Source organism: Rathayibacter sp. AY1C6 (assembly GCF_002931535.1).
GTDB lineage: Bacteria > Actinomycetota > Actinomycetes > Actinomycetales > Microbacteriaceae > Rathayibacter.
The window spans coordinates 115,344-157,963 of record NZ_PSWC01000005.1; the positions used below are offsets into that span (position 1 = coordinate 115,344).

The window sequence follows — 42,620 nt, forward strand, 5'->3', positions numbered from 1 at the left end:
CGAGCGTCGCGAGGATGTCGTCGGCCTCGAAGTCCTCCTTCGAGACGGTCCGGATGTTCATGGCGTGCAGCGCCTCCTCGAGGAGGGGGACCTGGCCCTTGAACTCGGGCGGCGTCTCGCCGCGGGTGCCCTTGTACTCCGGGTACTCGCGGGTGCGGAACGAGTAGCGGGAGATGTCGAACGCGACGCCGAGGTGGGTCGGCTTCTCGTTCTTCAGCAGCAGGATCAGCATCGAGAGGAAGCCGTGGATGGCGTTCGTGTGCTGGCCCTCGCGGGTCTGGAAGCTGTCGACCGGGAGCGCGTAGAACGCCCGGAACGCCAGGGAATGGCCGTCGACGAGCAGGAGGGTAGGCTGTTCCGGATCTGACACAGGGCCAGACTACACAGCGCCTCCGACACCGGATCGGCCCGCTCGCGCCCGCCGGTCAGGGCCGCTCCGAGGCTCCAGCGCGAGGAGCGACGTGACCGAGCCGACCCCCACCACGACCGCCTGGATCCGCCCGCCCGCGCTCGACCTGGTCGCCGGGATCGGCCGCGGCATGGGCGAGCTCGCCGAGCGGATGGGGATCCTCTGGCACGAGCTCACCCCGCAGCACTCGGTGGCCTCGATGCCCGTCGAGGGCAACCGGCAGCCGGTCGGCATCCTGCACGGCGGCGCGCACGTCGTGCTCGCCGAGTCGATGGGCTCGATCGCGGCGAACGTGCACGCCGGCGCGGGCCGCCTGGCGATGGGCATCGAGCTGAACGCGAGCCACAGCCGGTCGGTCCACTCGGGCTTCGTGATCGCCACCTGCGACGCGATCCACCTGGGCTCCACCCTCACCACCCACGAGATCGTCGTGCGCGACCAGGAGGGGCGCCGCCTCTCCACCGTGCGGATCACCAACATCATCCGCGACGCCCGCTGACGGGAGCGGACGGGTCCCCCTCGCGGGAGCGGAGGGCGACGACCACGCCCAGGACCGCGACCGCCGTCGGGACCGCCCGTGCCTGCGAGCGACAGGGGATCGACCGGTCGGCCGCGCCGCTCGGGCACCCGGCACCGCGGCGAGCGGCACTGTCAAGCGACGGCGCGCGACTGTGCCCGGTGGTGCCCGAAGGGCGACACTGAGCGGATGAGCCTTCGCCATCTCCTCAAGAGCCTCCCGTCCATGCCCTCCGAGCTGCCCTCGTTCGATGCGGAGGCGGCTCCGGCCGATCCTCTCGAGCTGTTCGCGCAGTGGCTCGAGGAGGCGAAGGACGCGGGCCAGCTCCTCCCCCACGGCGCCACGCTCTCCACCGCCTCCGACGACGGCACCGTCTCGGCGCGCGTGCTCGTGCTGCGCGAGATCGACGAGGCGGGCTGGGCGTTCTCCACCCATGCCACCAGCCCCAAGGGACGCGCCATGGAGGAGAACCCGCACGCCGCGCTGACCTTCTTCTGGCCGGTCCAGGGCCGTCAGGTCCGGGTCGAGGGCCGGGTCGAGCGCGCCTCCGCGCAGGAGTCGGCCGACGACTTCCGCCGCCGCTCCGAGGCCGCTCGCACCGCCCTGCTCGTCGGACGCCAGAGCGAGCCGATGCGCAGCGCGCAGGACTTCGGCCTCGTCACGCTCCAGACCAGCGTCGCCGTGGGCTGCTCGCCCGCGACGCTCGACCGGGAGTGGGCCGTCTACCGCGTCGTGCCCGAGCGCATCGAGTTCTGGCAGGGCTCGACCGCGCCGGAGCAGGATCACACCCGTCTCGAGTACCGCCCGGGAACGACGGAGGCGGGCGGCTCCCCGTGGGAGCGCGCCCGCCTCTGGCCCTGAGGCCGTGGGCCCTCGGGCCCGGCCTCGCGCTACGCCTTCTTCGTGCTCAGCTGCTCGATGATCGCCTGCGCGACGTCGTGCATGGTGAGCCGGCGGTCCATGGAGGCCTTCTGGATCCAGCGGAACGCCTCGGGCTCGGTGAGCCCCATCTTCTCGTTGAGCAGGCCCTTGGCGCGGTCGACGAGCTTGCGGGTCTCGAAGCGCTCGACCATGTCGGCGACCTCGGCCTCGAGGGTGAGGATCTGGGCGTACCGCGAGAGGGCGATCTCGATCGCGGGCAGCAGGTCGTTGGGCGTGAAGGGCTTCACGACGTAGGCGAGCGCTCCGGCCTCGCTGGCGCGCTCGACGAGCTCCTTCTGGCTGAAGGCGGTGAGCAGGACGACGGGCGCGATGTGCGCCTTCGAGAGGCGCTCGGCCGCCGAGATGCCGTCGAGCTGGGGCATCTTGACGTCCATGATGACGAGATCGGGGCGCAGCTCGGTGGCGAGGGCCACAGCGGTCTCTCCGTCGCCGGCCTCGCCGACGACCTCGAAGCCGTTGTCGCGGAGGATCTCCACGATGTCGAGGCGGATGAGGGATTCGTCTTCGGCGACGACGACCCGACGGGGTGCGGTCGACGAGGGTTCCTGGTCAGTCACGCCGATGAGCCTACGGTATTCTCGACGGGCTGGTGATGAGCCGGTGTGGCGGAATGGCAGACGCGGGGCACTCAAAATGCTCTGTCCGAGAGGGCTTGTGGGTTCGAGTCCCACCACCGGTACCCGCCTGGTCGCGCGGTGCGCGCCTCCGCTCGCTAGCGTCGTCGGATGAGCACCGACCCCTGGCCCCTGTTCTCGCTGGAGCTGCGCACGCCGCGGCTCGAGCTGCATCCGGTCCGCGACGCCGACCTCGGCCCTCTCGCCGAGGCAGCCCTCGCGGGCGTGCACGAGAGCGGCCGCTCGCCGTTCCCCTCCCCCTGGGCCGAGGCGCCGGCGGAGCGCCTGCCCGGCGAGCTCGCCCGCTTCCACTGGTCGCAGCGCGCGCAGACGACGCGGGAGTCGTGGCGCGTCGCGTTCGCCGTGGTCGAGGACGGCCGGGTCGTCGGCTGCCAGGACGTGGTCGCCGAGTCCTTCGCCGCCACCCGCACCCTGACCTCGGGCTCGTGGCTCACCCGCTCGGCGCAGGGCCGCGGCCTGGGGCGGGAGATGCGCGCCGCCGTCCTCCTCCTCGCCTTCGACCACCTCGGAGCCGAGGTCGCCGAGAGCGCCGCCCTCGCCTGGAACACCCCCTCGATCCGGGTCTCGGAGGCCCTCGGCTACCGGCCGAACGGGACGCACCGGATCGTCGGTCCGGACGGTGCGCCGGTCGAGGAGCTGCGGTTCCGCGTCACGCCGGAGACTTTGGTGCGGCCGGAATGGACGCTGGAGGCCTCGGGGATCGACGCCGCACGAGCGGTCCTCGTCCAGGACCCGCTCGGTCCGCCCTCCCCTGTCTGATTCACCAGAACATCGTGCCCGGCGAGCCCTTGAACGGACCGACCACACGCGAGGTGATCCAGCCGCCGTAGAAGTCGCCCGGCTGCGGCTGGACCGTCTCGCCGTCGACCGTGCAGGAGTCCATCCGGCCGGGGTAGAGGGCGACGGTGTCGACGAGGGCCTCGAAGCCGGCCATCGGCTCGGGGTACGTCCAGCCCGCCGCCTCCGCGACCGCTCCTCCTCCCCCGCGCACGGTGAGGTAGGAGGCCGCGCCCTTGAACTCGCAGATGCTGCGGCCGGGCGCGGGCTCGAGCGCCCCGGGCGCGAACGAGGACACGGGGAGGTAGTAGACGGGAGGGTGGCTCGTCTCGAGGACGCGGAGAGCGTCGCGGGACTCGGCGACGACGACGCCGCCCAGCCGCACGACCACGTGCTCGGTGGTGGTCTCGACCCTCGGGGGTCGCGGGTAGTCCCAGACGGATTCCTGGCCCTCGGCGGGCGGCACGCGCTTCATCCCGCTCACGCTACGCGGCGGGGAGCGATGCTCCGGCGCCTCCCAGAGGATGCCCGGGCGGACGCCGCGGCTCCGCAGATCCCCGCCGCCGGGACGCGCGGGGGCCCCGGTCGCGTAACGTCGTCCCTGCGGCGGAACCCCGAGCCCGCGCGCAGAAGGAATCCAGAGTGCCCACCGAATGCATCCACGGCCTCGACATCGCGCTCTGCGACGTCTGCACCCCGAAGAAGCTCCCCGAGCAGGTCGGCCGTGCCACCCGCGCCCCCGCGCGCGTGCCCGGGACCTCCCGTGCGGCCACCGCCCGCGCCGCCGCCCGCGGCACGGCGCGCGAGAAGCCCCTGCCGAAGGTCGACATCGCCGCGCAGCGGATCTACCACGTCACCCACCTCGACAACCTCGAGGCGATCGTCGCCGCCGGCGCGATCCTGGCGGACCAGCAGCTCCAGGAGCGCCCCGCGATCGACGTCAGCGCCGAGACCACCCGCGAGCACCGCCGAGCCGTGCAGGTGAAGGACGGCGTGAGCGTTGCTGGCTTCGTGCCCTTCTTCCTCTCCCCCGACGCCGCCCTCTGGGCCGACCTGCGCGGCGAGCGGGTCGCTCCGCACTGGTCGCCGAGCGCCCACAAGACCACCGCCTCGCAGTACGTCGTCCTGGTGGGCTCGCTCGCCTCCGCCCCGGTGCTGAGCGACGGCGACGCCTCCCACGTCCTCACGCGCTTCACCGAGGGCGACGCGCTCGTGCGCACCTTCGCGCGCCTCCTGGTCGACGAGCCGGCCCTGCGCAGCGCCGAGGCGCTCGTGCCCGAGCGCTTCCCGCTGGAGGGCGTCGCGACGGTCGGCGTGGCGTCGGTCGCCGCCCGCAACCGCGTCAAGGCTCTCTTCGAGGGCATCGACGCCTCTCCCCGCGTCGCCGTCTACCCGCCGTGGTTCCACCCGGTGGCCGAGGAGGAGTGACCCGGCGCTAGTCGGCCTCGAGGAGGTCGAGGCGGTCGGCCAGGTACCTGCGCAGCGGCATCAGTCCCTGCTCGCCCAGACCGGGCGCCCAGCGCACGAGCACCTCGGAGCCGCGCAGGGCCAGCGGCTCCTGGCCCGACTCGAGCGCTGCGGCGTCCAGTGCGAGGCGCCGCCAGCCGTAGTTGACGATCTCGCCCTCCTGGAACGGACCGTCGAAGGCGGCGCGCCGGATCTCGCGGCGCGCCTCCTGCGACTCGGACTGGTTGTTGGCGTGCAGCGGAGCGACGGCACGCGTGACCGAGCCCGTCGCGAGGAGCTCGCCCTCGCGTCCGAGGAGCACCACGCCGAGGCGCCACGCGCGGGTCACCGGCGCCATCACCGGCTTGCGGCGGAAGCCGAGGATCGCGCGCGGCGTCCGCAGCTCGGCGACGGCCTGGTCGGCGATGCCGCGGGCGTCGAGCTCGGCGGAGACCTCGCGCAGGAGCGCGGCCAGATCGGCGGCGGCCTGCTCGGCCCCGGGTGCTGCGGGCATCGCTCCTCCTCGGCTCGTCCCGCCAGCCTACGGGCGCGGTGTGCACCGGCCACCCCGCTCCGCACCGCTAGCATCGCCTGACGACACCGAGGAGGACGAGCGATGCGCGTCATCATGATGGGCCCGCCCGGCGTGGGCAAGGGCACCCAGGCGGCCGTGCTGTCGCGCGAGCTGGGGGTGCCGGCGATCTCCACCGGCGATCTGTTCCGCGCGCACGTCGCCGACGGCACCGACCTCGGACGGCGTCTGCGGGCGCTCGTGGAGGCCGGCGAGTACGTGCCGGACGAGCTGACGAACGCCCTGGTCGCCGAGAGCATCGCCGAGGAGGACGCCCGGGACGGGTTCATCCTCGACGGCTACCCGCGCACGCTCGCCCAGGTGGACGCGCTGGCGGAGCTCCTCGAGGAGCGGGGCACGCCGCTCTCGTGCGTCGTGCTGCTGACGGCCGACGCGGACGTGGTCCTCGAACGGCTGCACGTGCGGGCGCAGGAGCAGGACCGCGCCGACGACGACCCCGAGGTGGTGCGGAACCGGATCGAGGTCTACGAGCGCGAGACGGCTCCTCTGGCGGAGGTCTACGACGAGCGCGAGCTCCTGGTGCGGATCGACGGCTCCGCCTCGCAGGACGAGGTCGCCGCGAGGATCATCGCGGCGTGCCGGCCCGAGTGAGCCGACCCGCCGCGACGCGGGGTCAGATCGCCGAGGCGAGGACCTCGTCGAGCTTGGCCGAGGCCTCCTCGTCGGTGCCCTTCAGGGCGAGCGAGAGCTCCGACACGAGGATCTGACGCGCCTTGAGGAGCATCCGCTTCTCGCCGGCCGAGACGCCGCCCGCCTGCTCGCGGCGCCACAGGTCGCGGACGACCTCGCTGACGCGGTACACGCTGCCGCTGGCCATCTTCTCCTGGTTGGCCTTGAAGCGGCGGGACCAGTTGCTGGCCTCCTCCGCGACGTCGCTGCGCAGGACGTCGTAGACCGCCTGGACTCCGGCGTCGTCGATGATCTCGCGGACGCCGACGAGCTCGGCGTTCTCGACGGGGAGGGTGATGGTGAGCTCGCTGGTGTGCACGTTCATCGTCATGAACGTCTTCTCGACGCCCTTGACCGAGCGCTTCTCGAGCCCGGTGATCGTCACCGCTCCGTGGTGCGGGTAGACCAGGGTCTCGCCGACCTCGAATGTCATCATGTCGTGCCTTTCGTCGTGGGGCGTGGTGGGAGTGAGGAGTCCAGGGGGCGCAGCGGCGCCGCGGCGAGCCAGGCCGGGAGCAGCGCGACGAGGTGCTCGACCAGCTCCTCGTCGGTGCCGTCGAGGGAGCCGGCGAGCCAGGCGCCGACCACGGAGAGGACGCCGCCGGCCGCGAAGACCGCGGTGAGCTCGGGATCGACCGCTGCGGGGACGTCGACCCGGGCGAGCACCTCGCGGTGCAGGGCGAGCGCCGTGTCGAGCACGGCGTCGTCGGAGGCGACCCGGGCGGAGGCCCGCGCGCGGAGCCGGGCATGGAAGGCGTGGCGGTCGACCAGCCGCTCGACGAGCCGCGAGTAGCCGCGCTGCAGGGCGTCGGCCCCGGAGCGGTCGGCGGGATCGCCCTCGGCGACGTCGGCGACCACGAGGTCCTGGCGGAGCAGCGCGGAGGCGACTCCCGCCGCGTCGTCGAAGTGGGCGTAGAACGAGCTGCGGCTGATCCCGGCCTCGCGCACGATGTCGCTCACGGCGATGCCCTCGGCCCTCTCGCCGTCGCTCTGCATGACGAGCCGCTCGACGGCGTCGAACACGCGGCGGCGGGTGCGCCGGGCTCGCGGATCGGCGGAGCCGAGCGCCGAGGGGGACTCCGCCGCGGGCACGGAGGCGAGGCGGGCGGGAGTCATCGACGTCAGTCTACCACTTCCCGGACAGGTGTACGGGAAGAGCGTCAGGCGTCGGTGTGCACCTGATCGAGGCCGGCGATGCGGTCGATCGCGGCCTGCTCGCTCGGCGACACCCGGCCGAGATACCGGCCCAGGAACACGAACAGCAGACGGTTCGCCGTGATCGCGGGCCACCACGGGCGCCGGAGGCCCAGGAGCCTCCGCACCTCGGGGCTGAGCGAGGCGACCGCGCCGGCGAACAGCAGCGGGTAGACCACGCCCGCCTCGCCCGGCAGCCGGATGTCGCGGAGGAAGCCGACCGCCTCGTGCACGCGTGCGTCGGGCTTGAGCTCGCCCGCGAATCCGGCGAGCTGCGCGCGGAGCTCCGCGACGCTCTCGGGCGGATCCTCCACTCCGAGCAGCCGGCCGGAGGCGGCCCACTCGCGCACGTAGGCGTCGGGGCCGCCGGGGATCCGTCCGCCCCAGATCTCGTGGGCGCCGAGGAACGCGTCGGTGAAGGCGTCGTGCACCCAGAGCAGCAGGCGGGGGTCCTGCGCCGAGTAGGAGCGCTCGCGCCCGCCGGCGTCCTCGTAGGAGCCGACGATCCGCTCGTGCACGCCGGTCACCCAGCGCGCCGCTCCGCTCGCCGCGGCGGTGTCGCCGAAGCTGGTGGTCAGGACCCAGCGGACCGTGTTGTCGAGGCGGCCCATCGGGTCCTCGCGGTAGCGGGAGTGGTCGTGCACACCGGCCATCGCTCCGGCGTGGAGGGTCTGCATGAGCAGAGCCCGCACTCCGGCGATCATCGTGGGCAGGCCGCCGTTGACGGCCCAGACCGCGCTGCCCGGTCCGAAGAGCCCGGCGTCGTCGCCCTTCTCGAGGGCCACGATCCAGTCGGCGCGGGGGCGGGGGCGGCGGCGTCTCATCCGCTCAGTGTGCGCTCGGATCCTGGGCCGCGGCTGGCCGTTCTGTCACCCTTCGTGGGGCCGTCGTCACTCGGCCAGCAGTTCGCGGACGTCGTCGGCCGACAGCGCCCGGGCGAAGAGCTCGCCCTCGTCGAGCACCGCCGTGCTGAGGCGGCCCTTGCGCTCCTGGAGGCGCACGATCTTCTCCTCGATCGTGTCCGTCGCCACCAGCCGGTACACGTTCACCCGCCGCTCCTGGCCGATGCGGTGCGCGCGGTCGACGGCCTGCGCCTCGGCCGCCGGGTTCCACCACGGGTCGAGGATGAAGACGTGGTCGGCCTCGGTGAGGGTGAGCCCGGTGCCGCCCGCCTTCAGGCTGATCAGGAAGACGGGCGCGGCTCCGGAGCGGAACTCCTCGATCACTCCCGCGCGGTCCCGCGTGGAGCCGTCGAGCTGCACGAACGGGATGCCGCGCCGACGCAGCCGCTCCCCCGCCCGCTCCAGGTACGAGGTGAAGGTGCTGAAGACGAGGGCCCGACGGCCTTCCGCGATCACGTCGTCGAGCTGCTCGACGAGCACGTCGAGCTTCGCGGACGGGACGTGCCGGTAGGCCGGGTCGACCAGGGACGCGTCGAGCGCGAGCAGGCGCAGGAGGGTGAGCGATCGGAACACCGTGAAGCGCTGCCGGTCGAGGTCGTCGACCAGACCCAGGAGCTTCCGCCGCTCGCGCTGGAGGTAGCCGTCGTAGAGCACCCGGTGGGCGGGGGTCAGCGCGACCTCGATCGTCTGCTCCTGCTTCTCGGGGAGCTCCGGCGCCACCGCCTCCTTGGTGCGGCGGAGCAGGAACGGACGCAGTCGTCGGCGCAGTCTCTCGAGGCGGCGGCGCGCGCCCTCGGTGTGGCTGACGGTCCGTCCCTCGGACAGATCGGGCGAGGCGATGCCGACGGGCGCCTCCGCGTGCAGGATCGGCCGGGTGTACTCCTCGCGGAAGCGGCGCAGCGGCGGCAGGAGCCCGGGCGCCACCAGGGCGAGGACCGCCCAGAGCTCGTCGAGCGAGTTCTCCAGCGGTGTGCCGGTGAGCGCGAGCGTGACGGGCGCGCCGACCTCGCGGGCGGCCCGGTGCGTCTGCGAGGCGGGGTTCTTGACGAACTGGGCCTCGTCGAGGATCAGCGCCGACCACGTCCTCGACGCCCAGCGCTCGCCGCCGAGGCGCAGGACCGCGTAGCTGGTGAGGACCACGTCCGCGTCGGCCGGGATCGCGTCGAGCGCGCCCTCCCGCGAGCTCGCGACGACGTGGACGCGCAGGGCGGGCGCGAAGCGCTCGGCCTCCGAGCGCCAGCCCGGCACGACCGAGGTGGGGGCGACCACGAGGAACGGCGCGCGGCGGATCCCGGCGCGGCCCGCCTCCTCGACCGCGTCGAGCATCATGGCCAGCGCCTGCAGGGTCTTGCCGAGGCCCATGTCGTCGGCCAGGATCCCGCCGAGCCCGTGACGGAGGCGGTGCACGAGCCAGGCGTAGCCCGCCCGCTGGTACGGACGCAGCCGGGCGGTCAGGCCCTCCGGCGGCTCCACGTCCTCCGGCGACCCGGCGGCCAGCGCGGAGTCGAGCACGGCGCGCCACGCGTCGGAGGGGACGCTCTCGTCGGCGAGCTCCTCCAGCTCGTTCCACAGCCCGGCCTGGTGCCGGCCGAGCCGCGGTCCCGTCTCCCACTCCTCGAGCTCGTCTGCCCGGGTCAGCAGTTCCCGGAGCCGGTCGAGGCCGGGGTGCGCGAGCGAGAGGTAGGAGTGGTCGACCAGGCGGATGCGGTCGCCGCCCGCGGCCAGAGCGCGGAAGAGGGGCAGGAACGGCACGGTCGCGTCGCCGATGGTCACGACGACGCCGAGGTCGAACCAGTCGGCGCTCTCGGTGTCGACCGCGGTGATGGTGAGCGTGAGCGGTCCGGTCAGCAGGCGGTAGTCCGGGGCCGCGCCCTCGCGCTCGATCCGGACCCCGCCGATCCCCTCCAGCTGCGGGAGCTGCTCCACCACGAACACCGCCGCCTCGGCCCCGCGCAGGACCGCGCTCGTCCCCGGCTCCGGCACGAGAGCGGACCCGGCCTCGCCGAGCACCGAGCGCACCCGGCGGAGCACCGCGCGCTCGAGAGCGGCGTCGGCCGTGCCGTCGAGCTCGCCCGCGCGATCGGGCGAGCGGCGCCAGTGCCAGCCCACCCTGACGGCGCGCCGCGGCTCGAACGAGACCGTGCAGACCAGGCGCGGGGGCTCCGGATCGTCCAGGACGAGGTCGACGCCCTCCTCGCGGACCGCGACGCGGCCGCGGAGGGCGGGGAGGTGCTCGCCGACGAACTCGGGCACGTCCTCCGCCGGGACCTCCGTCTCCTCGGGGTGGTCGAGGAGCCGCAGCTCCTCGTCGTCGAAGGGCAGGGACGCGGGCGCGAGCAGGAGCGAGGACGGATCGCCGCCCTCGACCGCGTACACGCCGTGCCGGGCGACCGGACGCGCCGACTCGGGTGAGTGCTCCGCGCCGTCGATCCGCAGGACGGGCCGCAGCCGCAGGCCTCCCTCCTCGGCCGAGACCGTCACCGCCACATGGGCGGGTCCGGCGAGGCGGACCGCGCCCTTCTCCGGGCCGAGCAGCGGGATCCCGGCGGGCTGCGCCTGCTCGAGCAGCCGCCAGAGCAGCGGGCTCTCGTAGTCGTCGAGGTGGATCCAGTCGGGATCCTGCCCCAGGTGGACGGTGCGCGTGGCGCGGTGCAGAGCCGCGAACTCGGCGAACCAGCGCTGGTGAGCGGGGTCGAGCGAGAGCCGGTGGGTCTGGAAGTTCAGCGACTTCCAGGTCAGGGTGGTGCGGTTCCAGGCGCCCCCGCGCCCGCGGACGACGGGGCGGGTGGCCAGACGGTGGTCGCGGCGCTCGTCGGCGTCGTAGGTCTTCGCCGTGACGCGCTCGCTCGCCGGCGCCCGCCACGGATCGTCGGCCCGGCGCACCAGCCGGCGCAGCTCGAACTGCAGCCCGATCGGCGTGAGGACGGGCGGCGACTCGGCCTCGGCGGATCCGCTGAGCTCGCCGATGCGGGCGCGCCAGGAGGAGGGGGTCGACTCGGGAGGCACCGCCCCATGCTGCCACGCGCCGCCGACACCCCCGCCCGCACCGCGTGACGGGCAGAATCGGAGGATGACCAGCAGCGACTCCCCCGCGCCCACCGTCCTCACCCTCGGCAGCGAGAGCCTGCGCCTCGCCCTGACGACCGCCGGGGCCGAGATGACGTCCCTCCGCGACGACGAGGGCCGCGAGTACCTGTGGCAGGCCGGCCCGGAGTGGCGCCGGCACGCTCCCGTCCTGTTCCCGATCATCGGGCGCCTCCCCGGCGACACGCTGCACCACGACGGCGCGGACCACCGGATGGGGCAGCACGGCTTCGCGCGGGACCGGGTCTTCGAGCTCGCGGGCGTCTCGGCGGACGAGGCGGTGTTCCGGCTCCGGAGCGACGACGCCACGCGCGCGGTGTTCCCCTTCGACTGGATGCTCCTCATCGCCTACGCCGTGACCGGCGCCTCGCTCCGGATCACCCAGACCGTCGAGAACAGGGGTCCCTCTCCGCTGGGCTTCTCGCTCGGCAACCACCCGGCCTTCGCGCTGCCGCTGCCCGAGGGCCGCGGCGAGCACCGCATCCGCTTCGCGCAGCCCGAGCCGGAGGGGTACCGCCGCGCTCCGGAGAACCTGCTGCTCGAGGCGCGCCACCCGGCGCCGCTCGAGGACGGGGTCCTGACAGTGGACGACGCGCACTTCGAGGAGGGCGTGATGATCTTCGACGAGCCGCGCCGGCGGACCCTCCGGCTCGAGGCCGACGGCGCCGCCCGCGCGATCGTCGTCGACACCGGGGACTTCGACGTGGTCGGCGTGTGGAAGCCCGTCGGGGCCCCGTTCGTCTGCCTCGAGCCCTGGCGGAGCGTCCCGACCCCCGAGGGCTGGGACGGCGACATCGTCGACAAGCCGCGCCAGATCGTCCTCGAGCCGGGCGGCCGGCGGTCGCTGTCCTACAGCATCGCGCTGAGCTGAACGTCCTCGCGCTGGATCTGCGCGTCGAGCAGCTCGAAGCGGCGGATGATCAGCCCCTCGCGGGTGGCCCAGGGGCAGATCACCAGCGTCTCGATGCCGAGGGCGTCCATGGCCGCCTCCGCGACGAGAGCGCCCGCGAGCAGCTGCGGAGCCCGCAGAGCGGAGACGCCGGGCAGCGCTGAGCGGTCGGCCGCGCTGATCGCGGCGAGGCGGGCGGACCACAGCCGGAGGTCGACCAGGTGCAGCTCCCGGCGCACCAGCGGACCGGCGGCGCTCGGAGCGGCGCCGGTGATCCGCGCCAGAGACCGGAAAGTCTTCGACGTGCCTGCGACCAGGTCGGGGCGCCCCAGGGCGAGGAAGCCGCGGACGGGCTCCGCGAGCACCTCGCGGGCGTGACGCCGGGCGGCCTTCACGCTCGTGGCCGAGGCGGGATCGCCGACCAGCAGGTCCCGCGTCACCCGCCCCGCTCCGAGCGGGACCGACACGGCGAGCTCGGGCACCTCGTCCACGCCCATCGAGAGCTCGAACGAGCCGCCGCCGATGTCGAGGTCCAGGATCGAGCCCGCGCCCCAGCCGAACCAGCGGCGCACGGCGAGGAAGGTGGCCGACGCCTCCGCCTCGCCGCCGAGCTCCTGGAGGTGCACTCCCGTCTCGGCGCGGACCCGGTCGAGGACAGCCGCGCCGTTGCCGGCCTCGCGGATCGCCGAGGTCGCGAACGCCAGCAGGTCCTCCGCGCGGTGCTCGCGGGCGACCTCCGCGGCCTCGGTCACGAACGCGATCAGCTCGCGCTGGCCCCGCTCGGTGATCTCCCCCGCCTCGTCGAGGTGCGCCACGAGAGCGAGGCTCCGCTTGTGCGAGCGGTAGGGCACCGGGCGGGCGCCGGGGTGCGCGTCGACGAGGAGCAGGTGGACCGTGTTGGAGCCGATGTCGAGCACGCCGAGTCGCATGGGTCCACGGTATCCGCCCGCGGAGGCGCGTCCCGCCACGCGGGCCGCCGGGGAACGCCGGAGGGCCCGGCCGCTCGCGCGACCGGGCCCTCCGGGGGTGCTGGACTCAGTGGTCCCAGTTCTCGGCCCTGTCGGCCGAGCTGGACGAGCCGACGATGTGCACCCGCATGTCGTTCGTCGTGCCGGCGCGCCCGGGGGGCGATCCGGAGACGACGACCACGGTCTCGCCCGCCTGGGCGAGGCCCTCGCGGAGCAGCACCGCGTCCACCTGCGCGAACATCGCGTCGGTGTGGTTGACGCGCGGCGTGACGAAGGACTGGACGCCCCAGTTCAGCGCCATGCGGCGGCGGACGGCGGGCTCGGGGGTGAAGCCGATGATCGGGATGCCGTGGCGCAAGCGCGTCATGCGGCGGACCGAGTCGCCCGACTCGGTGAACACGCAGAGGAACTTCGCCTCGACGAACTCCGCGACCTCGGCGGCGGCCAGCGTGACGGATCCGCCCTGGGTGCGGGGCTTGCTGCCCAGCGGGGGGATGCGCTCCAGGCCGTGCTCCTCGGTGGACTCGACGATTCGGGCCATGGTCTGCACGGTGACGACGGGCCAGGCTCCGACGCTGGTCTCGCCAGAGAGCATGACCGCGTCCGCGCCGTCGAGGATGGCGTTCGCGACGTCCGAGGCCTCGGCCCGCGTGGGGCGGGGGCTCTCGATCATCGACTCGAGCATCTGGGTCGCGACGATGACCGGCTTCGCCCAGCGGCGGGCGAGCTCGACGGCGTGCTTCTGCACGATCGGCACCGCCTCGAGGGGCAGCTCGACGCCGAGGTCGCCGCGGGCGACCATGATGCCGTCGAAGACGTCGATGATCTCCTGCAGGTTGTCGACCGCCTGCGGCTTCTCGATCTTGGCGATGACGGGCGCCTTGCGGCCCTCCTCCGCCATGATCTCGTGCACGCGCTCGATATCGCTGGCGTTGCGCACGAAGGAGAGGGCGATGATGTCGGCGCCGAGGCGGATCGCCCAGCGGAGGTCGTCCTCGTCCTTCTGGGAGAGGGCGGGGACGTTGACCGCGACACCGGGCAGGTTGATGCCCTTGTTGTTCGAGACGTTGCCGGGGACGACGACCTCGGTGACGACCCGGGGGCCCTCGACGGCGGTGACGCGGACAGCGACCTTGCCGTCGTCGATGAGGAGCATGTCGCCCGGGTTCACGTCGTCCGGGAGGCCCTTGAACGTGGTGCCCGAGAGCTCGCGCGTGCCGAGGACGTCCTCGGTGGTGATGGTGAAGACGTCGCCCTCGGCGAGGGCGTACGGGCCGCCCTCGAACTTGCCGAGGCGGATCTTCGGACCCTGCAGGTCGACGAGGATCGCGACCGCGCGCCCGGCGTCGTCCGCGGCCTTCCGCACGATGCGGTAGATGCCTTCGTGGACGTCGTAGCTTCCGTGACTGAGGTTCATGCGGGCCACGTCCACGCCGGCGTCGATGATCGCACGAATGGTCTCGTACGACGACGTTGCCGGGCCGAGGGTGGCGACGATTTTCGCTCGTCTCATTGAGGGGGTGCTCCGTTGTTCTGCGCCCGGAGGCGCGTCGTTAGCGGGGAGGGTGAGCTGATTGCTGGCGGGCCGAGACTATCGCGTCCCGGGGACTAGAGCGTGAAGCCCCGGTCGTCGGGGCCGACCGGCGCCGGCAGCTGGGTCGTGCCCTCGAGGTAGCGGTCGACCTCGGCCGCGACGGAGCGGCCCTCGGCGATCGCCCAGACGATCAGGGACTGGCCGCGCCCGGCGTCGCCGGCCACGAAGACGCCGGGGACGGTCGTCTCGAAGGCGTCGCCGCGCGCGACGTTGCCGCGCTCGGTGAAGGGGACGTCGAGCTGGCGGCCGAGGTGGTCCGCCTCCGGGCCGGTGAAGCCGAGGGCGAGCAGGACCAGGTCGGCCGGGATCTCGCGCTCGGTGCCCGCCTTGGGGACGCGGCGCCCGTCGAGGTACTCGGTCTCGGCCACGCGCACCGCGCGGACCTCGCCGCCCTCGTTCGCGAGGAACTCCACGGTCGACGCGAGGAACATCCGCTCCCCGCCCTCCTCGTGGGCGCTCGAGACCTCGAACACGGTCGGGTCCATCGGCCAGGGCTGGCTGTCCGGGCGCTGCGACGGCGGCTGCTGCCCGATCGCCAGGTTCGTGACCGACGCGGCCTTCTGGCGGTGGGCGGTGCCGATGCAGTCCGCTCCGGTGTCGCCTCCGCCCAGGACGACGACGTGCTTGCCCTCGGCCGAGATCTGCTCGAAGACGCGGTCGCCCGCGATCGCGCGGTTCGACTGCACGAGGTACTCCATGGCGAAGTGCACGCCGTCGAGGTCGCGCCCCGGGATCGGCAGGTCGCGCGGCACGAGAGCGCCGGTGGCGACCACGACCGCGTCGTAGCGCGCCCGCAGGTCGTCCCAGGTGATGTCGGAGCCGATGTCGACGCCCGCGCGGAACCGGGTGCCCTCGGCCTTCATCTGGTTCAGGCGGAGCTCGAGGTGCTTCTTCTCCATCTTGAAGTCCGGGATGCCGTAGCGCAGGAGGCCGCCGATGCGGTCGTCGCGCTCGTAGACCGCGACGGTGTGCCCGGCGCGGGTGAGCTGCTGAGCAGCGGCGAGCCCCGCCGGGCCGGAGCCGACGACCGCAACGGTCTTGCCGGTCAGGCGCTCCGGCGGGTGCGGCTGCACCCAGTCGTTGCCGAAGGCCTGATCGATGATCGAGACCTCGATCTGCTTGATCGTGACGGCGGGCTGATTGATGCCGAGCACGCAGGACGACTCGCACGGCGCCGGGCAGAGCCGGCCCGTGAACTCCGGGAAGTTGTTCGTCGCGTGCAGGCGCTCGATCGCCTGGCGGCCCTCGCCGCGCCACATCAGGTCGTTCCACTCGGGGATCAGGTTCCCCAGCGGGCAGCCCTTGTGGCAGAACGGGATGCCGCAGTCCATGCAGCGGCCCGCCTGCCGGCGCAACACGGCGGAGTCGCCCTGCTCGTAGACCTCTTTCCAGTCCATCAGGCGGACGGCCACGGGACGCCGCTTGGGCAGCTCCCGGTCCTGCACCTTCAGGAACCCCTTGGGATCAGCCACCGGTCACCTCCAGAATCCGTCCCCAGACGACGTCGCCGTCGGGGTCGAGCCCCTCCTCCACAGCGGATGCGCGCGTCGCGAGCACCGCGGCGAAGTCGCGGGGCAGTACCTTGACGAAACGCGAGACCGTTCCGTCGAAATCGTCGAGCATCCCCTGGGCCAGGGTCGACTCGGTCTCCGCGACGTGCCGCTCGAGCAGGTCGCGCAGGATCTCCACGTCGGCGCTGCCGAGCTCGGAGAGGGTCAGCTCGCCGGAGGCGATCGCGTCGCGGTTCACGAGCTCGCGGCGCAGGCCGTGGATGTAGGCCGTGCCGCCCGACATGCCGGCGCCGAGGTTCCGCCCGGTCTCGCCGAGGATCACCGCCAGGCCGCCGGTCATGTACTCGAGCGCGTGGTCGCCCACTCCCTCGACCACCGCGGTGGCGCCGGAGTTGCGGACCAGGAAGCGCTCGCCGACCATCCCGCGGATGAACATCGTGCCCTGGGTCGCCCCGTAGCCGATCACGTTGCCCGCGATCACGTTCGTCGAGGCGTCGAAGGTGCTGCGGCGGTCCGGCCGCACCACGATCTGGCCGCCCGAGAGGCCCTTGCCGACGTAGTCGTTGGAGTCGCCCTCGAGCCGAAGAGTGATGCCGGCGGGGAGGAACGCTCCGAGCGACTGCCCGGCCGAGCCGCGGAGCGACACGACGATGGAGTCGGCAGGCAGGCCGTTCTCGCCGAAGCGGACGGTGACCTCGTGGCCGAGCATGGTGCCGACGGCGCGCTCGGTGTTCTTGATCTCGCGCTCGATCCGCACGGTGCCGCGGTGGTCGAGCACGTTCGCCGCGAGGCGGATCAGCTCGTTGTCGAAGTGGTGCTCGAGCTCGTGCTCCTGCGCGCGGCCGTGGCGGCGCGGCTCCTCCGCCGTGAAGACCGGCCCGACGAGGATCGGCGTCAGGTCGAGCCCGCTCGCCTTCCAGTGCTCGATCGCCTGGTCGACGTCGAGCAGCTCGCGGTGGCCGACGATCTCGTCGACGCTCCGGAAGCCGAGCTGCGCGAGGTACTCGCGCACCTCCTGGGCGATGAACTCGAAGAAGTTGACGACGAACTCGGGCTTGCCGGAGAACCGCTGTCGCAGCTCCGGGTTCTGCGTCGCGACGCCCACCGGGCAGGTGTCGAGGTGGCAGACGCGCATCATGATGCAGCCCTCGACGATCAGCGGAGCCGTCGCGAAGCCGAACTCCTCGGCTCCGAGCAGCGCGCCGATGACGACGTCGCGACCGGTCTTCATCTGGCCGTCGACCTGCACGACCACGCGGTCGCGCATGCCGTTGAGCATCAGCGTCTGCTGGGTCTCGGCCAGGCCGAGCTCCCAGGGCGTGCCCGCGTGCTTGAGCGAGTTCACCGGGCTCGCGCCGGTGCCGCCGTCGTGACCCGAGACGAGGATCACGTCGGCGAGGGCCTTCGCGGTGCCGGCGGCGACCGCTCCGATGCCCGACTGGCTGACCAGCTTCGCGTGGATGCGCGCCGACGGGTTCGCCCGCTTGAGGTCGAAGATCAGCTGCTTCAGGTCCTCGATCGAGTAGATGTCGTGGTGCGGCGGCGGCGAGATCAGGCCGACACCGGCGGTCGCGTGCCGGGTGCGCGCGATCCACGGGTACACCTTCGTCGGCGGCAGCTGACCGCCCTCGCCGGGCTTGGCGCCCTGGGCGAGCTTGATCTGGATGTCGTCGGCGTGGGTGAGGTACATGCTCGTGACGCCGAAGCGGCCCGAGGCGACCTGCTTGATCGCGGAGCGGCGCTCCGGGTCGAGCAGCCGCTCGGTGTCCTCGCCGCCCTCGCCCGTGTTCGACTTGGCGCCGAGGCGGTTCATCGCGATGGCGAGCGTCTCGTGCGCCTCCGGCGAGATGGAGCCGTAGCTCATCGCGCCCGTCGAGAAGCGCTTCACGATCGCCTCGACCGGCTCGACCTCGTCGATCGGGATCGGCGTGCGCCCCGCGGTGTCGAGCTTGAACATGCCGCGGAGGGTCATCAGCGAGCTCGCCTGGTCGTCGACCATCTTCGTGTACTCGCGGAAGACGTCGTAGCGGCGGTTGCGCGTCGAGTGCTGCAGGCGGAACACCGTGTCCGGGTTGAACAGGTGCGGGGCGCCGTCGCGGCGCCACTGGTACTCGCCGCCGACCGCCAGGCGCTCATGCGCGACGATCGCGCCGTCCTCGGGGTACGCGGCGCGGTGACGCGCGGCGTTCTCCTCGGCGACGACGTCGATGCCGATGCCGCCGAGCTTCGAGACGGTGCCGGTGAAGTACTGGTCGACGAACGCCTGGCTGAGGCCGACGGCCTCGAAGGTCTGCGCCCCGGCGTAGCTCGACACGGTGGAGATGCCCATCTTGGACATGATCTTCAGCACGCCCTTGCCGAGCGCCTTGATCACGTTCTTCACGGCCTTCTCCGGCGAGACGTCCGACAGCATGCCGCTGCGGACGAGGTCCTCGCAGGTCTCCATCGCCAGGTACGGGTTGACCGCGGAGGCGCCGTAGCCGATGAGCGTCGCCACATGGTGCACCTCGCGGACGTCGCCCGCCTCGACCACGAGCCCCACTCGCATCCGGTTCTCGGTGCGGATGAGGTGGTGGTGCACGGCGGCGAGCATCAGCAGCGAGGGGATCGGCGCGAGGTCCTTGGTGGAGTCGCGGTCCGAGAGCACCAGGAACTGCGCTCCCGCGGCGATGGCCTCGTCGGCCTCGTCGCACATCTCGTCGATGCGGTCCTGCATCGCGCGGGGTCCCGCGTCGACGCGGTACAGGCCGCGGATCGTCGTGGTGATGTGGCTCAGCGGGCGCGGCGCGATGTGCTGGATCTTCGCGAGCTCGTCGTTGTCGATGACCGGGAAGTCGAGGACGACCTGGCGCGCGTGCTCGGCACCGGCGGTCAGCAGGTTGCGCTCGGGGCCGAGGCCCAGGCGGAGCGAGGTCACGACCTCCTCGCGGATCGAGTCCAGCGGCGGGTTCGTCACCTGCGCGAAGGCCTGCGTGAAGTAGTCGAAGAGCAGGCGGGGGCGCTTGGACAGGACGGCCACGGGGGTGTCCGAGCCCATCGCTCCGAGCGGCTCCGCACCGGCGCGCGCCATCGGCAGCAGGAGGAGGCGGACCTCCTCCTCGGTGTAGCCGAAGGTGCGCTGGCGGCGGTTGACCGAGGCGGGCGTGTGCACGATGTGCTCGCGCTCGGGGAGGTCCTTGAGGTTGATGCGGCCCTTCTCGAGCCACTCCTCGAACGGACCGGAGGCGGCGAGCTGCCCCTTGATCTCCTCGTCCTCGACGATGCGGCCCTGCTCGGTGTCGACCAGGAACATGCGGCCGGGCTGCAGGCGTCCCTTGCGGACCACCTTCGCGGGGTCGATGTCGAGCACGCCGATCTCGCTGGCGAGCACCACGAGCCCGTCGTCGGTCACGACGTAGCGGCCGGGGCGGAGCCCGTTGCGGTCGAGAGTGGCGCCGACGAGCTCGCCGTCGGTGAAGACGATCGCGGCCGGGCCGTCCCACGGCTCCATGAGCATCGAGTGGTACTCGTAGAACGCGCGGCGCTTCGGGTCGAGCGCGCCGTCCTGGTTCTCCCAGGCCTCCGGCACCATCATCATGACCGCGTGCGGGAGCGACCGGCCGGCCAGGTTGAGCAGCTCGACGGTCTCGTCGAACGAGGCGGAGTCGCTGCGGCCGGGCGAGACGATCGGGAACAGCGGGGCCAGGTCGCCCAGCTCGCGGCTCTTCAGCTGCGACTGGCGCGCGCGCATCCAGTTGCGGTTGCCCTGCACCGTGTTGATCTCGCCGTTGTGCGCGATCATCCGGAACGGCTGAGCGAGCGGCCACGACGGGAAGGTGTTGGTGGAGTACCGGGAGTGCACCAGCGCGAGCTTCGACGCGAAGCGCTCGTCGGACAGGTCCGGGTAGAACGGCTCCAGCTGGAGCGTCGTCACCATGCCCTTGTAGACGAGCGTGCGGCTCGAGAGCGACATGAAGTAGACCTCGAGCTCGCGCTCGACGCGCTTGCGCAGGCGGAAGGTCAGACGGTCGAGGCGCACGGAGGAGAGGGGCGTGCCGCTCTCGTCGGTCAGCTCGCTCCGGATGAACAGCTGCTCGATCGCCGGCATGGCGGCCCGGGCGAGCGTGCCGATCTCGTCGGGCTGCACGGGCACGGAGCGCCAGCCGACCACGGCGAGGTTCTCCTCGCGGGCGATGTCGGCGATCGTCGACTTGACCCGCTCGCGCTCGAACACGTCCACCGGGAGGAAGGCGTTGCCCACCGCGTACTGGCCCAGCGGCGGGAGCTCGAAGGGAGCGACCGCGCGGAGGAACTCGTCCGGGATCTGCGTGATGATCCCCGCGCCGTCGCCCGTTCCCGCGTCGGAGCCGACGGCGCCGCGGTGCTCGAGGTTGCGCAGCGCGTTCAGCGCGGCGTCGATGATGTCGTGGCCGGCGGTGCCGCGCATGGTGGCGACCATCGCGAGACCGCACGCGTCCTTCTCGGCGGCCGGATCGTACATCCCCTGCGCCGGCGGCATGCCCAGGAAGGGCACGGCGCGGGCCGGGGTCGAGGGCTGGGCGGAGGCCATGGGAACCGTCCTCACGGGGGTGATGGCTGATCGGGACGTCACTGGCCCGCGGTGGTGGAGGAGGAGCGGCTCCCCGATCGGGAGGGCCGCAGGGTTCTGCCGTGGCGCGAGCGTCGCGCGCCGCCGGCGGTGCCTGCACGACGACCCGCCCGCGGCAGCGCTCGTGGCTGCGCCGCGATGGGGCGGTCGTGGAGGTGTCGGGCACCCGGGAGGCGGTCGCGGAGGCTCCGCGACCTCCGTCAGGTGCGGGAGACCGTCGGCTTCTCGGCGTCGGTGCCGGAAGCAGGGGTGGTGGTGTCGTCGGAGTCGGACTCGACGTCCTCGAATTCTACCGCAGCCGGAGCGGGCGTCCACTCGCGACCCGGCCGGTAGGCCGAGGGCTCGGCGCCCGGGTGCTCGCGCTTCTGGATCACCACGAGGACCAGGCCGATGACCACGGCGATGAGCGCGGCCCAGACGTTGGTGCGGATGCCCCAGAAGAACTCGCTCGGGTCGATCCGGATGGACTCGAACCAGACGCGGCCGATCCCGTACCAGATCAGGTAGGCGGCGAAGACGGTGCCCCACTGCAGCTTGAGACGGCGCTCGAGCAGGAGGATGACCGCGATGCCGACGACGTTCCAGAGGATCTCGTAGAGGAAGGTCGGGTGGAAGAGCGTGCCCGCCGGGAGGCCGACGGGGAAGGCCGGGTTGGTGGTCTCGATCTCGAGGCCCCAGGGCAGGGTCGTGGGCAGGCCGAAGAGCTCGTGGTTGAACCAGTTGCCCAGACGCCCGAGCGCCTGCGCGGCGAGCATGCCGGGGGCGAGGGCGTCGGCGAAGGTCCAGAACCGCACTCCTGTCCAGCGGCAGCCGATGAACGCGCCGACCGCGCCTCCGATCAGCCCGCCGAAGATGGCGTTGCCGCCGTTCCAGATGCGGACGACCTCCCACGGGTCGGCGCCGTCGTAGAAGTAGTCGCCGGGGTGGGTGAGCACGTGGTAGGCGCGGGCGCCGACGATGCCGAGCGGCACGGCCCAGATGATGATGTCGAGCACGACCCACGGCTCCGCGCCGCGGCGCTTGAGGCGCTGGTTCGTCATGATCGTCGCCACGATGATCCCCGCGAGGATGCAGAGCGCGTAGGTGTGGATCGCGAGCGTGAAGGTGCCGATCGTGAGGTCGTACTGACTCCACGCGTCGGGGGGGCTCGGAATGCTCAGCGGTACGGACACCGGTACTCGACCTTTCGAAGGAGGGGGTCCCCCGGGCGCGGCTCTGCCGCGCCCCGGTGGGCATCCCGATTGTAGCGGGAGGGTGTCAGCGCGCGGAGCGCAGGCGGGTGCCCTCGGCGAGGCCGCGGGAGGTCTCGGCGACCGCGTCGACCCCGCCGGACGCCAGCGCCCGCACCAGGGCGGATCCGACGATGGCGCCGTCCGCGTAGGCGAGGATCTCGGCGACCTGCTCGCCGGTTGAGATGCCCAGGCCGACGCACGCGCTCTCGGAGCCGGCGGCGCGGAGGCGGTCGACCAGGGTGCGGGCCGCGGAGTCGACGTCGGTGCGCGCGCCGGTGATGCCCATCGTCGAGACCGCGTAGACGAATCCACGGCTCGAGTCGACGGCCTGGCGCAGGCGCGTGTCCGTCGAGGACGGCGCCGCGAGGAACACGCGGTCGAGTCCGAGCCGCTCGGAGACGGCGAGCCACTCGGCGCCCTCGTCCGGGATCAGGTCGGGCGTGATGAGGCCGGACCCGCCGGCCTCGGCCAGATCAGTGGCGAAGCGCTCGACCCCGTACTGCAGGACGGGGTTGTAGTAGGTCATCACCAGGACCGGCACGTCGACGCGCGCCCGGATCTCGCGGACGGCCTCGAAGCCGTGGCGGAGGCGGAAGCCGCCCGCGATGGCGGCCTGGGTCGCCTCCTGGATGACGGGTCCGTCCATCACCGGATCGGAGTAGGGCAGACCGAGCTCGATCGCGTCGACGCCGTTCTCGGCCATGGCCACGGCGGCGTCGATGCTGGTCGGCAGGTCGGGGAAGCCGACGGGGAGGTAGCCGATCAGGGCGCCCGCCGCCTCCTCGTTCCGGCGCCGGACGGTCTCGGCGACGCTCGGTCCGCGGCCGCTCACGACTGCACCGCGCCCTGGTCCATGAGGCCGAAGTAGTGCGCAGCGGTCGTCATGTCCTTGTCGCCGCGGCCCGAGAGGTTGACCAGGATGGTGGCCTCGGGGCCGAGCTCGCGCCCGAGCTCCAGCGTGCCGGCCAGCGCGTGCGCGGACTCGATCGCGGGGATGATCCCCTCGGTGCGGCTGAGCAGCATGAGCGCGTCCATCGCGGCCGAGTCGGTGACCGCGCGGTAGTCGGCGCGGCCGATGCTCGAGAGCCACGCGTGCTCCGGGCCGATGCCCGGGTAGTCGAGGCCGGCCGAGATCGAGTGCGACTCGACGGTCTGGCCGTCCTCGTCCTGGAGGAGGAAGCTGCGGGCGCCGTGCAGGACGCCGGGGCGGCCCTTGCTGATGGTCGCCGCGTGGCGGGGGGTCTCGATCCCGTCGCCGCCGGCCTCGAAGCCGACGAGGCGGACGTCGGGGTCGTCGAGGAAGGCGTGGAAGATCCCCATCGCGTTGGAGCCGCCGCCGACGCAGGCGGTGACCGCGGTGGGCAGCGAGCCGGTCAGCTCGAGGACCTGCTCGCGCGCCTCCTCGCCGATGATCTTCTGGAAGTCGCGGACGAGGGCCGGGAACGGGTGCGGGCCCGCGACGGTGCCGAAGATGTAGTTCGTGGTGCCCACGTTCGTCACCCAGTCGCGCATCGCGTCGTTGATCGCGTCCTTGAGGGTGCGCGAGCCGGTCGTCACGGGGATCACCTCGGCGCCGAGCAGGCGCATGCGGGCGACGTTGAGGGCCTGGCGCTCGGTGTCGACCTCGCCCATGTAGACCACGCAGTCGAGGCCGAACAGGGCGGCGGCCGTGGCGGTCGCGACGCCGTGCTGGCCCGCTCCCGTCTCGGCGATGACGCGGGTCTTGCCGATCCGCTTGGTGAGCAGCGCCTGGCCCAGCACGTTGTTGATCTTGTGCGAGCCGGTGTGGTTGAGGTCCTCGCGCTTGAGGATGATCCGCGCACCGCCGGCGTGCTCGGCGAACCGCGGCACCTCGGTGATGATCGACGGACGGCCGGTGTAGCTGCGGTGCAGCTCCATCAGCTCGGCCGCGAACGCGGGGTCGACCTTCGTGCGCTCGTACTCGGCGCTCAGCTCGTCGAGGGCCTCGACGAGGGACTCGGGGACGTAGCGTCCGCCGAACTCGCCGAAGTAGGGGCCGAGTTCATCCCGGAGTGCCATGGGGGTTCCGCCTATCGGTGTGGTCAGTGCGCCAGGAAGCCAGCGAGGGTGGAGACGGGGTCGCCGCCGGTGACGAGAGCCTCGCCCACGAGGACGACGTCGGCTCCGGAGCCGCGGTAGTGCGCGACGTCGTCGGCGGTGAGGACGGCCGACTCGGCCACCTTCACCGCGTCGTCGGGGAAGCGCTCGGAGAGGCGGCCGAAGAGGTCGCGGTCGAGCTGGAAGGTGGAGAGGTCGCGGGCGTTCACGCCGATGAGCCGCGCGCCGAGGTCGGCGGCCCGCTCGAGCTCGTCGGCCGAGTGCGTCTCGACGAGCGGGGTCATCCCCAGCTCGAGGACGAGGGCGTGCAGCTCGGCGAGCAGGGGCTGCTCGAGCGCGGCGACGATGAGGAGGACCAGGTCGGCTCCGGCCGCGCGGGCCTCGAGGACCTGGTACGGCTCGGCGACGAAGTCCTTGCGCAGGACGGGGATCGACACGCGCTCGCGGACCGCCTCGAGGTCCGCGAGGGACCCCTTGAAGCGGCGCTCCTCGGTGAGGACGCTGATCGCGCTCGCTCCCCCGAGCTCGTACTGTCCGGCCAGCTCGGCGGGGACGGGGATGTCGGCGAGGGCTCCGCGCGACGGGCTGGCGCGCTTCACCTCGGCGATGATCCTGACGCGCTCGGCGGGGGCCAGAGCGGCCAGGGCGTCGAGGGCGGGCGCCTGGGCGAGCGCGCGGCGCTCGACGGCTTCGAGCGGGGCGCTCTCGCGGCGCCGGGCCGCGTCGGCCAGGGCGCCGGCGGTGAGGTCGGCGAGCACCTAGGCGCGCGCCTTCGGGTTCGCCTTCGCGCCGTTGACGCCGTAGCCCGCCTTGGCCATGCCCATGCCCACGAGCAGACCCACCACGACCAGGCCGGCCGAGAGCCAGACCACCAGGGGCACGTCGAACCAGAACGCGATCGTGCCGATCGTGAATCCGACCAGCATGATGACGACGGCCGTCCACGCTGCGGGCGAGTGGCCGTGGTTGTCGTCGTCGTGCTCGGTGCTCATGGGTCTCCTCCTGGGGGTGCATCGGGACCAGAGCAGTCTAGCGTGAGGCGCCTGAGCGCCCGGCCCCGGACTCGCCTGCGCAGTCGCCTGCAGGAGGCGGGGATGCCGGACCGCCGGACACGTCCCCGGCCGGTGTCAGCGGCCCGAGGTGGGGTCGTCGCCGCGCGAGAGCTCGTCCCACGAGACGACCGGATCGATGTCGCCGTCGTCCGTCTGCACGGTCGACGCGCCGTGGCCGTAGCCGTCGGCGGGCTCGAAGCGGGACGCGCGCTTCCGCGCCGCTCCCGGCCAGCGGCGCGAGGTCGCGAGGACGCCGATCCCGAGCAACGCGGTGAGCACGCCGCAGACCAGGGCGACGACGGGCCAGGCCGTCGCGGAGGACGAGGCCACGAGCGCGGCGACGGACTGCTCCCCCGCGATGGCGGTCGCCTCCGTGACCAGCGAGGCGCCGGCGCGCACGGGGTCGCCCAGTGCCGTCGCGGCCGCGAGCACCACCGAGGCGCCGAGGACGGCCTGGAGCACACCGAGCAGGATCCGGAAGACCGGGCCGGCGATGGCGAGGGCCGCGGCGAGGGCGAGGCCTGCGAGCGCCAGGGCGGAGAGCGCGGGCGCGGCGACGGTCCCGGCCACGTCGATCCGCTGGCCCTCCCCCTCGATCGCGGCCAGGGTCAGCGTGGACCAGGTCTGGGTGGAGGAGGTCAGCTCGAGCGCGGCGAGCAGCACGACCCCGAGGATCGCCGTGTACTTCAGCCGCCGTCCGCTCATGCTCACTCCGCCGGACCGAGGCCGGTGAACGGCACGAGGGGGTCGACGTCGAAGCAGGCGTGCTCGCCCGTGTGGCAGGCGGCGCCGATCTGCTCGACCTGGACCAGCACGGTGTCGGCGTCGCAGTCGAGGGCGGCACCCCGCACGTACTGCGCGTGCCCGGACGTGTCGCCCTTGCGCCAGTACTCCTGGCGCGAGCGCGACCAGAAGGTGACGCGGCCCTCGGTGAGGGTCCGCCGGAGCGCCTCGCGGTCCATCCAGCCCATCATGAGCACCTCGCGGGTGTCGTGCTGCTGGATGATCGCGGGCAGGAGCCCGGTCGGATCGAAGGCGGCGCGGTCCAGGACGGCGTCGAGCTCGGCGGGGGTCATCGGATCTCGATCCCGGAGGCGGCGAGCGCGCGCTTGACGTCGCCGATCGTCAGCTCGCGATTGTGGAAGACGGAGGCGGCGAGCACGGCGTCGGCTCCCGCGTCGACGGCCGGAGCGAAGTGCTCGACGGCGCCGGCGCCTCCGGAGGCGATGACCGGCACGGAGCTCAGCTCGCGCATCGCGGCGATCAGCTCGAGGTCGAAGCCCTGCTTGGTGCCGTCGGCGTCGATGGAGTTGACCAGCAGCTCCCCGGCGCCGCGCTCGACGGCCTCGGCCGCCCAGGCCAGGGCGTCGAGCTCGGTCTCGCGGCGTCCGCCGTGAGTGGTGACGACGAAGCCGGACGCCGTGGCGTCGCTCCGCTTGACGTCGAGCGAGAGCACGAGCACCTGCGCGCCGAAGACGTCGGCGATCTCGCCGAGGAGCTCGGGCCGGGCGATCGCGGCGGAGTTGACGCCCACCTTGTCGGCGCCGTGCGCGAGCAGTCGCGAGACGTCCTCGGCGCTGCGCACGCCTCCGCCGACCGTGAGCGGGATGAAGACCTGCTCGGCGGTCGCCCGCACCACGTCGTAGGTGGTCGAGCGGTCGTCGACCGTGGCGGTGACGTCGAGGAAGGTCAGCTCGTCGGCGCCCTGCTCGAAGTAGAGGCGGGCGAGCTCGACGGGGTCGCCCGCATCGCGCAGGTTCTGGAAGTTGACGCCCTTCACGACGCGGCCGGCGGCGACGTCGAGGCAGGGGATGACGCGGACGGCGAGACTCATCGGCTCCCCCTCTACAGGCGCGCGGCGTGGATGGAGGTGACCAGGATCGCGCGGGCGCCCAGGTCGTACAGGCGGTCCATCACCTGGTTCATGTCCGAGCGCGGCACCATCACGCGGACGGCCACCCACTCGGCGTCGTGCAGCGGCGAGACCGTCGGCGACTCGAAGCCCGGGGCGATCGCCGTGGCGCTCTCCAGGAGCGCGACGGGGCAGTCGTAGTCGAGCAGCACGTACTCGCGGGCGACCAGCACGCCCTGCAGGCGGCGCAGCAGCACCGGGATGCCCTCGGGCTCCCCTGCGGCGGAGACCAGGACGGCGGTCGAGTCCAGGATGACCGGGCCGAAGATCTCGAGGCCGGCCTTGCGGAGCGTGGTGCCGGTCTCGACGACATCGGCGATGACGTCGGCGACGCCGAGCTGGATCGCGGACTCGACCGCGCCGTCGAGGCGGATCAGCGTCACCTCGACGCCGTGCTCCCGGAGGAAGCGGCCCACGAGGCCCGGGTAGCTGGTCGCCACGCGGAGGCCGTCGATCTGCGCGAGCTCGTCGTAGCGGCCTGCGGGCCCAGCGAAGCGGAAGGTGGAGTTCGCGAAGCCCAGGCTCGCGATCTCCCGCGCCTCGGAGCCGGAGTCGATCAGGAGGTCGCGGCCGGTGACCCCGACGTCGAGAGCGCCGGAGCCGACGTAGGTGGCGATGTCGCGCGGGCGCAGGTAGAAGAACTCCACCCCGTTGCGCTCGTCGACGACGTGCAGCTCCTTCGGGTCGCGACGGCCGGTGTAGCCGGCCTCCGCGAGCATCTGACCGGCGGTCTCCGAGAGGGAGCCCTTGTTGGGGACGGCGACGCGCAGGAGCGCCGGGGCGGGGGTGGTGGTCACGGGACGTCCTTCATGACTCGACGGCTGTTCAGGGGGCGGCACGGCTCCTCGGGGAGCGTGCGGGCGCGACGGCGCGGAGCGGAGGCGCACCCCGGCGAGCGGGGCGGGGCTCACAGATGCCGGTAGACGTCGGCCGTCGTCAGTCCCTTGGCGAGCATGAGCACCTGCAGGTGGTAGAGCAGCTGCGAGATCTCCTCGGCGGTGCGCTCGTCGCCCTCGTACTCGGCGGCCATCCACACCTCGGCGGCCTCCTCGACGATCTTCTTGCCGATGAAGTGCACGCCGGCGTCGAGCTCGCGGACGGTGCCCGAACCCTCGGGACGGGCGGCGGCCTTCTCGCCCAGCTCAGCGAAGAGGTCGTCGAAAGTTTTCACCGGGGAAGTCTATACGGCGGCCGGGCGCGGGCCACCTCAGTGCCGGTGCAGGTGAGCGGTCGCCGTCTCGCGCAGCGACGCGATCGCGGCCTCCGGGTCGTCCGCGCCGAAGACCGCGGAGCCCGCGACGAAGGTGTCGGCTCCCGCCTCCGCTGCGATCTCGATCGTGCCGGGAGCGATCCCGCCGTCGACCTGGAGCCAGACGTCGAGCCCGGTGCGGTCCACCACGTTCCGGAGGGTGCGCAGCTTGGGCATCGTCTCCTCCATGAAGGACTGGCCCCCGAAGCCGGGCTCGACCGTCATCACGAGGACCTGGTCGAACTCGGGCAGGAGGTCGAGGTAGTCGTCCACCATCGTGCCCGGCTTGAGCGCGATCCCCGCCCGCGAGCCGATCTCGCGCAGGCGCCGCGCCAGGGCCACGGCGTCGCGCGCGGCCTCGGCGTGGAAGGTCACGGAGTAGGCGCCGGTCTCGGCGTAGTCGGGGGCCCACCGGTCGGGGTCGTCGATCATCAGGTGCAGGTCGAGCGGCCGGGGCGAGACGTCCTGGAGGCGCTGGACCATGGTCAGCCCGAAGGTGAGGTTCGGCACGAAGTGGTTGTCCATCACGTCGACGTGCACCAGGTCGGCTCCGGCGATGCGCTGCAGCTCGGCCTCGAAGTTCACGAAGTCGGCGGAGAGGATGCTGGGGTTGATCCGTGCGGGCATGCCTCCAGCCTAGATCGGAGCGTCCTCCGCGTCCGCCCGGCCGAGCGCGTTCCCGCTCCGGAGGGGTCAGGCGTCTCCAGACGCCGCCTCGAGGGGCCGGCGGCGGAGGAGCTGGACGAACATGGCGTCGGTGCCGTGTCGGTGCGGCCAGAGCTGCACGTGGAGGGTGCCCTCCGGCAGCGGGAGCGGGTCCGCCGTCACCGCGCGCAGCGCGGCCGGCGTGTCGACGAGCTCGAGCTCGTGCCGCTCCTGCGCGAGGGCGAGCACGCGCCGGGTCTCGCCGAGGTGCGGCGAGCAGGTCACGTAGGCCAGCAGGCCGTCGGGAGCGAGAGCCCTCACCGCGGAGTCGAGCAGCTCGCCCTGGAGGGCGGCCAGCGGCTCCACGTCGGCCGCGGACTTGCGCCAGCGCGCCTCGGGCCGACGCCGCAGCGCACCGAGACCGGTGCACGGCGCGTCGAGGAGGATGCGGTCGAACGATCCCGGCTGCTCGTCGCCCAGGTCGCGCCCGTCGCCGGTGCGCACCTCGACCGACGGATCGACGGCGGCCAGCGCCTGCCGCACCAGGCCCGCGCGGCCCGGAACCACCTCGTTGGCGAGCAGCGCCGCCCCTCCTGCGCGCGCCTCCGCCGCGAGCAGCGCCGCCTTGCCGCCGGGTCCCGCGCACAGGTCGAGCCAGCGCTCGCCCGGGCGGACCGGCCGTGCTCGGGAGAGCGCCAGAGCGGCGAGCTGGGAGCCCTCGTCCTGCACGCGCACGCGGCCCTCGTGCACCGCGGGGAACGCCTCCGGGTCGCCGCCGGTGCTGGTCATGCCGACCGGCGAGAACCGGTCGGGTTCGGCGTCGGCGATCTCGCCGGGAGACGCCAGGCCCGGCAGAGCCACCAGGTTCACGCGCGGAGCCGCGTTGTCGGCGGCGAGCAGCGCGTCGAGCTCGTCGGCCGCCCCCTCCGCCGCCAGCGCCCGTCGCAGGGCGCGCACGATCCACACGGGGTGGGAGCTCAGCGCGGCGATCCGGTCGTCCCCGGAGACCGCGGCCGCGGAGACCCGCTCGCGCCACTCGCCGGCGCTCGAGCGCGAGACCGCGCGCAGCACGGCGTTGGCGAAGGCCACCGCTCCCCGCGAGGAGCCGGCCGCGACGAGCGCGACGCTCTCGTTCACCGCGGCGTGCGGGGCCACGCGGGTCGCGAGCAGCTGGTGCACGCCCAGGCGCAGCGCGTCGAGCACGGGCGCATCGATGCTCTCGACGGACCGGCCGGCCGCGAGGGCGATCACGCGGTCGTAGTAGCCGGACATCCGCAGGGTGCCGTAGCAGAGCTCGGTGGCCAGTCCCGCGTCGGCGGGCGAGAGGCCGGCGGCGCTGATCCGCGCGGGCAGGACCAGGTTGGCGTAGGCGTCCGACCCGCTCACCGCGAGCAGGACGTCGTAGGCGACCCGGCGGGCGGGAGCGGCCTCGCGACGGGCGCTCATGCGAGCACCGTGCTCTCGCGCAGGCCGCGGGCCCAGGCGGCGCCGGCCATCGGGGTCCTGCCGGCGGGCTGGACGGTGACCAGCTCGACCGCTCCGTCCGCGGTGCCGACGAGGGCGCGCCCCGCGTCGAGGCGGACGACGCCGGGAGCGAGGTCCCCCTCGGCCGCGCGGACCGCGAGCACCTTGAGGCGCGCGTCGCCCACCGCGGTCGAGGCTCCGGGCTCGGGAGTCGTTCCGCGCACGAGCGCGAGGACCCGCGCGGTCGGGAGGCTCCAGTCGATCCGGCCGTCCGCGGCGTCGAGCTTGGGAGCGGGGGTCGCCTCTCCGGCCTGCGGAGTAGCGACGGCCGTGCCCTCCTCCAGCGCGTCGACCACGCCGAGGGTGAGGCCGGCGCCGCTCCCGGCCAGCTCCGTCAGCAGCTCGCCCGCGGTGCGCTCCCCCGCGTCGACGGCGAGCTCGGCGTACACGTCACCGGCGTCGAGCTCGGCGACCAGCTGGAAGACGCTCGCGCCGATCCGCGTGTCGCCCGCCATCAGCGCCCGCTGGACGGGAGCCGCCCCGCGCCAGCGCGGCAGCAGGGAGAAGTGCAGGTTGATCCAGCCCAGGCGCGGCACCGCCAGCAGGCGCTGCCGGACGAGGCCGCCGTAGGCCACGATCACGCCGAGGTCGGGGGCGAGCTCCGCGATCCGGTCGGTCACGTCCTCGTCGAGGCGGTTCGCCCGGATCACCGGGATCCCCAGCTCCTCGGCCGTGACGGCGACCGGCGAGGGGGTGAGCACGCGCTTGCGGCCCACCGGGGCGTCCTCCCGGGTGACCACGGCGACGACCTCGTGCGCGGAGGCGGCGAGGTCGCGGAGGGTCGGAACGGCGGCGGCGGGCGTGCCGGCGAAGACGAGGCGCACGGGGGTCTCCTGGGGAGTCAGAGGATGTCGGGGTCGTCGAGACGGACCCGGAGCCGGGGGGCCGGCCGGAAGCGGCCGGGCGTGGTCGGCGGGCGACGACGGCGCGTGGCGTTGCGGATCACGGCGGAGCGGAGGCGCGCGGCCACATCCGCACCGCGAGCGTAGTCGAACCGGACGATCGCCCGGACGGAGCCGTCCTCGAGCCCGACAGGACCGAGGACCTCGTGCCGGTCGTCCTCGTCGAGCGCGTCGAGCGCCTCCTCCACCGCGTGCGCGTCGCCGCTCACCGTGGCCAGGCGCACCGCGGGCGGGAAGCGCAGAGCGCGCCGCTCCTGGAGCTCGGCCCGGAGGTACTCGGCCTGCCGCCAGGTCGCCAGGGCGGTCGCGAGCCGACCGCCGACCCCGACCAGGAGGACCGGCGCGCCCGGGCGGGCCAGCGCCGCGGCGTTCGACCAGGTGCGAAGCGCGTCGTCGGCGACCCGCAGGCTCTCGCGGGCCAGCATCCGCTCGCCGTCCAGCAGAAGGACGGCGTGGTAGCCGCCGTCGGCCCGCGGCTCCGCCCCGCGCGTGGCCACGACGAGCGCGGGCTCGTCGGGGAGGGTGAGCACGGGGCGCTGCCCGTCGGCGACGATCACCTTGGCACCCGGGAAGGCGCGTCCGAGCTCCTCCGCGGTGCGGCCCGCGCCGAGGGAGACGAGGCGCAGAGCCGTCGCCTGGCAGACGGAGCAGGTCCAGTCGGCCGCGATCAGGCCGCACCAGCCGCAGCTCGGCCGCCCGCCCTCGGAGTGCACGCCGAGCGGACCCTGGCAGCGGTTGCAGCGTGCGACGGTCCGGCAGCGGGCGCAGGCGACCACCGGCGCGTAGCCGGGGCGCGCGACCTGGACCAGCACGGGACCGGAGTCGAGGGCCTTCCGCGCCTCCCGCCAGGCGGAGGAGGGGATGCGCGCTGCCGCGTCGTGCTCGTCGGCCGCCCACTGCTGGGCGGTCGGCACGACGTGCGGGCGGCGGCTCGGCCGCGGCTCCACCTCGGTCGCGAAGCCGATCTCGACGAGCCGCTCGACCTCGACCGTGCGCGTGTTGCCGAGCAGGACGAGGCCGGCGCCGCTCTGCTCCTGCCGCACCAGGGCGACGTCGCGCGCGTGCGCGTAGGGCGCGAGCGGCTCGGCGAAGAGCGGATCGCCGTCGTCCCAGAGCGCGATCAGGCCGAGGGCGGAGGAGGGCGCGTAGAGGACGGAGCGGTTGCCGACGACGACCCGCGGCCCGGGATCGAGGCAGCGGACGAAGGCGGAGTAGCGCTCGGCGCCCTTCTGCCGCGCATCGAGGCGCACCACCGCCTCCGCGGGGACGAGGGCGGCGAGAGCGAGCTCCAGCTGCTCCTGGTCGCGGTAGTCGGGGACGGCCAGGATCGCGTCGCGGCCCGCGGCGAGCGTGTCCCGGGCGAGCTCGGCGAGCGTGACGGCCCAGCCGCCGACCCACGCGCCCGAGTCGAGCCTCACCGGAGCCGGCACGGCGCCGACCGCCAGCCGGGCCCCCTCGGCGAGTCCAACGAAGGAGGCGTCGGGGTAGCCCGTCACGCCGCCCGCCTCGACCGCGGGCGCCGCAGGAGCGGGACCCGCGGCGAGTCGCGCCTTCTCGACGCGGACGTGGCGGCGCGGCACGGCCAGGCGCAGCACGTCGCTCGCGCCTCCGGAGGCGCGGTCGGCCACCCGGCGGGCGAGGGCCCAGACCTCCGGGGTCAGCACGACGAGCGGCGAGACCAGCTCCTCGATGCCGCTGAGCGCTCCGGCGTGCTCGGTCCCCTCCCCCGTCTCGACGACGAACGCGTCGGCGATCCGGCCTCCGGTCCGCAACGGCACCCGCACGCGCACGCCGGGGACCACCTCGCCGCGCAGCGCCTCCGGCACCGCGTAGTCCAGGAGCCGGTCGAGCTGCGGGAGGGGCGAGTCCAGGAGCACGCGCGCGACGGCTCCGCTCGTCGCCATCGCCGCCGCGCCCGCTACGAGAGGCCCGCGGCGGAGCGCAGGTCGTCGACCCGGTCGAGGTGCTCCCAGGTGAAGTCGGGGAGCTCCCGGCCGAAGTGGCCGTAGGCCGCGGTCTGCGCGTAGATCGGGCGGAGCAGGTCGAGTGCGTGGATGATCGCGGCCGGGCGCAGGTCGAAGACCGAGCGGATCGCCTCGGTGATCGTCTCGTCGGAGACGGTGCCGGTGCCGAAGGTCTCGACGTAGAGGCCGACCGGGGCCGCCTTGCCGATGGCGTAGGCGACCTGCACCTCCAGCCGCGAGGCGAGCCCCGCGGCGACCGCGTTCTTGGCGACCCACCGCATGGCGTAGGCGGCCGAGCGGTCCACCTTCGACGGGTCCTTGCCCGAGAACGCGCCGCCGCCGTGGCGGGACGCTCCGCCGTAGGTGTCGACGATGATCTTGCGGCCGGTGAGCCCGGCGTCGCCCTGAGGGCCGCCGATCTCGAAGCGGCCCGTCGGGTTGATCAGCAGGCGCACGGCGGAGGAGTCGAGGTCGACCGTCTCGAGGACGGGGCGGATGACGTGCGCCGCGATGTCCGCGTGGATCGTCTCGGTGCTGACGTGCTCGGCGTGCTGGGTGGACAGGACGACGGTGTCGATGGTGGACGGCGTCGTGCCGTCGTAGCCGATGGTGACCTGGGTCTTGCCGTCGGGTCGGAGGTAGTCGAGCTCGCCCGACTTGCGGACGGCGGCCAGGCGCTCGGCGAGGCGGTGCGAGAGCCAGCTCGGCAACGGCATGTATTCGGGGGTCTCGTCGGTCGCGAAGCCGAACATCAGGCCCTGGTCGCCCGCGCCCTGGCGGTCGAAGGCGTCCTCGCCCGCCTCGGAGGAGCGGACCTCGAGCGCCGTGTCGACGCCCGCCGCGATCTCGGGCGACTGCTGGCCGATCGAGACCGAGACGCCGCAGGAGCGGCCGTCGAAGCCCTTCTCCGAGGAGTCGTAGCCGATCTCGACGATCGTGTCGCGCACGATCTTGGGGATCTCGACGTAGCCGCTCGTGGAGACCTCGCCCGCGACGTGCACGAGCCCCGTCGTGACCAGCGTCTCGACGGCGACCCGGCTGTGCGGGTCCTCGCGGAGCAGGGCGTCGAGGATGCGGTCCGAGATCTGGTCGCAGATCTTGTCCGGGTGGCCCTCGGTGACGGACTCGGAGGTGAACAGGCGGAGGGGACCGGAGGTCATGCTTCTCTTCTCGTCCCGGCTCGTGCGGACCGGGGTCGTTCGTACCGGGAGTGGCCTGGCGGGCGCGATGCCGGGCGGCAGGCGATCGGCGCCTGGGCGGGCGGACCGGCGGGGCTAGCGCACGACCGCGTCGAGGACGCGATCGGCCACCTCCGCCTTGCTGCCCGAGGCCTCGCCAACTATATCGCCGGCCCGATCGAGGACCACGACGGCGTTGCTGTCGCTCTGGAAGCCCTCGGCCCAGCCCACCCTGTTGAGGACGAGCAGGTCGCAGCCCTTGCGGGCGATCTTGGCGCGGCCGAGCGCGAGCATCGCGTCCCGGTCCGGCTCGGTCTCCGCGGCGAAGCCGACGACGATCTGCCCCTCCCGCCGGGAGGCGGAGATCTCGGCGAGGACGTCCGGGTTCTTGACGAGCTCGAGGACGAGACGGTCGCCCTGCTGCTCCTTCTTGATCTTCGCGTCGGCGACCGCGGCGGGCCGGTAGTCGGCGACGGCCGCGGCCATGATCACGACGTCCGCGCCGGTGGCCGCGGCGATGGCGGCCTCGCGCAGCTCGAGCGCGGTGCCCACCGGGAGGACCGTGACGCCCTCCGGCGCCGGCACGTCGAGGTTCGCGGCGAGGAGGGTGACCTCCGCGCCCCGGGCCGCAGCGGCCAGCGCGAGCGCGACGCCCTGCCTGCCGCTGGAGCGGTTGCCGACGAAGCGCACCGGGTCGAGGGGCTCGCGGGTTCCGCCGGCGGTCACGAGGACGCGCACGCCCGCGAGGTCGCGGCGGGCGGAGGCGGAGCGGGCATGGACGGCGAGGGCCTCCGCCACGATCGTCTCGGGCTCCTCCATGCGGCCGGGGCCCGAGTCGGCGCCGGTGAGGCGGCCGACCGCGGGGCCGACGACGTGCACGCCGCGGGAGCGGAGCACCGCCGTGTTCGCGACGGTGGCGGCGTTCGCCCACATCTCGGTGTGCATCGCGGGGGCGACCACGAGCGGGGCGGTGCTCGCGAGCACCGTGTTGCCGAGCAGGTCGTCGGCGAGGCCGGCGGCGAGCTTGGCGAGCGTGTGCGCCGTCGCGGGCGCGATCACGATGAGGTCGGCGGCCTGGCCGATGGCCACGTGCCGGACCTCGGCGACGCCCTCGTAGAGCTCGGTGTGCACCGGGTTCCGCGAGATGGCCTCGAGGGTGGGCTTGCCGACGAAGCGCAGCGCGGCCTCGGTCGCGACGACGTGCACGTCGTGCTCCGCGAGGACCAGCGCGCGGACGACTCCGACGGCCTTGTACGCGGCGATGCCGCCGGTGATGCCGACGACGACGTTGAGCCGTCGGCCGGCCTCGAGAGAGGAGCCCACCCGGAGGGGACTACTCGGCGAGGGGCTTGGCGACGAGCTTGTCCTCGTTGATCTCGTGCAGTGCGACCGAGAGGGGCTTGTCGTCGATGGTGGAGTCGACCAGCGGGCCGACGTTGTCGAACAGGCTGCCCTCGTGGAGGTCGGCGTAGTAGTCGTTGATCTGGCGGGCGCGCTTGGAGGCGAAGATCACCAGCGCGTACTTGGAGTCGACCTTCGAGAGGAGCTCGTCGATGGGCGGGTCGATGATGCCGAGGTTGTTGGCCATGGGTGTCTCCTTGCAGGCGCATCAGCGCCGATCTGCGGCTCCGGAGCAACACGGCGCGCGGGCTCCGAGGGGCGTGTGCCCGGTGGGACCCGGGGCGTCGGCCCGGAGGTGGTCGGTGGCCCGGTCTCAGCGGCCCGGGTCAGCGGGCGCGCCGTCGGCACGAGGCGACATCAATTCTACGACCTCGCGGGCCGCTTCGGGCACGGTGCTGTTGACGACGGCGAAATCGAACTCGTCCTGCGCGGCCAGCTCCACCTTCGCGGTGGCCAGACGGCGCTCCTGCTCCTCCGCGCTCTCGGTGCCGCGGCCGACCAGGCGGCGGACCAGCTCGTCCCAGCTCGGCGGCAGGAGGAAGACCAGCCGCGCGTCCGGCATCCGCTCGCGCACCTGGCGGGCACCCTGGATGTCGATCTCGAGCATCACCTGCCGGCCCTGCTCCAGCGCGGCGTCGATGGGGCCGCGGGGCGTGCCGTAGCGGTGAGCGTTGTGGACGACGGCGTACTCGAGGAACTCCCCCGCCGCGACCATCCGGTCGAACTCGGCGTCGTCGACGAAGTAGTAGCTGACGCCGTCCACCTCGCCCGGACGCGGGGCCCGGGTGGTGGCCGAGACCGAGAGCAGGACGTCCGGGTAGTTCTCGCGGATGTAGGTCGACACGGTGCCCTTGCCGACCGCGGTCGGACCGGCGAGGACGAGCAGGCGGTTGCGGCCGGGGCGGCGCTGCCGCGACTCCCGCTCCTCCAGGAACGACGACAGGCCCTCGACCTGGCGCCGGCCGAGCCCGCCGAGGCGCTTCGACTCGGCGATCCGCAGCTGGTCCATCACCCGGGGCGTCTTCACCACGCCGAGTGCGGGCACGGCGCGGAGCAGCTCGCTGACGCGCATCCGCCCCTCGACTCCGAGCGGCTCGGCCTGGGCCGCCGCGAGCACGGCGGTCGCGGGGCGGCGTCCGGCGGCGACGGCCTTCTTGACGGCGGCGCGGGCACGGCGCGCCGCGATCGCGGCCTCGGAGGCGGCGCGCCGGTCGACCTCGGGCGGCGAGGGACGGCGCACGGCCTCCGGGCGCGAGGAGGCGCCGGGATCGGGGCTGACGGTTTCAGCGGACAAGGGTCTCCTGGATGTCGGTCGCGCGGCGGGTGATCTCGGCCGCGATCCCCGAGGGGCCGGCGCCGAGCACGCTCCGCGACTCGCTGACGATGGTGGCGGCGCTCAGCGCGCCGAACAGCCGCTGCGCGTCCGCGACGGCCGCGCCCTGGTGGCCGAAGCCGGGCGCGAGCACCGGGAGTGCGGGGTGCAGCGGCTCGTCGATGCCGATGCCGAAGTCGCCCAGGGCGACCGTGGCGCCGAGCACCACGCCGACCGAGCCGATCGACGCGCGAGCGTGAGCGTCGTTCCAGGATGCCACGTCCGCCACGACCGCGCGTGCCACGGTGTATCCCGCCCGGCCGCCGTCCTGCACGAGGGCGCGCTGCACGGGACGGGCCTCGGGGTTGGAGGTGGCTGCGAGGACGAACACGCCCTTGCCCGCCTCCTCCGCGAGGGTCAGCATCCCCTCGAGGGAGCCGAGCCCCTGGTAGGCCGCGGCGGTCATGGCGTCCGCCTCGAGCGGCGAGCCGGGCCGGAGCCACGCCTCGGCGTAGGCGGTGACGCTCGTGCCGATGTCGCCGCGCTTGACGTCGGCGATCACCAGCAGTCCGGCCTCGCGGGCGTCGGCGAGCACGCGCTCGAGCGCGGCGTAGCCCGCCGAGCCGTGCCGCTCGAAGAAGGCGATCTGCGGCTTGACGACGCCTACACGGCCGGCCGCCGCCTCGACGACCGTGCGGCCGAAGCTCTCGAGCCCGGCCGCGTCGTCGGCGAGGCCCCACGCGTCGAGCAGGTATGCGTGCGGGTCGATCCCGACGCAGAGCCGGCCGTGCGCGGCGAACGCCGCCTCGAGGCGCGAGCCGAAGGAGGCGGTGCCCGCCGCGCCGCCGCTCACGCGGTGCGCTCCGCGCGGCGCAGGGCGTAGTCCTGCAGGCTCGTCACCTCGAAGGGCTCGTTCGCCGCGTCGAGCGAGGCGACCGCGGCCGCGAGCTGGGCGATCGTGGTGAACAGCGGCTTGTCCGCGGCGACCGCGGCGGCGCGGATCTCGTAGCCGTCGGCGCGGGTCGCTCCTCCGCTGGGCGTGTTGATCACCACGTCGACCTCGTCGCGGGCGATCAGCTCGACGATGGAGGGCGCGTCGCCCTCGGCGGTCTCGCTGTACTTGCGGACCACGCGGGCCTGGATCCCGTTGCGGTTCAGCACCTCGGCCGTGCCCTCGGTCGCGAGGATGTCGAAGCCGAGCTGGCGCAGGCGCAGCGCGGGCAGGACGATCGAGCGCTTGTCGCGGTCGGCGACCGAGATGAAGACGGTCCCGCTCGCCGGCATGCCGCCGTACGCGGCGTCCTGGCTCTTCGCGAAGGCGCGCGGGAAGTCGCGGTCGATCCCCATGACCTCGCCGGTGGAGCGCATCTCGGGCCCGAGCAGCGAGTCGACGATCTGGCCCTCCTTGGTGCGGAAGCGCTTGAACGGCAGGACCGCCTCCTTCACCGCGATGGGAGAGTCCATCGGGACGTCGGAGCCGTCGCGCTCGGGCAGCAGGCCCTCGGCCTTCAGCGCGGCGATGGTCTCGCCCACCATCAGGCGCGACGCGGCCTTCGCGAGCGGGATGCCCAGCGCCTTCGACACGAACGGCACGGTGCGCGAGGCCCGGGGGTTCGCCTCGAGCACGTAGAGCACGCCCTGGCCGATCGCGAACTGGACGTTCAGCAGTCCCCGGACGCCGACGCCCTGCGCGATCGCAAGGGTCGCCTCCCGCACCTGGTCGATCTGCCGGCGGCCGAGCGTCACCGGCGGGAGCGTGCACGCCGAGTCGCCGGAGTGGATGCCGGCCTCCTCGATGTGCTCCATCACGCCGCCGATGTAGAGCTGCTCGCCGTCGAAGAGCGCGTCGACGTCGATCTCGATCGCGTCGTCCAGGAAGCGGTCCACCAGCAGCGGGTGCGCCTCGTCGATGATCCCCTCGCCGGCCATCCGCTCGAAGTAGTCCTCGAGCTGGGGCGTGCCGTAGACGATCTCCATGCCGCGCCCGCCGAGGACGAACGACGGACGGACGAGGACCGGGTAGCCGATCTCCACCGCGACCTCACGAGCGCCGTCGAGGTCGGTCGCGGTGCCGTTGCGCGGAGCGAGAAGCCCCGCCTCGTCGAGGATCCGCGAGAACGCGCCGCGCTCCTCCGCGAGGTCGATGTTCGCTGGGGTGGTGCCGAGGATGGGCACGCCGGCCGCCTCGAGGCCCGCGGCGAGCCCGAGCGCCGTCTGGCCGCCCAGCTGCACGACGACGCCGACGAGCTCGCCGGACTGCGACTCCGCGTGGATGACCTCGAGCACGTCCTCGAGAGTCAGCGGCTCGAAGTACAGGCGGTCCGAGGTGTCGTAGTCGGTCGAGACCGTCTCGGGGTTGCAGTTGATCATGATCGTCTCGAAGCCCGCGTCCGAGAGCGCGAACGAGGCGTGCACGCAGGAGTAGTCGAACTCGACCCCCTGGCCGATGCGGTTGGGGCCGGAGCCCAGGATGACGACCTTGCGGCGGTCGGCGGCGACGACCTCCGTCTCCTCGTCGTACGAGGAGTAGTGGTACGGCGTGAGCGCCGGGAACTCGCCCGCGCAGGTGTCGACGGTCTTGTAGACCGGGCGCACGTCCAGCGCGTAGCGGGTGCGGCGGACCTCCGCCTCGTCGAGCCCGCGGAGCTCGGCGATCTGCGCGTCCGAGAAGCCGTGGTCCTTCGCCAGGCGGAGGAGTCCGGCGTCGAGGCCGTCGTGCTCGCGCACCAGGTCGGCGATCTCGTTGATCAGCACGATCTGGTCCAGGAACCAGGGGTCGATCTTCGTGGACTCGAACGCCTGCTCGACCGTGGCTCCCAGGCGCAGCGCCTGCTGCACGGTGACGATGCGGCCGTCGGTCGGGGTCCTCGCGATCTCGAGGAGCTCCTCGACCGAGCGCTCCTGCGCGCCCCAGTGGAACGACGAGCCGCGCTTCTCGAGCGAGCGGAGCGCCTTCTGCAGCGCCTGCGCGTAGTTGCGGCCGATCGCCATCGCCTCGCCCACCGACTTCATGGTCGTGGTCAGCGTCTTGTCGGCGGCCGGGAACTTCTCGAACGCGAACCGCGGGACCTTCACGACCACGTAGTCCAGCGTCGGCTCGAAGCTCGCCGGCGTCACCTTGGTGATGTCGTTCGGGATCTCGTCCAGGCGGTAGCCGATGGCGAGCTTCGCGGCGATCTTGGCGATCGGGAAGCCGGTCGCCTTGGAGGCGAGGGCGGAGGAGCGGGAGACGCGCGGGTTCATCTCGATCACGATGATCCGGCCGTCCGCCGGGTCGATCGCGAACTGGATGTTGCAGCCGCCGGTGTCCACGCCCACGTCGCGGATGATCCGGATACCGATGTCGCGCAGCTTCTGGTACTCGCGGTCGGTGAGGGTCAGCGCCGGTGCGACGGTGATCGAGTCGCCCGTGTGCACGCCGACGGGGTCGACGTTCTCGATCGAGCAGACGACGACCGTGTTGTCGGCCGTGTCGCGCATGAGCTCGAGCTCGTACTCCTTCCAGCCGAGGATCGACTCCTCCAGGAGAACCTCGGTGGTGGGGCTCTGGTGCAGGCCGTCGCCGACCATCCGCACCAGCTCCTCGCGGGTGTAGGCGAAGCCGGAGCCCAGGCCGCCCATGGTGAACGACGGGCGGATGACGAGGGGGTAGCCCAGGTCCTCGGCGTACTCGATCGCCTCGTCGACGGTGTGCGCGATGTAGGACTTCGCGACGTCGGCGCCCGCGTCCAGCACCAGCTGCTTGAAGATCTGGCGGTCCTCGCCGCGGTTGATCGCCTCGAAGCTCGCGCCGATGAGCTCGACGCCGTACTTCTCGAGGATCCCGAGGTCGTGCAGCTGGATGGCCGCGTTCAGGGCCGTCTGCCCGCCGAGGGTCGGCAGGATGGCGTCCGGCTTCTCCTTGGCGATGATCGCCTCGATCGCCTTGGGCGTGATCGGCTCCACGTAGGTGGCGTCGGCGAAGTCGGGATCGGTCATGATCGTCGCCGGGTTGGAGTTGACGAGGATCACGCGCACCCCCTCGGCACGCAGCACGCGGCAGGCCTGGGTGCCGGAGTAGTCGAACTCGACGGCCTGTCCGATGACGATCGGGCCGGAGCCGATGACCAGGACGCTCTGGATGTCTTCCCTGCGCGGCATTACTTCTGCTCTCCGATGCTGCTGGTCGTGGGGATGTCGGTGGGCTCCGAGGCCCCGCGCCCGGCCGTGCGCTGCACGACCATCTCGCGGAAGCGGTCGAAGAGGTGGTTGGAGTCGTGCGGGCCGGCCGCCGCCTCCGGGTGGTACTGCACCGAGAAGGCGGGGATGTCGAGGCAGCGCAGGCCCTCCACGACCGAGTCGTTGAGGGAGTAGTGGCTGACCTCGACGCGGCCGAAGCCCTCGGGCGAGTCCAGCTCGCCCTCGATCGGCGCGTCCACGGCGAACCCGTGGTTCTGCGAGGTGATCTCCACGCGGCCGGTGAGCTTGTCGAGCACGGGCTGGTTGATCCCGCGGTGGCCGAACGGGAGCTTGTAGGTGCCGAAGCCGAGAGCGCGCCCGAGCAGCTGGTTGCCGAAGCAGATGCCGAAGAACGGCAGGTCGGCGCGCAGGGTGGTGCGCAGCAGCTCGACGTGGCGGTCCGAGGCATCGGGGTCGCCGGGGCCGTTGGAGAAGAAGAGCGCGGACGGGTCGAGCGCGAGCACCTGCTCGGCGGTCACGGACTCGGGCAGCACGTGCACGTCGAAGCCGCGCTCCGCGAGGTAGTTGACCGTCGAGGTCTTCACCCCGAGGTCGATGACCGCGACCGAGCCGACGCGCTCGCCGCGGGCGGGCACCGTGTACTGCTCGTCGGTCGAGACCGAGGAGGACAGGTTGAGCCCCTGCATCTGCCGGCCGCCGAGGACCAGCGCGAGCTGCTCCTCCTCGGGGAGGGCGAGGTCCTCGCCGGAGAACACGCCGGCGCGCATCGAGCCGGCCGAGCGGATGTGGCGGGTGATCGCCCGGGTGTCGACGCCGGAGATCCCGACGATGCCGTCGGTCTCCAGGTCGTCGCCGAGGGAGCGCTGCGCGCGGAAGTTGGAGACGACGCGGGAGGGGTCGCGGACGACGTAGCCGGCGACCCAGATGCGGCGCGACTCCATGTCCTCGTCGTTGGTCCCGGTGTTGCCGATGTGAGGCGCGGTCTGCACGACGATCTGGCCGGCGTAGCTCGGGTCGGTCAGCGTCTCCTGGTACCCGGTCATGCCGGTGGCGAAGACGATCTCGCCCAGGGTGCGGCCTCGGGCGCCGTAGGCCTGTCCCCGGAATCGTCGTCCGTCCTCGAGGACGAGGACGGCGGTGGGTTCGGTGCTGAGGCGTGTCGTTGGCACGGACTAGGAGCCCTTCTGGGTCGTGTCGGGGCCGCCGTCGGCGGCTCCGACACGACCCAGAAGGGCTCCTAGTCCGTGCCAACGACACGCCTCAGCACCGAACCC

Annotated in this window: 39 protein-coding genes and 1 tRNA gene (1 of these 40 only partly in view); 7 read left to right on the forward strand and 33 right to left on the reverse strand. The window is 73.1% G+C overall.

What is annotated here, in order from left to right; genetic code table 11:
• On the reverse strand, positions 1–370 hold the 5' portion of the coding sequence (gene polA, locus C5D36_RS05145) for a DNA polymerase I (RefSeq protein WP_104295331.1). The gene continues 2,300 nt to the left of window position 1, outside the view; the window shows 370 of its 2,670 coding nt (coding positions 1–370); the start codon lies at positions 368–370; the stop codon falls past the left edge of the window.
• Positions 371–461: 91 nt separating this feature from the next.
• Between polA and C5D36_RS05150 the strand changes: the two genes are divergently transcribed.
• Both C5D36_RS05150 and C5D36_RS05155 read left to right on the forward strand, forming a co-directional pair.
• The gene (locus C5D36_RS05150) at positions 462–908 is read left to right on the forward strand and encodes a PaaI family thioesterase (protein WP_374953047.1); all 447 of its coding nucleotides are present in this window, start codon (positions 462–464) and stop codon (positions 906–908) included.
• A 207-nt stretch (positions 909–1,115) separates the two neighbouring features.
• Positions 1,116–1,787 (forward strand): pyridoxal 5'-phosphate synthase, encoded by a 672-nt coding sequence (locus tag C5D36_RS05155; RefSeq protein ID WP_104295332.1) that lies wholly within the window; start codon positions 1,116–1,118, stop codon positions 1,785–1,787.
• A 29-nt stretch (positions 1,788–1,816) separates the two neighbouring features.
• Here C5D36_RS05155 and C5D36_RS05160 read toward each other — a convergent pair whose 3' ends face one another.
• Positions 1,817–2,425, reverse strand: coding sequence for an ANTAR domain-containing response regulator (locus tag C5D36_RS05160; RefSeq protein WP_104221889.1), 609 nt, complete (start codon positions 2,423–2,425; stop codon positions 1,817–1,819).
• A gap of 39 nt (positions 2,426–2,464) precedes the next feature.
• Between C5D36_RS05160 and C5D36_RS05165 the strand changes: the two genes are divergently transcribed.
• Together C5D36_RS05165 and C5D36_RS05170 are read left to right on the forward strand one after the other, a co-directional pair.
• Positions 2,465–2,547, forward strand: a tRNA-Leu gene (locus tag C5D36_RS05165).
• Between the two features lie 46 nt (positions 2,548–2,593).
• Positions 2,594–3,262, forward strand: a complete 669-nt coding sequence (locus C5D36_RS05170) for a GNAT family N-acetyltransferase (protein ID WP_104295333.1) — start codon at positions 2,594–2,596, stop codon at positions 3,260–3,262.
• Between the two features lies 1 nt (position 3,263).
• Here C5D36_RS05170 and C5D36_RS05175 read toward each other — a convergent pair whose 3' ends face one another.
• Complete coding sequence (locus C5D36_RS05175; protein WP_104225302.1) at positions 3,264–3,755, reverse strand: DUF427 domain-containing protein; 492 nt, start codon at positions 3,753–3,755, stop codon at positions 3,264–3,266.
• A 167-nt stretch (positions 3,756–3,922) separates the two neighbouring features.
• On the opposite strand from C5D36_RS05175, the gene C5D36_RS05180 reads away from it, so the two are divergent.
• Positions 3,923–4,708 (forward strand): DarT ssDNA thymidine ADP-ribosyltransferase family protein, encoded by a 786-nt coding sequence (locus C5D36_RS05180; RefSeq protein ID WP_181072776.1) that lies wholly within the window; start codon positions 3,923–3,925, stop codon positions 4,706–4,708.
• Positions 4,709–4,715: 7 nt separating this feature from the next.
• Here C5D36_RS05180 and C5D36_RS05185 read toward each other — a convergent pair whose 3' ends face one another.
• Positions 4,716–5,240 carry a hypothetical protein gene (locus C5D36_RS05185; RefSeq protein WP_104232649.1) on the reverse strand — a complete coding sequence of 175 codons (525 nt, stop codon included), beginning with the start codon at positions 5,238–5,240 and terminating at the stop codon, positions 4,716–4,718.
• A gap of 102 nt (positions 5,241–5,342) precedes the next feature.
• Here C5D36_RS05185 and C5D36_RS05190 point away from each other — a divergent pair, with 102 nt between their 5' ends.
• Entirely contained in the window at positions 5,343–5,909 is a 567-nt protein-coding gene (locus C5D36_RS05190) for an adenylate kinase (protein ID WP_104295335.1), read from the forward strand.
• Between the two features lie 22 nt (positions 5,910–5,931).
• Here the strand turns inward: C5D36_RS05190 and C5D36_RS05195 are convergent, their stop codons facing one another.
• From C5D36_RS05195 to C5D36_RS05210, 4 genes are all read right to left on the reverse strand, one after another.
• Positions 5,932–6,420, reverse strand: a complete 489-nt coding sequence (locus tag C5D36_RS05195; RefSeq protein ID WP_068257183.1) for a CarD family transcriptional regulator — start codon at positions 6,418–6,420, stop codon at positions 5,932–5,934.
• The gene (locus C5D36_RS05200) at positions 6,420–7,103 is read right to left on the reverse strand and encodes a TetR/AcrR family transcriptional regulator (protein ID WP_104221877.1); all 684 of its coding nucleotides are present in this window, start codon (positions 7,101–7,103) and stop codon (positions 6,420–6,422) included. Before C5D36_RS05200 ends, C5D36_RS05195 begins: the two co-directional genes overlap by 1 nt.
• Before the next feature lie 44 nt (positions 7,104–7,147).
• The gene (locus C5D36_RS05205; protein WP_104257832.1) at positions 7,148–8,005 is read right to left on the reverse strand and encodes an oxygenase MpaB family protein; all 858 of its coding nucleotides are present in this window, start codon (positions 8,003–8,005) and stop codon (positions 7,148–7,150) included.
• A 66-nt stretch (positions 8,006–8,071) separates the two neighbouring features.
• A complete protein-coding gene (locus C5D36_RS05210; RefSeq protein ID WP_258062869.1) occupies positions 8,072–11,089 on the reverse strand; it encodes a DEAD/DEAH box helicase in 3,018 nt (1,005 codons plus the stop codon).
• A 64-nt stretch (positions 11,090–11,153) separates the two neighbouring features.
• Between C5D36_RS05210 and C5D36_RS05215 the strand changes: the two genes are divergently transcribed.
• The gene (locus C5D36_RS05215; protein ID WP_181072778.1) at positions 11,154–12,038 is read left to right on the forward strand and encodes an aldose 1-epimerase family protein; all 885 of its coding nucleotides are present in this window, start codon (positions 11,154–11,156) and stop codon (positions 12,036–12,038) included.
• Here the strand turns inward: C5D36_RS05215 and C5D36_RS05220 are convergent.
• From C5D36_RS05220 to carA, 25 genes are all read right to left on the reverse strand, one after another.
• On the reverse strand, positions 12,017–12,985 hold the full coding sequence (locus tag C5D36_RS05220) for an exopolyphosphatase (protein WP_104232654.1): 969 nt from the start codon (positions 12,983–12,985) through the stop codon (positions 12,017–12,019). The two genes, C5D36_RS05215 and C5D36_RS05220, sit on opposite strands and share 22 nt — an antisense overlap.
• A gap of 106 nt (positions 12,986–13,091) precedes the next feature.
• Positions 13,092–14,537, reverse strand: a complete 1,446-nt coding sequence (gene pyk / locus C5D36_RS05225) for a pyruvate kinase (RefSeq protein ID WP_104221869.1) — start codon at positions 14,535–14,537, stop codon at positions 13,092–13,094.
• A gap of 95 nt (positions 14,538–14,632) precedes the next feature.
• Entirely contained in the window at positions 14,633–16,090 is a 1,458-nt protein-coding gene (locus C5D36_RS05230) for a glutamate synthase subunit beta (RefSeq protein ID WP_104295336.1), read from the reverse strand.
• Positions 16,083–20,678: a glutamate synthase large subunit gene (gene gltB, locus C5D36_RS05235; RefSeq protein ID WP_104232656.1), complete on the reverse strand. Its 4,596-nt coding sequence runs from the start codon at positions 20,676–20,678 to the stop codon at positions 16,083–16,085. The genes C5D36_RS05230 and gltB overlap by 8 nt, the downstream gene beginning before the upstream one ends.
• Before the next feature lie 239 nt (positions 20,679–20,917).
• The gene (gene lgt, locus C5D36_RS05240) at positions 20,918–21,889 is read right to left on the reverse strand and encodes a prolipoprotein diacylglyceryl transferase (protein ID WP_258059820.1); all 972 of its coding nucleotides are present in this window, start codon (positions 21,887–21,889) and stop codon (positions 20,918–20,920) included.
• Between the two features lie 85 nt (positions 21,890–21,974).
• On the reverse strand, positions 21,975–22,781 hold the full coding sequence (gene trpA, locus C5D36_RS05245) for a tryptophan synthase subunit alpha (RefSeq protein ID WP_104232657.1): 807 nt from the start codon (positions 22,779–22,781) through the stop codon (positions 21,975–21,977).
• Positions 22,778–23,989 carry a tryptophan synthase subunit beta gene (gene trpB, locus C5D36_RS05250; protein WP_104295337.1) on the reverse strand — a complete coding sequence of 404 codons (1,212 nt, stop codon included), beginning with the start codon at positions 23,987–23,989 and terminating at the stop codon, positions 22,778–22,780. The genes trpA and trpB overlap by 4 nt, the downstream gene beginning before the upstream one ends.
• Positions 23,990–24,012: 23 nt before the next feature.
• On the reverse strand, positions 24,013–24,786 hold the full coding sequence (gene trpC / locus C5D36_RS05255) for an indole-3-glycerol phosphate synthase TrpC (protein ID WP_104221862.1): 774 nt from the start codon (positions 24,784–24,786) through the stop codon (positions 24,013–24,015).
• The gene (locus C5D36_RS05260; RefSeq protein ID WP_104221860.1) at positions 24,787–25,020 is read right to left on the reverse strand and encodes a DUF6704 family protein; all 234 of its coding nucleotides are present in this window, start codon (positions 25,018–25,020) and stop codon (positions 24,787–24,789) included.
• Positions 25,021–25,155: 135 nt separating this feature from the next.
• Positions 25,156–25,785, reverse strand: coding sequence for a Trp biosynthesis-associated membrane protein (locus C5D36_RS05265; RefSeq protein ID WP_104295338.1), 630 nt, complete (start codon positions 25,783–25,785; stop codon positions 25,156–25,158).
• A gap of 2 nt (positions 25,786–25,787) precedes the next feature.
• The gene (hisI, locus tag C5D36_RS05270; protein ID WP_104292126.1) at positions 25,788–26,156 is read right to left on the reverse strand and encodes a phosphoribosyl-AMP cyclohydrolase; all 369 of its coding nucleotides are present in this window, start codon (positions 26,154–26,156) and stop codon (positions 25,788–25,790) included.
• Positions 26,153–26,914, reverse strand: a complete 762-nt coding sequence (gene hisF, locus C5D36_RS05275; protein WP_104221853.1) for an imidazole glycerol phosphate synthase subunit HisF — start codon at positions 26,912–26,914, stop codon at positions 26,153–26,155. Before hisF ends, hisI begins: the two co-directional genes overlap by 4 nt.
• Positions 26,915–26,925: 11 nt before the next feature.
• Positions 26,926–27,789, reverse strand: coding sequence for an ATP phosphoribosyltransferase (gene hisG / locus C5D36_RS05280; protein WP_104221851.1), 864 nt, complete (start codon positions 27,787–27,789; stop codon positions 26,926–26,928).
• A gap of 110 nt (positions 27,790–27,899) precedes the next feature.
• Complete coding sequence (locus C5D36_RS05285) at positions 27,900–28,163, reverse strand: phosphoribosyl-ATP diphosphatase (RefSeq protein WP_055791842.1); 264 nt, start codon at positions 28,161–28,163, stop codon at positions 27,900–27,902.
• Positions 28,164–28,199: 36 nt separating this feature from the next.
• The gene (gene rpe / locus C5D36_RS05290; RefSeq protein WP_104232661.1) at positions 28,200–28,868 is read right to left on the reverse strand and encodes a ribulose-phosphate 3-epimerase; all 669 of its coding nucleotides are present in this window, start codon (positions 28,866–28,868) and stop codon (positions 28,200–28,202) included.
• Positions 28,869–28,934: 66 nt separating this feature from the next.
• A complete protein-coding gene (locus C5D36_RS05295; protein ID WP_104232662.1) occupies positions 28,935–30,332 on the reverse strand; it encodes an RsmB/NOP family class I SAM-dependent RNA methyltransferase in 1,398 nt (465 codons plus the stop codon).
• On the reverse strand, positions 30,329–31,234 hold the full coding sequence (locus tag C5D36_RS05300) for a methionyl-tRNA formyltransferase (protein ID WP_104232663.1): 906 nt from the start codon (positions 31,232–31,234) through the stop codon (positions 30,329–30,331). Before C5D36_RS05300 ends, C5D36_RS05295 begins: the two co-directional genes overlap by 4 nt.
• A gap of 17 nt (positions 31,235–31,251) precedes the next feature.
• On the reverse strand, positions 31,252–33,216 hold the full coding sequence (locus C5D36_RS05305) for a hypothetical protein (RefSeq protein WP_104232664.1): 1,965 nt from the start codon (positions 33,214–33,216) through the stop codon (positions 31,252–31,254).
• Positions 33,217–33,230: 14 nt separating this feature from the next.
• A complete protein-coding gene (gene metK, locus C5D36_RS05310) occupies positions 33,231–34,436 on the reverse strand; it encodes a methionine adenosyltransferase (RefSeq protein ID WP_104292130.1) in 1,206 nt (401 codons plus the stop codon).
• Positions 34,437–34,550: 114 nt separating this feature from the next.
• On the reverse strand, positions 34,551–35,777 hold the full coding sequence (gene coaBC, locus C5D36_RS05315) for a bifunctional phosphopantothenoylcysteine decarboxylase/phosphopantothenate--cysteine ligase CoaBC (RefSeq protein ID WP_104295339.1): 1,227 nt from the start codon (positions 35,775–35,777) through the stop codon (positions 34,551–34,553).
• Positions 35,778–35,787: 10 nt separating this feature from the next.
• Positions 35,788–36,042 carry a DNA-directed RNA polymerase subunit omega gene (rpoZ, locus tag C5D36_RS05320; protein ID WP_104221835.1) on the reverse strand — a complete coding sequence of 85 codons (255 nt, stop codon included), beginning with the start codon at positions 36,040–36,042 and terminating at the stop codon, positions 35,788–35,790.
• A gap of 126 nt (positions 36,043–36,168) precedes the next feature.
• Positions 36,169–37,095 (reverse strand): guanylate kinase, encoded by a 927-nt coding sequence (gmk, locus tag C5D36_RS05325; RefSeq protein WP_181028723.1) that lies wholly within the window; start codon positions 37,093–37,095, stop codon positions 36,169–36,171.
• A 43-nt stretch (positions 37,096–37,138) separates the two neighbouring features.
• The gene (pyrF, locus tag C5D36_RS05330) at positions 37,139–38,020 is read right to left on the reverse strand and encodes an orotidine-5'-phosphate decarboxylase (RefSeq protein WP_104232667.1); all 882 of its coding nucleotides are present in this window, start codon (positions 38,018–38,020) and stop codon (positions 37,139–37,141) included.
• A complete protein-coding gene (gene carB, locus C5D36_RS05335) occupies positions 38,017–41,307 on the reverse strand; it encodes a carbamoyl-phosphate synthase large subunit (RefSeq protein WP_104221829.1) in 3,291 nt (1,096 codons plus the stop codon). The genes pyrF and carB overlap by 4 nt, the downstream gene beginning before the upstream one ends.
• Complete coding sequence (carA, locus tag C5D36_RS05340; RefSeq protein WP_104295340.1) at positions 41,307–42,515, reverse strand: glutamine-hydrolyzing carbamoyl-phosphate synthase small subunit; 1,209 nt, start codon at positions 42,513–42,515, stop codon at positions 41,307–41,309. Before carA ends, carB begins: the two co-directional genes overlap by 1 nt.
• Between the last annotated feature and the right edge of the window lie 105 nt (positions 42,516–42,620).

Excerpts from the sequence above, each read along its gene's own strand:
- C5D36_RS05175 (WP_104225302.1), bottom strand. The coding sequence starts at position 3,755 with ATGAAGCGCGTGCCGCCCGCCGAGGGCCAGGAATCCGTCTGGGACTAC.
- C5D36_RS05295 (WP_104232662.1), bottom strand. The coding sequence starts at position 30,332 with ATGAGCGCCCGTCGCGAGGCCGCTCCCGCCCGCCGGGTCGCCTACGAC.
- gltB (WP_104232656.1), bottom strand. The coding sequence starts at position 20,678 with ATGGCCTCCGCCCAGCCCTCGACCCCGGCCCGCGCCGTGCCCTTCCTG.
- C5D36_RS05195 (WP_068257183.1), bottom strand. The coding sequence starts at position 6,420 with ATGACATTCGAGGTCGGCGAGACCCTGGTCTACCCGCACCACGGAGCG.
- C5D36_RS05260 (WP_104221860.1), bottom strand. The coding sequence starts at position 25,020 with ATGAGCACCGAGCACGACGACGACAACCACGGCCACTCGCCCGCAGCG.
- C5D36_RS05215 (WP_181072778.1), top strand. The coding sequence starts at position 11,154 with ATGACCAGCAGCGACTCCCCCGCGCCCACCGTCCTCACCCTCGGCAGC.
- C5D36_RS05185 (WP_104232649.1), bottom strand. The coding sequence starts at position 5,240 with ATGCCCGCAGCACCCGGGGCCGAGCAGGCCGCCGCCGATCTGGCCGCG.
- C5D36_RS05205 (WP_104257832.1), bottom strand. The coding sequence starts at position 8,005 with ATGAGACGCCGCCGCCCCCGCCCCCGCGCCGACTGGATCGTGGCCCTC.
- C5D36_RS05190 (WP_104295335.1), top strand. The coding sequence starts at position 5,343 with ATGCGCGTCATCATGATGGGCCCGCCCGGCGTGGGCAAGGGCACCCAG.
- C5D36_RS05220 (WP_104232654.1), bottom strand. The coding sequence starts at position 12,985 with ATGCGACTCGGCGTGCTCGACATCGGCTCCAACACGGTCCACCTGCTC.
- C5D36_RS05155 (WP_104295332.1), top strand. The coding sequence starts at position 1,116 with ATGAGCCTTCGCCATCTCCTCAAGAGCCTCCCGTCCATGCCCTCCGAG.
- hisF (WP_104221853.1), bottom strand. The coding sequence starts at position 26,914 with ATGAGTCTCGCCGTCCGCGTCATCCCCTGCCTCGACGTCGCCGCCGGC.
- pyk (WP_104221869.1), bottom strand. The coding sequence starts at position 14,537 with ATGAGACGAGCGAAAATCGTCGCCACCCTCGGCCCGGCAACGTCGTCG.
- hisI (WP_104292126.1), bottom strand. The coding sequence starts at position 26,156 with ATGACCCCCGCCGAGCTCGACGCCGTCCTGGACCGCGCCGCCTTCGAT.
- C5D36_RS05170 (WP_104295333.1), top strand. The coding sequence starts at position 2,594 with ATGAGCACCGACCCCTGGCCCCTGTTCTCGCTGGAGCTGCGCACGCCG.
- carB (WP_104221829.1), bottom strand. The coding sequence starts at position 41,307 with ATGCCGCGCAGGGAAGACATCCAGAGCGTCCTGGTCATCGGCTCCGGC.
- C5D36_RS05305 (WP_104232664.1), bottom strand. The coding sequence starts at position 33,216 with ATGGCGACGAGCGGAGCCGTCGCGCGCGTGCTCCTGGACTCGCCCCTC.
- C5D36_RS05200 (WP_104221877.1), bottom strand. The coding sequence starts at position 7,103 with ATGACTCCCGCCCGCCTCGCCTCCGTGCCCGCGGCGGAGTCCCCCTCG.
- rpe (WP_104232661.1), bottom strand. The coding sequence starts at position 28,868 with ATGCCCGCACGGATCAACCCCAGCATCCTCTCCGCCGACTTCGTGAAC.
- metK (WP_104292130.1), bottom strand. The coding sequence starts at position 34,436 with ATGACCTCCGGTCCCCTCCGCCTGTTCACCTCCGAGTCCGTCACCGAG.
- rpoZ (WP_104221835.1), bottom strand. The coding sequence starts at position 36,042 with ATGGCCAACAACCTCGGCATCATCGACCCGCCCATCGACGAGCTCCTC.
- trpB (WP_104295337.1), bottom strand. The coding sequence starts at position 23,989 with ATGGCACTCCGGGATGAACTCGGCCCCTACTTCGGCGAGTTCGGCGGA.
- C5D36_RS05265 (WP_104295338.1), bottom strand. The coding sequence starts at position 25,785 with ATGAGCGGACGGCGGCTGAAGTACACGGCGATCCTCGGGGTCGTGCTG.